The organism is Sphingobacterium siyangense, assembly GCF_007830445.1.
In the GTDB taxonomy this organism is placed as follows: Bacteria; Bacteroidota; Bacteroidia; order Sphingobacteriales; family Sphingobacteriaceae; genus Sphingobacterium; species Sphingobacterium siyangense.
Genome location: NZ_VLKR01000014.1, coordinates 1 through 57671 on the forward strand (window position 1 = coordinate 1; position 57671 = coordinate 57671).

A 57671-nucleotide genomic window follows, 5' to 3' on the forward strand; every position below is an offset into this window, starting at 1 on the left:
GTTCGAATCCCTCACTCTCCGCAGAAAAAGCCTTTCAGAAATGAAAGGCTTTTTGCATTTTAGCCCAATTTATCCCCTTACTCTTCTTAAGAACTTACCTCAAGTTTATATCCTTTGCCACGTATAACCGTAATTTTGATATTCGGATCAAACTCCAATTTTTTTCTAAGTTTTGATATAAACATATCTAAACTGCGTCCAACAATAATTCCCTCATCTTCCCAAATTTCTTTTTGCAGCCGTGTTCGCGCTATCGTTTGGTTAGGAGACAAGGCGAAAATATGTAACAAACGGGTTTCCGTTCCAGTGAGATCTATGGTGTTTTCATTAATGACCATTTCTCGCTCCTGCGGATTAAACAAAACGGCCCCAAAGGTTAAAATACTGTTATTTTGATCGTCTAACACAGTGCTTCGCCTCCGATCCGATTTCAAAAAAAAGAATCCAGCAAATGCTAAAAACAACAGGATACCAAGAAAATAGTTATTCGCTGCTGTATTTATCCCGCTAGGTTTAAATTTAATATTGATCATGTAACATCCTTTAGGTTGTACTCTACCTCTACAAGCAATAATATCATCTTTTTTATTATGGGAAATAGCATATCCATAAGCTACACTCGAATTGCCACAGTTGAGGACGTTAACGACATAATCACGGGCAAGAGGATCATTGACCAACAGGCGCTGAATAGCACTCACCAGTGAGTCTGGTTTAAAGGTGATTTCATTCTCAAACCTGATCTGATATTCATTTTCTTGAATCTTTTCTATCGGAAGTACCCTTGATCTACTGTCTCCAGACTGCGTAAGCAGTTCATCTCCTATCCTCCTAAGCAAAACTTCCCTCCTAGCGCTATCAAAATCGTCTGTGCCAGTCATATCAAAAGCAACAAAGGCCATCGCAATAAACAAGAGTATTATGCCGCCATACAAGTACTTGCGGTTCCCTGAGAAAATATTTCGGCTTTCAGACATACGATTTACAATTTATTTACAAAGATTACATCACTATTTACAATCTAAATCCCTCTATATAAGTATCATCAAAGTAATTTTGTTACATCACTCTAAAACAGATGCGCGAAAAAAAGTTTGAACGGATCTAATTTACTGGGATAAATCTAATGTTCATTAAACTTTTAAAAATATGAAAAAAATTATCTACGTATTGGTTTTACCGCTCGCTATAGGAAGCGGCTTGGCCTTTGCCAATCGCGAAATCAAAAATGAAACCCTAAACAAAACGGCGCCGAATTCACGCACTCCTACTGAAATGACCACCGAAAGGAATAAATGGGAAGCGAGCCCCAATGGTATAAAGTTCAAAAAATGGAAAGAATCTCCCGAAGGTATAAAAGTACTTGACAATGCTGCGAAAATAAAGAATGAAATAAAGAATTCTGCCAACATAGAGGCGGTTGTAACTTCTCTTTATCTTCCTCTTGGTGCACAGTTAGGTTTTGGAGTGATGGTTAGGATTAATCGTGAAGACTATATTCTAAGTTTTGGTCTGGAAAATTCTAATGAATTTCAACAATTGAAAAGTCTGAAAGTAAACGACAAAATAACGATAAGGGGTCGTAGTGTCATGTACGCGCCTAAGTATTCGTATCCAATAGTAGCGGGCGATTATGTACAAAGAGATAACAAAATAATTTATAAACGCATCCCTAACCAAGGCGGTTGCTAAGTAACTTACCCACCACTCCGCAAGAAAAGCCTTTCAGCATAGAAGGGCTTTTTTGCAAACCACTAGAAAAACTTCGACAGCCTAGCAAGCGCCCTAAATTGATTGAAAGGACAAAATGACAAGTGAATTGGTCAAATCGGATCAACAACGAACAAACTAAAACATAGCATAAAAAAACTGATTATCAACAATTAAGAAAAAAAACACAGAAAGTACTTGAGAAAAACCCCAGTTTTAAAAAAAAATACTGTGGAATCCGTTCTTCTCTGACATCATAATAGTGAGTAACAAAAACGTGTTAACCTAAAGATGACGATCATGGCAGAATTAAACCAAAAAACGCAAGAAACGGGAAAGAAAAAAATAAGAAGCAGAAAAATGGCTCCTAAAGTAGATTTAACAGCCATGGTAGACCTCGCATTTCTTCTCATTACATTCTTTATGTTGACCACAACATTAAATAAACCATCTGCAATGGATATCGCCATGCCGGACAAAAGTAAATCAGATGTAGAAAGTTCGGTTCTTATTGATGAAAACCGCACGGCGACGCTCATTCTTGGCGAAGGAAAATTCATGTGGTATCATGGGGATTTCAAAAAACCGATCAGCTCTTCAAAAGTACCGGTAGATATCGAGAAAGGGCTCTCAGGCGTTATTGCACAGTTAAAAGCTAAGATAAGCACTATGCCCAATACAAAGGACATGATTGTACTGATCAAGCCTAGCAAAGAAGCGCGCACAAAAGATATTATTCAGACGATAGATCAATTGAAGGGCCAGCATATCGCACGTTATGTGATCAGTAAAATGCAAATCGAAGAAGAAAAGCAATTGCTCGCTATAATCCAGTAACATTGATTTGAGCGATGTCCTATCCATACATTGTAACAACCTATTGAACGAGCTTTTCATAGGTAAAATCAATTATTGTCATCAAAAAACATGGGAATGATTTCTATCTGATGAAAATAGACAGTAACAAGTTTACCGAAAGGTCGTATGATCGATCTTTCGGTAGGTTCCAGCCCAGTACGGTAAATTATCTTTTATCCAGATTGTTCCAATAACGTTCCACATTTTCTTTTACCTCAACCGGTAGGGACGCATAATTATCGGAAAACGTTGTTTGACTATAACCATCTACTTCCTCCGCACGGAGACGGTAAAACTTATTCTTATAAAGAACTAGACCAATACAGCTAAGCTGCTTTTTTAGGTCATCCTTGGGATGCCTTGAATAGATAAATAATGCATCCAATTTACCATCCTTATCGGCATCAAAAAATGCCTTTCGAGATTCCCAAATCGACGTAACGATCCCTTCTTCGGATATCAATTCATCAGCCACAAGCTGCCACATTCCTTCGATCTGCTGAAATTGTTGTACATAAAGTTTGTCGGGATCGGCACCCCGTTCCTCTTTTGAAAACACTATATAATTATCTTCTTTTGGAGTTTGAATGCGTTCCACTTGTAACACACGCTTCCCCTTAAATGGAAAACCAGAAGATTGAAAATTTTCCTTATTGATCGAAATTGTTGTAACCTGCGCCTCAACAGCATAAAATCCCATCGATAATAGGATTAAAAGAACGTATTTTCCCATATGTTTTTCCCTTAGTATTGAGTCAATTTACTGACAATAAAAGAGAATTACAATATTTCAACGAGACATCTTTACATCCAAGTGATGCGATTCTCCATAAATGTCACTACATTTAATCTAGATAAACATCATGAAGAAGCTTTTGATTCAGCTATAGGTCTTTATTCATGAGCTTAGATCATACGCGATGAAACAAGATATTCAAACACTCGATGACATTAAAGTATTAGTAGATCAATTTTATACGACGATACGTAACGATACTTTGCTCGGACCTATTTTTAAAGAAAGAATCCAAGACAATTGGGCAATGCATCTTGAAAAGATGTATAGTTTCTGGCAGACTATCCTACTGAATGAACATCGTTATTTTGGCAGCCCCTTTCCACCTCATATTAACTTGCCCATTGATGCGCAACATTTTGGTCAATGGCTCAAATTATTCGAAGCAACAGTAGATGGCTTATACAGTGGACAAAAGGCCGAAGAAGCCAAATGGCGTGCGCAGAAAATGGCCCAAATGTTTCAGTTCAAACTGGAATATCTGCACGCCAACCCCAACAAGAAACCATTGATCTAAAGTTAGCCTACTTGATGGCATTGTTAAATAAAAAGAAAAATTAATCCATAAAAAAAGCCCTTGGAAACTTCCAGGGCTTTTTTAGTTGATGTGATTCAATTTATGCTTTTTCTTCCTTTAAGGAAGTAGAATCTTTTTTGGATTCCTTTTCTTCGAAACCTGAGCGTAAAATTTCATCCCATAAGGAAGAACTCACTCCAAAACCCTTTTCTGGATCAGAATAATGGTGCAACATATGGTGCTGCTTGATCCGTTTGAAAATACCGCTTTTAAAATTAGCATGGTGCATCGCATAATGACATTCGTCATAGATCAAATACCCCACCATAAAACCTGAGAAAAAACAGGCTAAGATAAACTCATTCGAAAAAAACAATGTAAAACCAAGATAGACCAAAAGAGCTAGTGGAATACTCGCTGACAACGGCATCACCAAACGCATACGGTCTCTTGGGTAATCATGATGCACACCATGGAAAATAAAAGCGATTCGCTTTCCCCATTCCGATGTCGGATGAAAATGAAACACCCAACGATGTAACGCATATTCAAAAGCAGTCCAAAAAGCTAAACCAAAAATAAAATACCCAATGTAGGTTAAAAAGGAAATGTCTCCCCAAACTAGCGCTTTATACGAAAAGAAAACAACCACGGGTACATAGAAAATCAAAGGTACACTCCAATGCACTTTCGTCAAAGACTCTAAAAAGTCATTCTTGAACATGCGCGTAGATTCCGTAGAATTTGAAACATAATTACGCTTTGCCATAATACTATTTTTATTATTCCCTCACAAAAATAAGTATTTTAAGCACAAATGAAGAAGGTTTCTGATGAGAAAAACAAAATAACTGACCTTTTTAATAAAAAGGTTAAACAACAATCATTACCCCAATCAAGCTAAACCCTTTTTATTTCATCTATTACCTCAAATTTCCACTCTTTTCTATAAAATCAACTAAAATGAACTCGCACTAAAATTGACAAATCCAAGACAGTTTACTTATTTAAAGTTGACTGTTCCTCCGGCCATTTTCTTTTCTACACGTTGTTCTGGTTTTCCATAGACATCAATGACACCGCCACCACGTGTTTTGGTTTCGATGGAATCAGTAACATAAACATCTGCTTTACCGCCACCATTCACAGTGACCGTCGTGATACTCGTCTTAAAATCTTTTCCTTCATATTTGCCGCCAAAGTTTGAAATGATCTCCTGTTTATTTGCCTTTCCATACAAAGCGATTGTAGCCCCTGAGGTCACTTTAATTTCAGCTGTTTTTACCGCTGTATAGAGATCGACCAGACCACCTTCTGAAGCATAAACTTTTAAGTGGTCAGCAGCAACTGGATTATTTGTAGTTGCAAATACCTTGGCTCCTTTTTTTGCTTCTACATTGTTCAAACTCTTGTAATATACCTTCACAGAGATATTCCCCCCTTGCAGCATATTCAACGTATTCATTTTCAAAACCAACGATCCATTTGTGTTGACGACCTTAACATTCTCATGGTTCTGTCCTTCAAACGTCACCAAGGACTCGTCGGATTTAATCAGCTCCACCTGAATCTTGTCCGTCGCTACAACCGAAGAAAAATCGCCAACATTTTGCTTCACCTGCCCAAACCCCATTTGGGCAATTAATAAAAGAATTACACTGACTCCTAAAAATTTCATATTTACTTGACTTTTTATTGTAGTTCGTCAAAAAATAAGCCAATTCCTATTAAGAACAATATTTTTAACCTATTTTGACATAAAAAAGGCGCCCTATCTAAGGGCGCCTTTATGATCTATTTTTTCAACCTATGCTTATAGTTTGCTATTAACGTCTACTGCATTCAAATCAGCGAATGCTTCTTTCAGACGAGCAACAAACGTTTCTTCACCTTTACGTAACCAAACGCGTGGATCGTAATATTTTTTATTTGGAGAATCAGCTCCTTCTGGATTACCGATCTGACCTTGCAAATAATCATGGTTTTTCGCTTCATAAGCTCTTACACCATCCCAGAAAGCCCATTGCATATCCGTATCAATGTTCATTTTGATCGCACCGTATGAAATCGCTTCTGCAATTTCTTCCGGAGAAGAACCAGAACCACCGTGGAATACGAAGTTTACGGGCTTCTCAGCAGTAAGATTATATTTCTCACGAATATATTCTTGAGAATTATGTAATATAACTGGTTGCAATTTCACATTACCTGGTTTGTAAACACCATGAACATTACCAAATGCAGCTGCCACTGTAAATTTGTCAGATACTTTAGACAATTCTTCAAAAGCGTAGGCAACCTCTTCTGGTTGGGTATACAGTTTTGAGCTATCCACATCCGAGTTGTCAACACCGTCTTCTTCACCACCTGTAACACCCAGCTCGATCTCCACTGTCATACCAAGTGGTTTCATACGCGCTAAGTATTTAGCGGAAATCTCAATATTTTCTTCAATTGGCTCTTCCGATAAATCCAACATGTGAGAAGAGAACAATGGTTTTCCATGTTGCGCAAAGAATTTCTCGCCAGCGTCCAACAAACCGTCGATCCAAGGTAAAAGTTTCTTAGCTGCGTGATCTGTATGCAGAATAACTGCTACACCATAATGCTCAGCTAATAAATGAACATGTTGTGCTGCAGATACCGCTCCCAATACGCAAGCTTGTAAATTATCGTTGTTCAAGGTTTTACCAGCGTAGAATTGCGCTCCACCATTTGACAATTGAATAATTACAGGAGAATTTACTGCTTTCGCAGTTTCCATAACCGCATTGATAGAGTTTGTTCCGATAATGTTTACCGCAGGCAAAGCAAACTTATGTTTCTTCGCAACCTCAAACAACTCTTGTACTTGATCTCCTGTCAATACACCTTTAAAATCTTTTAGGCTCATATTTCTGTTATTGATTTATTTTAATCTTTCATTAAACTTGAAGCTACTAAATTATTAAAAATTATTATTACTTCCTAATTTTTATAGTGTACTAAATACACTATCATTTCACATGGGATATAGAATGTTAACAAATCATAAAACCCTGATTGTTCAATTGAATAGGAACTTTCCGGCTGCTCCTTTTTTCAATGGCATTGACAACAAAATATCCACAATTATCCTTAAATCACAGATAAGACACCATAGAAATATGAATTATTTTAAAAATTGTATCGGGATTGATTAAATTTGGATTCACCAAATTGTCACTATTATGCTACAGGTATACGGTATCAAAAATTGTAACACAGTAAAAAAAGCACTTACATGGTTGGAAGACAATAATGTTCCCTTTCAATTTCATGACTTCAAAAAAGAAGGCGTCAGTGTGGATAAATTAAAAGAATGGGAAAAACAAGTAGACTGGCAGGCTCTAGTGAATAAAAAGGGAACTACATGGAAAAAGTTATCTCCGGAAACTCAAGAGCAAGTCATTGACAGTGATAGTGCCAATAAAGTACTTCAGGAAAATACAAGTATGATTAAACGTCCTGTTATTGAATACAACAAAGGTATATTACTCGGTTTTAATGAAGCAGAGTACGTAACAAATTTAAAATAGTTCCACAATGCTTCCCGGAATGGAGGTTCTAAAAAGCCTCCAATTATCCAAAATAAACCTTTAAGGTCACTTTCTATCCCTTTTATTATAAAACGTCGTTTGCGTTTTTTTTGGCTCAATGTACTTTTCATTGTATATTGGAGCAAATAAACATAATTTAAGTAGACGTATGATGAAAAGAATTGCACTGGCTTCTTTAAGCCTTGTTGCGTTGAGCTATGCTTACCCAGCCTTTGCACAGGAGAAAACATCCAATTACAGCTATACAGAGGCCTTTGCACCCTTGTTTTTTAAAAATAATGGCAATGAATATCGTTCCGCAGCCGGAAAACCGGGCCCTGCCTACTGGCAAAATGCAGCCGACTATAAAATTCAGGCTTCCCTGAACGATCAAAATGATCAAATTACAGGATCTGTCGAGATTACCTATAGCAACAATAGTCCAGACAATATGAACTATCTGTGGTTACAATTAGATCAAAATATGTTTTCACAACATGGCCGCGGTCAATTGATCTCCCCCTTGACCAACAGCCGTTACGGTGATGGTAACTCAACTTTTGATGGTGGATATCAGATACAATCTGTTACGGATGTAAACGGAAATACGATCGAACATATTATTGACGATACCCGTATGCAACTTCGACTTCCTGCTGCGTTAAAGAGCAAGGGCGGAAAAATAACTTTTAAGATTAAATACCAATACACAGTTCCTAAATACGGTGCGGACCGTACAGGTATACTTGACACAAAAAACGGAAAAATCTATGCCATTGCACAATGGTTCCCAAGACTGTGTGTCTATGACGACATTAGAGGTTGGAATACCCTTCCTTATACAGGACCGGGAGAATTCTATCGTGAATTCGGAAATTACCAGGTTGAGATCACTACTCCGGCAAACCACATGGTTGTATTGGGTGGTGAATTGTTAAACCCACAGGAAGTATTTACAGCTGAACAACTCAAGCGATATCAACAGGCACAACGCAGCGACGAAACCGTGATCATCCGCTCCGCCGAAGAAGTTAACGCAAAAAACTCCAGGCCTGACAAGAAAACCTTAACCTGGAAATATCAACTTAATAATGCGCAAGACATTGCTTGGGCATCCTCTACGGCATTTATATTAGATGGCGCGAAGATCAATCTACCGAGTGGAAAAAAATCCCTCGCTTTGTCTGCCTATCCAATTGAAAGTAACAGTAACAATGCCTGGGAACGCTCGACAGAATACACCAAAGCCGCAATTGAAATCTATTCAAAAAGCTGGTTTGAGTATCCTTACCCTGTAGCGGTCAATGTAGCCTCCAATGTCGGTGGAATGGAATATCCAGCTTTGTCGTTCTGTGGCAATCAGGCCAAAGCAGGATCTCTTTGGGGTGTTACCAACCACGAGTTTGGTCACAATTGGTTCCCAATGATTGTCGCATCCAACGAACGTGAATATGGCTGGATGGATGAAGGGTTCAATACATTTATTAACGAACTCGCAACAAAAGAATTCAACAATGGCGAATATTACCGTAATCAGGCGAGCAGATCGTACATCTTTACTGCCCGTAATCTTGAACCGATCATGAGTACCCCGCAAAACATGAAAGAACGTAATATTGGTGCTTTGGTCTACTATAAGCCAGCTTATGGACTGAAATTATTGCGAAACGAAATCATCGGTCCTGAACGTTTCGATTACGCCTTTAAAAAGTATATCCAAGAATGGGCTTACAAACACCCTACTCCGGAGGATTTCTTCAAAGCCATTGAAAATGGTGCTGGTGAAAACCTAAACTGGTTCTGGCGCGGGTGGTTTGTCAACAACTGGCAAATGGACCAAGGTATAAAATCAGTATCCTATGTCAACAACGAGCCAAAATTTGGCGCACTTGTCACCGTGGAAAATCTCGAAAAATTACCGATGCCAGTTATTGTTGAAGCTACAACCGTATCGGGCAAGAAGATTCGAAAAAAACTACCAGTGGAAATCTGGGAAAGAAACGACGTATGGCAATTTAAAATTCCGACCACAGAGCCACTGCAATCTGTACAGTTAGATCCTGACATGGTCATGCCGGACAAGAACCCAGACAATAATTCGTGGAAAGCAAATTAGCAGATTTTCAAAATCTATTCGTTATTTTTGGCTAGAGAACGATCATGAACGTACGGCGTAAACAAAACGGCAAATACCCTGTTCATTCATAGATTGAAAATACATAACTATATTTATTCACATGAAAATCTTACAAACGATTCTAAGCTGCTTACTTATTACACTAATGAGTGGACATCTTGTTGCACAGGAAAAAACCAAGGGGATTATTATGGAACTTGTCAGCGGTGAGAAAATTGAGGCTGCACAAATTCAAAATTTAAGAACCAAGGCTGAAGTACAGACCAATAGAGATGGCTCCTTTGCAATTGACGCCAATGTTAACGACCTTTTGTTAATCAAGGCTGTGGGATATGAACAAGATACTGTTTTCATTTATGACACGAGCTTACGCAGAATCTATTTGAACAGAATGAATAATGTTATCGAACTCAGTGAAGTTGTCGTAGAAAGGATGACAGACAGTAGACTTGCTGCTGAAATCCAGCGCGAGAAGACTTTAGGAAAGTATTCCGACGCAAGTCAAAACCGCGGCGGAGTACGAATTTCTCCAAGCCGTATATTTAGCAAAGAGGGAAAACAAGCACGTTCAAATTATAAACTCTTAGTCGATGAACGTGAGAAAAGAGCAGTTGATCGCAAATTCACCGAAAATCTGATCAAAGAATTGACTCCGCTCAATGGTTCGGATCTAGCCCTGTTTAAAGAAAGATTTAGACCTTCCTATAAATTTATTCAAAACAGCAGCCAAGAGACTCTGAAAGTCTATATCATGGATAGCTATAAAAAATTTAACGAGAAAAAATAAAAAACAAACACTTTTATCACGTGATTGTCAGAAGGTTTTAAACTGTAATAATTTTTATTTCAGTTTAAAACCTTTTCTGTTACTTTGTGTTATAATTTAGAAAAATCAGCAGAGGATGTTACACAACTTGAGGTTCGCAACAGCATTACACATTATGGTTCTGGCACAGTTAGAAGAGTCAAATCAATGGCTTTCTTCTGAATATATTGCGTCAAGCATCCAAGTCAATGCAAGTGTGGTTCGCAAAGAAATTGCATCTCTCAAAACAGCATCTTTACTAACGAGTAAAGAAGGTAAGGGCGGCGGTATTCGCATAAATCCCGAAAATCCAACGATTACCTTGGCTGATATTTATATCAGCACCAAACAAACCGATTTCGGCGGGAAATTTAACAGTCCCAATCCTGCCTGTGTTGTTGGCAAAAATATCAATTCCAAACTCCAGGATCTGTATCAGGAAGTCGACACTGATATTGTACAGCGTTTGAAAAAGATAACCCTGGCTGATTTTAGCAAAACATTTAATTAAAGGAAGCATGAAAGTAGCAGTAATTGGATCCACAGGATACGTAGGATCTCATCTCGTAAAAGAATTGGTAGACCGTAACTATGACGTAGTCGCCATCGCCCGCCACGTCGAAAATATTCCATCGAGTGAAAAAGTAACCAAACTCCAAGTAGATATCAATGATAATAATCAATTGGTTTCTGCCCTAAAAGGTGTTGATGTTGTTGTTTCAGCTTTTAATGCCGGATGGACCAACCCTAATCTTTATGAGGATTTTACAAAAGGTGCATTGGCCATCCAACAGGCTGTTAAAGATGCCGGTATCAATCGTTTCATTGTTATTGGTGGTGCAGGAAGTTTATTGATTGATGGAAATAGACTGGTCGATTCACCGGATTTTCCCAAAGAAATTAAACCTGGGGCATTAGCTGCAGCAGATTATCTGAATACCATCCAGAAAGAAGATCAACTTACCTGGACCATGTTTAGTCCCGCTATAGAAATGAATTCCCATGCTGGTGGAACACGTACCGGAAAATACCGCACAGGCCTTGATGCTCCCGTATTTGATCAGGAAGGTCGTTCTAGATTATCAGTAGAGGATCTTGCTGTAGCAATAGCAGACGAAATTGAGAACAAACAATTCCTCAATAAACGCTTTACAGCAGCGTATTAGTACCCAAACAAGCATTTGATTCAGATTTTATTACAAAAGGGAGGAGCAATCTTCCCTTTTTTCATTGAGATCATTTATATTTGACATTAATTAAACAATTGAAAAGCTAAATAATCGTAAAGAATTAATCCTATGCTATTTAAAAAATCGATTCCTCAACTCATTGCTGAAGCAAATGAAAATGGAGAACACACGCTAAAGAGGACACTGTCCAGCTCGGGCCTTATCGCCCTCGGGGTCGGGGCCATCATTGGGGCAGGACTTTTCTCCCTAACAGGGATTGCCGCTGCTGAAAATGCAGGGCCAGCTGTTATCCTATCTTTCATTATCGCAGCAGTAGGCTGTGGGTTCGCAGGTCTTTGTTATGCCGAATTTGCCTCTATGATTCCTGTTGCCGGAAGTGCTTACACATATTCCTACGCCACAATGGGTGAATTTGTCGCCTGGATTATCGGCTGGGATCTCGTCCTAGAATACGCACTGGCAGGAGCTACAGTAGCCGTCAGCTGGTCCCAATATTTCAACCAGCTCCTGATGATATTCCATATCCAGCTCCCCGATACCCTACTCAAAGGCCCTTGGGAAGGTGGAGTGGTCAACTTACCTGCTATCATTATTGTTTGTTTACTGTCGCTATTGCTCATGCGTGGTACACAGGAATCATCCCGTGTAAACAATATATTGGTTATCCTAAAAGTCGGTGTTGTATTGATTTTTATCGCCTTGGGATGGAGCTTTATCAATCCTGCAAACCACGATCCATTTATCCCTGTAAATGCAGGTGAAGAGCTTGTAAAAAGTGGACAACAAAGCTTCTGGTCATTTTTAAAGAGTGATGACTTCGGTCACTTTGGTATCAGTGGTGTATTGCGCGCTGCTGGGGTTGTCTTTTTTGCATTCATCGGCTTTGACGCAGTGAGTACAGCTGCCCAGGAAGCGAAAGATCCAAAAAAAGGTATGCCAATCGGTATCATCGGCTCGTTAATAATCTGTACACTTTTGTACGTTTTATTCTCTTACGTAATGACAGGCATCGAAAACTATACGATGTTCAAAGGTGACGCAAAACCTGTTGCGACAGCTTTTGCAAAAACTGGATATCATTTCTTAAATACAGCGTTGATTATTACGATTATTGCAGGATACACTTCAGTTATTCTCGTGATGTTACTTGGTCAGAGCCGCGTATTTTATTCGATGAGTAAAGATGGTTTGCTTCCAAAGATATTTTCAGACCTGTCCAAAAGACAGACTCCTTGGAAAACAAATGCTATTTTCATGGTATTTGTAAGTATATTCGCAGGTTTCGTTCCAGTTTCTGACCTTGGCCATATGGTAAGTATTGGTACCCTATTTGCCTTCACCCTCGTATGTGTAGGTATTCTAGTACTGCGTAAAACAGATCCTAATTTGGAACGCCCATTTAAAACACCATTGGTTCCTTTCGTTCCAATCATGGGTATCTTGGTCTGTATTTTAATGATGGCTTCATTGCCAATTGAAAGCTGGGAGCGTTTAGCCGTCTGGCTTGCTATAGGCTTATTGATTTACTTTGTATACGGCAAAAAACATAGTGTCATTAGAAAACAACATCAGAACCAACAAAAGGTTGGTTAAACATAAAAAAGGCTTCTTAATAAAGAAGCCTTTTTTATGTTTAAGAAATCCAATAGCACATTCTTATTACAGCGCACTCAGTTTAAAATATCCATTCGCAATGGTATCTTCTTCTAGACCGATCTTTGGCGTAATTTGAATACTATACAGCTCTTTATCATGAGGTAATAGCAAATCTTCTATCTCATAAATATCATCAACATCCAAACCGTACTTATCATCGATATGTGCCGAACTGTGGTGCTTCCAAAAAACAGTGCGTTTTGCCTTTTCAGTCGCCTTGGCCAAACTAGATGCTACAATAAGTTCTTTGTAATGGAACTCGTCAAATTCATTCGGTTTGTAGCCACCTAAATTGACAAAAAACAACTTCAATTCCGAATCAATAGCCTGTTCATTCCCCCTTTCAGTAACCTTGATCTCATATTCCCCAATCTTATGGACAATACGGTACGCATCAATGTGAATTTTACCGTCAGCCTCTGGCCAAAAATCTTTAATGGGATCGACAAAATCCTTGAGCTCATTACCAATACCAAAGAAAATGTCATGCTGTTCTGTCCGTCTATTTTTCGGTTTACAACCGATCAAAATCATAAATAATTTCATAGTCAAAAATCAGTCATTCAATGTCCGTGCTAGAATATCCAGTTTATTTTTCATCGATGTCTGTGCGTACGAATCATGGATATTTCATAACTTAAGCCCTATAAACAATAAAAATAACTATTATCCACCACATTTAACATATATTATATCTTCACAATGCACAAAATATTCCTATCATTTGCGTTACTATTCTTATCATTAACGTCCTTTGGTCAAAAAGCCGCTACCGATAAAAAACTCGAATCACAGATTAAACAGCTGATTCAGGGTTTTCAAGGCGATGTCGGCATTTATGTACACCATCTCAAAAAAAACAAAGAAGTCAACATCCAGGGCGACAGCATTTTCCCGACGGCAAGCATTGTCAAAATACCCATTTTAGTCGGCATCTTTGATAAAATTGAAAAAGGTGAACTACAACTTGATCAACAACTGCTCTACCGTGCTAGTCAACGATATGGCGGCTCAGGGCTGATGCAATTTTTTAAGGACAGTACACAAGTTGATCTGAAAACCTTGGTTGCGCTTATGCTATCTTATAGTGATAATGTAACCAGCATTTGGAATCAAAACCTTGCGGGAGGAGGTGTCGCGATCAATAAATTAATGAGCGAGCTTCAATTAACCCAGACGCGTGTCAACTCACAGACAGAGGGACGGAAGTCAGATTGGGAAAGATATGGTTGGGGCCAGACTACACCAAAAGAAATGGCCGACTTGGTCACACTAATCCGACAAGGCAAAGTTGTATCCCCAAAATCTTCCGATCAGATGTATCGTTTTATGGGCAACATGTTCTATGATGAAAGAGGGCTATCGCAAATCCCATCCACTGTTAAAACAGCTTCAAAAACAGGCTCTTTAGATGACGTACGCAATGAGGTCATTTTGGTCAATGCACCGAAAGGAGATTACGTTTTCAGTATTTTCACCAAGAACAATACAGATAAAAGCTGGGGAAAAACAAATGAAGCAGAGGTACTTACCCGTAAACTTTCCAAATTGTTATGGGATTACTACCAATAGGCCTATTTAAGTCAATGTTATAAAGATGTGATATAAAAAGGGGGGCACTCAAAAAAGTGCTCCCCTTCCCTATAGTTCAAATGAAATACGTCAACTAATTTTTCAACGCTTCACCTACATTTTTAGCTTTCCGACTAATATCGTCACCTACTTTTTTGGAAGCATCTTTTACATCTTTAGCGGCCTCCTTGGTTCCGGTAGCAACATCATTTGCAACTTTCTTCGTACCGTCAGCGACATCTTTTGCAGCATCTTTTGTTTTATCAACAGCTGTATTTGTCGCATCTACTGTCGCATCTTTTGCATCTTTCAATCCCTCTTTTACATCCTCTCCAGCATTACGCAAAGCATCCTTGGTTTTCTCCCAAGCTGTGTTAGCTTCTTCAGAAGCAGCTCGAGCCTTTTCCTCGGCGGCTTTATCGCCTTTCGCGATAGCTTCATCCAAATCCTTTTTCGCCTGCTCTGCTTTCAAACGGGCATTTTCCTCCGCATTTTTTAAATCTGCGATTGCCGCATCTACATGCTCACCGACTGTTTTTGCCGAATCTGTCGCTGTAGTGTCTTTTTTCTCCGAATTGTTGCAAGAAGACATGACCAATGCTCCTGCTACGACTGCTAAAAGTGCAATTTTCTTCATTATAAATTGATTTATGAGTGTAGTTTTCAACGGCTCATCAGAGCACGTATACATCAATTTACAACTTCTATGCCAATTAGACAAAATTATTGCTTCGGATAGATTGTTCCTTTCGCAGCTTCCAGTGTATTTTTCAACAAACCGACGATCGTCATTAACCCAACTCCGCCCGGTACCGGTGTAATCCAGGACGCTTTAGGAGCAACATTTTCAAAATCAACATCACCAAATAGCTTAAAACCAGATTTCGTTGCTGTAGAAGTTTCTCTATTAATACCGACATCAATTACTACTGCACCGTCTTTAACCATGTCTGCAGTAACAAAATTTTTCTTCCCGATTGCCGCAACAACGATATCACCACGCAAAACCTCTGTTTTAAGGTCTTTTGTGCGACTATGTGTTAATGTAACAGTACAATTACCTGGATTGGAATTACGAGCCAGTAAGATACTCATTGGCGATCCTACGATATTGCTTCTTCCAACCACTACGGCGTGCTTGCCTGCTGTATCGATCTTATAATAATCCAACATCAACATAATACCATATGGCGTAGCTGGAATAAAACAAGGAAGATTACGTTGCATACGTCCGAGGTTGATCGGATGGAAACCATCCACATCTTTGCGGTAATCAATTGCTTCGGTAACTTTATCCGGATCAATATGTTTTGGTAAAGGCAACTGCACAATCAAACCATCGATAGACTCATCCTGATTGATTTCTTTGACCTTAGCGATCAATTCATCCTCTGTTATGTTTTCATCATAACGAATGTTTGTTGATTCAAAGCCGACCAGTTGACAGTTGCGCATTTTGCTAGCTACATAGGTTTCGCTACCACCATCATTCCCCACAAGGATAGCAACCAGATGAGGCTTACGGCCAGTCTGTGTAGTAAATTCAGCCGCATCTAACGCTATTTGCTCTTTAATTTTTTCGGAAACTAGTTTACCATCTAATAGATTCATGTTTAGGAGATTTTATTGTATTTAAAAGGAGCCCAAGAGCTCCTTTATTATTGTGTTATTTTGATTAATCTAATTTCAATACCGCCATAAATGCAGATTGCGGAATCTCTACGTTCCCAACCTGACGCATGCGTTTCTTACCTTTCTTTTGTTTTTCCAAAAGCTTACGCTTCCGGGAGATATCACCACCATAACATTTTGCCGTAACATCTTTACGTAAAGCTGAGATCGTCTCCCGGGCAATAATCTTTGCACCGATTGACGCTTGGATACGAATTTCAAATTGTTGACGTGGTAACAGTTCTTTTAGTTTTTCACAGATCTTTTTACCAAAATCATATGCGTTGCTCCGATGTATCAACGATGATAAGGCATCTACAGGTTCATCGTTCAATCGAATATCCAGTTTTACCAAATCTGACTTGCGATAACCAATCTGGTGGTAATCAAATGAAGCGTATCCTTTAGAGATTGTTTTCAATTTATCATAAAAGTCAAATACAATTTCTCCCATTGGCATTTCAAAAACCAATTCAACACGATCTGAAGTCAAATAATGCTGGTTCATGATCGTACCGCGTTTCTGGATACAAAGTGACATAATTGGTCCAACGAAATCCGATTTCGTAATAATATTAGCTTTGATATATGGCTCTTCGATTGAATCCAATTTACTTGGATCCGGTAGATCTGAAGGATTATGTACGATCACTTCCTCTTTATCTTTGGTCATATAGGCCTTATAGGATACGTTGGGAACTGTCGTGATCACCGTCATATCAAACTCGCGCTCTAGGCGCTCTTGAATAATCTCCATGTGAAGCATACCCAAGAAACCACAACGGAAACCGAAACCCAAAGCTGCCGACGACTCTGGTTCAAACACCAAAGAAGCATCGTTTAGCTGCAAACGGTGCATCGATTCACGCAACTCCTCGTAATCCTCCGTATCCACAGGATAAATACCCGCAAAGACCATCGGTTTCACCTCTTCAAACCCTTGAATAGCCTCAGAACAAGGACGATCCTTATGCGTAATGGTATCCCCTACTTTCACTTCACGTGCCTCCTTGATACCAGAGATAATATAACCTACATCACCGGTCTTAATGACTTCTTTGGGTACTTGATTCAACTTCAGCGTACCAATTTCATCGGCAAAATATTCTTTCCCAGTAGCAACAAATTTCACGCGGTCGCCCTTACGGATTTCACCATTTTCAACTTTAAAGTAAGCCATGATACCACGGAATGAGTTGAAAACAGAGTCAAAAATCAAGGCTTGCAAAGGTCCATCAGGATCACCCACTGGATGTGGAATACGGTCCACAATAGCCTCCAAAATATCCGGAACACCAAGACCTGTTTTACCAGATGCAGGAATAATCGCATTGCGGTCACCACCGATCAAATCCACAATCTGATCTTTGACTTCTTCAGGCATAGCACCAGGAAGGTCCATTTTGTTAAGAATTGGGATGATTTCCAAATCATGTTCCAACGCTAGATATAAATTTGAAATCGTTTGCGCCTGAATACCTTGAGATGCATCAACGATCAATAAAGCGCCCTCGCAGGCAGCAATTGAACGCGACACCTCATAAGAAAAATCCACGTGTCCCGGGGTATCAATCAGGTTCAAGATATATTCCTGACCATCTCTTTTATAATTCATTTGGATGGCGTGACTCTTGATCGTAATACCACGTTCACGTTCCAAATCCATATTATCAAGTAATTGTGCCTGTGCCTCACGCTGACTGATGGTATTGGTATACTCTAAAAGGCGGTCTGCCAAAGTACTTTTGCCATGGTCAATATGCGCAATAATACAGAAATTACGAATGTGCTTCATATAGGATTTTTAAACTCTTTTGCTAAAAGGCAAAGATACCTTTTTTTATATATATTTATATAAACTAGCTTTTTTTTAGTTTACTATACGCGAAGAAATCAGACTAGACACTATTCCTGTTAAGAACGGTAGAAACTGTATTCGCTATTCAGCAATAGCATATAAAAAATGTTTCTGATTTCGTGTAACATTGTCTGTGTCCCAAGAAATTCGTTCCCGAAATTGCTCCGAACGAATTGGACAATTGCCGACCTGACAATATTGGCAGCACTGTGGAAGACAAGGATCCGCATGAACGAAAAATTCGGTCCGTACCGACATTTCCTTATTGACAATCTTATCTACAGCAGAAATTTCATCATGCACCTGGATCAAGTCAAGGTAACGGGGTAGTGTGAGATGGCAATCTACATGGAGTTCGTTCCCATAGCGCTGTACACGAAGATTATGAACATCAATCCATTCATCTTTCCGATTGCGCTCCAAGATTTCGACGACATCCTGTACGAGCGCTGTATCCGATTCATCCATCAATCCACCGATCGATTGGCGAAGTAGCTTATAACCATTGAAGAGGATAAAAAGCCCCAGTACAATTGAAATGACCACATCGATCCATTGGAAACCTGTCAGTCTCATCAATAATAAACCCAGTATCAATCCGACCGTACTATAGGCATCTACCTGCAGATGTTTTCCGTCCGCCACCAAGGTAATAGACCCCAATGCACGTCCACGCTTCATGATATAGAATCCTACTGCAAAATTTATCACAGATGTAATACCGATCAGATAAATCCCTTGTTCAAGGTGTGTTAACGCTGCAGGAAAGAAAAGATTGTAACAAGCCTTGGCTAAGATAATGGCGCCAGCAATAAAAATAAGTCCACCTTCTAAAAACACCGAAAAGAATTCCACTTTACCATGCCCGTAGGGATGATTCTCATCCTTAGGCTGCGCCGAAAGATAAATACTATAAAATGCAAAACCCGAAGCAATCACATTAACGATACTCTCTGCCGCATCTGTAAAGATTGCACTGGAGTCCGTTAAAAAGTAGGCAAAAAACTTCACAATCATCAAACCTATTCCCGTAAAAAGCGATAATAAAACCAATCTTCTTTGTCTTGACATGATGCTTATCTTCTATATGAAACCTTCTATGAGCTAATGATGAAATGAGGACTAGCCAGCATTTTTGTGAGCGCAAAGGTAAAGATATAACGACAAATCAGAACGATTAGTTTTGAACATCCAACGTCAGGGATCAATTAAATAACTGTGCTAAATCGCTTCAACAGCCCTTTTATTAAAAAAGCTCAATAAAAGAGCTACTTTTCTTTGTAAATTCTCAAAAATAAAGAAGATTATTTGCAACGTATATAATATCTTTGTCTTACCATGAGCACATCATCATACTTATCAGACAGGATAAATAATTTGTCCGAATCGGCTACACTTAAAATGACCAAGTTGGGCCGCGAATTAGCAGCAAAAGGCGTTAATGTAATTAGCCTTAGCGTAGGTGAACCTGATTTCAACACCCCTGAGCATGTAAAAGATGCAGCGAAGAAAGCCCTAGATGAAAACTGGACGCGTTATTCGCCGGTACCGGGATACCCTGAATTGCGCCAGGCAATTGTAAACAAGTTGAAGACAGAAAACAATTTAGATTATGATATTTCTCAAATTGTTGTTTCTACAGGTGCGAAACAATCCCTGTCTAATGTAATTTTGACTTTGATCAACCCGGGTGATGAGGTAATTATCCCAACACCATATTGGGTATCATACTCCGAAATGGTCGTTTTAGCGGAAGGAAAATCGGTATTTATCAATACAGAGATCGACAATAACTTTAAGATTACACCAGCACAATTGGAAGCGGCAATTACACCAAAAACCAAATTGTTTATGTTCTCTTCGCCAAACAACCCCACAGGAACAGTTTACAGCAAAGATGAATTGGCTGCATTAGCTGAAGTTTTCGAAAAACATCCACAGGTATTTATCTTATCCGATGAAATCTACGAACATATCAACTTTGTAGACAAACACGAATCCATCGCACAATTTGAAAGCATCAAAGATAGAGTAATTATCATCAATGGCTTTTCAAAAGCATTTGCAATGACGGGATGGCGTTTAGGTTATATCGCTGCCAACAAAACCATTGCTGCCGCAAATGATAAATTACAAGGACAGACAACCTCAGGTACATGTTCAATTTCTCAACGTGCGGGTATCGTCGCTTATGAACAAGGATTAGAATCTGTCAACAAAATGAAAGAAGCTTTCGCTCGTCGTCGCCAATTGGTATACGATCTATTGACTGAAATCCCTGGCGTAAGAACAAATCTTCCAGAGGGTGCATTCTATTTCTTCCCAGAAATCTCTTCGTTCTTTGGTAAAAAAGACCAAGATGGTAATGTCATTAAAAACTCATCTGATTTGGCATTGTACTTATTGAATGTTGGTCACGTAGCTACAGTAGGTGGAGATTCATTCGGTAACGACAATTACATCCGCTTGTCTTATGCGGCCTCAGACGAAAGTTTGATCGAAGCTTTAAAAAGAATCAAAGAAGCATTAGGAAAATTAGCATAATCAATACACAGTATACTGAATGGGCTATCCAAGAAAATTGGATAGCCCATTTTTTTAACAATCCCAGTTGTATCAATCTCCCTTTATCTTCCACAACGGTATATTCAAATACGTCCTTTTATTTGATGTGCTCCATCACCTCGATGAATTTCTTACCCTTATTCTTCGGGTCAAAAAGCATTTTCTCTACCCTGTCCAGCTCAAGAGCCTCGAGATGACTAGGTAACAGACTCTCTTTCATCAACTTCAACAATTGATCCCAGTCCGCACGATTGATCTTGTTCTGAACCAACTCCATCATCTGCAAGGCATTGCGGTATTCCTTGCTCGTTTTCAGTTCCACCACCATATCCATCCAGTCACCGTAAGTGAAAAGCCTACTTTTTACCTTTTGCAATTGTAAGGCTTTCATCTTGACCATATCATAGCCCAGCAGCATCTCCGTGACGGAATCAATCTCCATACAAGCAGCGATTTTAGCATAATCTTTTGGGAACTCCACCCTTGCATCGTCATCCAGAAGCTTACAGAACGCTGGGACCTCCTTTTTCAGGGAATCACAGTACTGCTGCGCATGTAGCTCCATGGTCATGATCAGAACTAGTCCGATCGCTAACATCCGGAGATAAATAGATTTCAATTTCATGCTTCGAAGATACCCATTTTTTGGAAAATATCATCCATAGCACATAATTCACAATGATTTTGGCGCTTCAGCCAAATATTTATTACATTTACTCCTATGAGTATTTTAACAGAGAAATTTAAAACGCAGCACGACACGGCTCCGTTTTCACAGATAAAAAACGAAGATTATATTCCCGCATTTGATGAAGCTATTCAGAAGACAAAAGATGAAGTCGATGCTATCGTCAACAATCCCGAAACGGCAACTTTCGACAATACCATCGCTGCTATGTCCTACTCTGGACAGACACTAGATCGTTTGTCCAATATCTTTTTCAATCTCCATTCCGCTGAAACCAATGCTGATCTCGAAAAGATCGCACAGGATGTCGCCCCAAAACTATCTGCTTTAGGCAATGATATCACCTTAAATTTCGATCTTTTCAAAAGGGTTAAGGCTGTATACGATCAGAAGGATCAACTGACATTGACGGCAGAGCAAACCACCTTATTGGAAAAATCCTATAAGGATTTTGTACGCAACGGCGCACTTTTAAATGATGAACAGAAAGAAAAGCTCCGCGAAATAGATGCCGAGCTATCACTTTTAAAATTGAAATTCGGGGAGAATGTCCTGGCCGAAACCAATGCCTATCAGCTGTTGGTAACAGACGAAAAAGATCTTGCTGGACTTCCAGAGGGTGCTGTAGAAGCTGCCCATGCTTTGGCTAAAGCCAACGAAAAAGAAGGCTGGCTTTTTACCCTGGATTTCCCGAGCTATCTTCCTTTTGTCACTTATGCCGACAATCGAGAACTTCGCAAAGAAATTACCCTCGCCGCAGGCCGCAAAGCTTTTCAGGACAACGAACACAACAACGTGGAAAATGTCCTTAAAATTGTAAAACTGCGCTTCGAACGGGCTAAATTATTAGGCTACACCACCCATGCAGACTTTGTCCTTGCCGAACGTATGGCACAAAATCCAAGCAAAGTCACCGAATTCCTAAACGACCTTCTTGGAAAAGCGAAACCAGCAGCAGTGAAAGAATTTGCAGAATTATCCCAATTTGCAAAAAATATGCATGGCATAGACCAATTGGAAAAATGGGATGGCGCCTATTATGCCGAAAAGTTGAAACAAGAACGCTTTAATCTGGACGATGAAAAGCTCAAACCTTATTTCAAACTCGAAAATGTCTTACAAGGTGCATTTGAAGTAGCCCATCGCTTGTTTGGCATCAACTTCAAGGAAGTCGATACAATAGATACCTACCACAAAGAAGTACAAACATTTGAGGTCAGTAAAGACAACGGTGAATTAGTCGCTATCTTCTATGCCGATTTCTTCCCGCGTAAAGGAAAGAGAAATGGAGCCTGGATGACCTCTTTCAAACCACAGTACATTCAACAGGGTAAACAAGAACGTCCGCATGTCTCCATTGTTTGCAATTTTACGCGTCCTACAGCTTCAAAACCTTCGCTGTTGACCTTTCAGGAAGTGACCACATTATTTCACGAATTTGGACATGCCCTACATGGTATGTTAGCTGACAGCACTTATCCTACACTATCTGGAACCTCTGTATATTGGGATTTTGTCGAGCTACCGAGTCAGGTGATGGAAAACTGGTGCTACGAAAAAGAAGCCCTTGAGCTATTTGCCAAACACTATGAAACTGGCGAAGTGATCCCGATTGAACTTGTCGAAAAGATCCGCGAAAGCGCTTCATTTCTTGAGGGCATGGCAACAATGCGCCAATTGAGCTTTGGTCTATTGGATATGGGCTGGCATGGACAGGATCCAACCGCGATCTCGGATCTGAAAGCATTCGAAGATGAACAGTTTGCCTCGACAAAACTCTATCCTGATGTCAAGGAAAATGCCATGAGCACAGCCTTCTCCCATATTTTCAATGGCGGTTATTCTTCGGGCTATTACAGCTATAAATGGGCCGAAGTACTGGATGCAGATGCATTTGACTACTTTAAACAAAACGGTATTTTCAATCAGGAAATCGCAACCAAATTCAAGGATAATATTCTTTCAAAAGGTGGAACCGAACATCCAATGGTCCTTTACAAACGTTTCCGCGGACAAGAACCTTCGGTAGAACCTTTGTTGAAAAGAGCTGGATTAATCAAATAATTGGATTGATCAAATAATAAGAAAGCTGGATTTTATATCCAGCTTTTTTATTGGAAACATAAATCCATCAAGAACTTTCTGCCTATCAAAATCCCTGTAAAAATAACAGAACACTCAGCCAATCAAATAAAGTTCGATTCTTAAGCAATTTTATTTATTAAAGCATCATTTGTTTCCCATCCAGAACCAAAGCATTAAACAAGAATCGAACGTATCTTGCTGATTAAGCAAAAAAATAGTACCTTTGTAAGACATAATTGGGGTTGACCGGAATTGACAGGATGGAGACGGTTATGTAAGCATGTAGTGCGTTGTTAGTAGAGCACTTTAATCTGAACTTTCAGAATTATAACTGGCGAAGAAAACTACGCCTTAGCTGCTTAAGTTAGACTTAACATAGCTATTTGTCCCGTTAGATCCTGTTCTTTGGTTTAACATACGGGGCATCGAACAATAGAACTGGCAAGTGTGATGTTGCTAAGCACTTGTGAGAAACAGCAACTACGGCGTACGGTATAGGTAAGCGACTCACCTTCCCTCGCTCGACAATTAAAGAGAAGCTAAACATGTAGAAAGCGTATACAGTACCATGACTGGACGAGAGTTCGAATCTCTCCAGCTCCACAAACAAAAAAGCCTAACTCACGTTAGGCTTTTTTGTTTATTCTAGAATACCTTTGTAGACGGCATCCCGTAAGACACCTCCTGCTGTATCTCCCGCGTATTCCCAGTACATCGCACCGAGTAGTCCTGTCGTGTGTACATAATCGCATTTAAGTGCAATCGATTCTGGCGTTTCATAAGTCACTACAAAATCCCCTTTATCGTTGACAAGATAATGCGCTTTAGCCTCATCGTCCCATTTCTGCTCAAAGCCCTGCAGTGAAAGCAGATCTTTATAATCGATAAAACCCTTGACTTCAGTTTTATTGCCCCGACCATAGAATGGAATTCCCAGCACCAATTTTTCAACAGGCATACCGCCCTCGATATGGGCCTTAACGGCCTCCACACAAGTTGTATGTCCAGATAAAGGTGAACGGTGTAAACTCGCGTGATGATAAGGCGGATGACCCGAATCATAAGTCATGATATTCACAAAATCCACATCATTCTTAATCTTGTCAAAAGCAATATACTTACCGTTCGCAACAGAAGCCAAAGTCAACAGTTTCTTCTTACCAATAGCCTTGCGGATATCGTGCATGAGCAAGGTAAAATTCTCCGTATCCGCTAAAGAAGACGAGATCCCTGCAGAAGAATTCGTTGGATATTCCCAGTCAATGTCAATACCATCAAGATTAAATTCCCTCATCACACGCCAGCAGTCTTTGGCAAACTTTTGCCGATTAGATTCATTAGCAGCCATTTCGCTAAACCGACCGCTTCCCCAGCCGCCAACGGACAGCAATACCTTTAGATGTGGATGTGTTTTCTTAAGATCCGTAATAGTCTTCAATCTAGATTCATTATCTATACGTAGGCCGTCAAAGCTGTCGCTGACATGTGCAAAGGCATAATTGATATGCGTCAGATAAGTCGGATCAGGCATCACTTTAGACCAGGAAGTGACATAGGCGATAACAACTTTTTTGTTTTTCGCTCGTGCACAACTTACACTAGGATACAACAATAAAGTCAATAACAGAACAGTGAAGGTCTGACTAAATATTGATTTCAATTTACATTCCATAATAGCTTCTTATTTTGTTTCTAGATGATAGTGATCGTTCTAATATATAATCCGTAACGCATTCACATTTGATGCTTACTCGCTAGCTAAAGTTTCAGATAAATATGTAGCTTCTTCAGCAAGATTGCATACCACAACATGGCTAAAGCCCAAAGCAATGAACCGGCAATAGCTAAGCTCATATAATCCGATTGTTTATAGAAGAATAGTGGTAGATGAAAACCCCAACAGACAAAGTAGATCAGATCAGGAGCAAGATAGGTCGTTAATGAGTTCTTTCCGGCCTCCTCAAACAATCCTATCCCGCGATGGTAGCCTTTCACATCAATGAAATAATAAAGTGGTATCAAAAGCAATACGCTAATCCCGCAACAAACCAATGCCCAGCTCGGCGTACCATGGATCTTGGATAAAATAAACCAAAAACGCAATACAAAACCTGCAACTAGCCAAATCAAACCAATAACCAGCAAAAAACGCAACAATACCCGCGGATTTGCCGCATAACGTTTCATAAGCATCCCTATGGTTGTTCCAGACAGCACAATACAGGGTATATTGCCAGCTAGAAGAACATGTAAGTATCTTCCGGCACCAGGGAATTCAACTTTAAATCCCACTTGGCTCAGCATATTGAGTACCAAAAACAGCAACCAACCACATACAACCACAATTATCTTTCCCCTGCTCAATAAGAAAATAGACGCCGCGGCAAAATATCCCCATCCAATCAGCCCTAAAATCCCCCACCATCCTACTTCCAAGCCTTTTCCATCCGACGCTTTGAAAATATACAGGAGATAAATAATCCCCATAATACCAACTGCACGCAGCCCCTTATAAATGGACTGATATTGCATGTCTTTCGGATAATGATTCCAAATCAGAAAAACGAATACATACAGCAGTGCCAACCACAACAAATGTGACATCCCCGTCAGCTGTGGATCAACTCGCGAACCATTCAATATCAATACACCAATAAGCAATAAACTTAATGTTCTGATCAGCATATGAACAAAAATGACCGCTGTCGATGAACCTATCTTTTCCCTGGCCGCAACAGCATAAGGCATTGCCATTCCAACCATAAAAAGAAATCCCGGAAATACCCAATCCGCCAATCCCATTCCGTCCTCATCTGCTTCCGAATGAACCAGCCATTTAGGTACACCTGGAATAAACAAGTCATTGACAAATAACATCAAGAACAGCGTGAAACCACGCATAACATCCATTGAACGGATTCGGATTTTAGGTACAGCGTGCAATGCGTTCATAATTGATTCGTTGTATTCAAAAAAGTAGCTAACAGCATGGCTGCTAGCCAATCTCTTCCCTAGATCCTTCTTAGCTAATTTTTTAGTGATTTTATGGCGACCGGAACTCGGTGAAAAATTCCTGTTTAGAAAAGTTCCTGTATAACTAAACGAAAAGACAAGCTATTTCGCTAAGATCTATCATCAATAACGCTGATGTCTCTTCGTTGAATGATCTAAGATGAGAAAAAAATAACACTATGTAGTGAAATATTTGTTCAAATTAGTGTAAATTTCACTCATAAAATACAGAAATCGTGTAATTTACCCCTGTGATCGATATAAACCAGCCAGAAACACAACAAGAAATGTCTCACATGTATGAATTGTTACCTTTATGAAGGGTAATTGTATTGCATATAAAAAGCAATTTATCTAAGTTTGACAAAAACAGATTTAATATAAAGCCGATCTTCATGAAATTCATTCTTTTTATCTGCTTGTTATTCGCAACACAGGCTATCTTCGGGCAGCATATCAGAGTCGTCCAAACAACAATTAAACAGTACAAACCATGAATCAATTAAAATTTCGCGACGCAGCACAACATGATTTACCACGCATAGTAGAAATATACAACTCTACAATAGCCTCCCGCATGGTTACTGCAGACACTGCCCCGGTATCTGTTACCAGTAGACAAAAATGGTTTGACGAACATAACGCTTCGAAAAGACCTCTGTGGCTGATAGAAGATGAAAATAACCAGATACTTGGTTGGGTAAGTTTTCAATCTTTCTATGGTCGTCCAGCTTATGATGCAACAGTAGAAATCAGTATCTATTTGGACGAACAGCAGCGAGGTCGAGGCCTGGGTAAACAGATTCTTCAGTACTGCATTGATAAAGCTCCAGATTTAGGCGTACATACCTTATTGGGATTTATCTTTGCACACAATCTTCCAAGCATTGCATTATTTGAAAAAATGGGTTTCAGGGAATGGGCTAACTTACCCAATATAGCAACCTTAGATCAGGAAGAACGTAGTCTAAAAATATTAGGTATACGAATTAAAAAATAGCATGACTACCTAAGCTGTCGCCAAAAATAAAATTGTTAAATTAAAGTATTAACTTGATAAGATCTATAATTCGGTAATATGAAACATTTAATCCAATTCTCCTTGATGTTGATTGCTTATGTATTTGTTTTTTCCAGCCCCCTGTTGGCACAAAATCCAGACCGTACTAAAACTATCCCGATCGCAAGTGATTCGGCATACAGCAAGATAATACAAGTGCTTCAGGATGGTGGTTATTTTATTGTACAGCTCGATCGGCCTTCGGGATTTATTCAAACCAGTACATATCTTGAAAACAATAATCTCCTAAGCAATAAAGAAGGAGAAAAATTAATTTTCAACTTCCTGATCAGCCCTTTACAAGCTAAAAGATCAAAAATAGTTCTAAATATATTTTCAATAGAAAGGCGTAAAGGCGGGAGTTTTGACGCACCTAATTATTATGATGAAGATAAGGGAATCGTCCGGAACAATAAAGCCTACCAGCAAATTTGGGATAAGATACTCCCGCTATTTCAATAAGTACAATCAAGATAAAGCCCAGTTGATCTCAGCTCACCTGGGCTTTTATAGTTAAAAAGAATTAGATCGAGATTGTCAGCAAAGGAACATCCAGCCCCGAGGCCATCATACGCGTCTTACTTCGATGGGTCAATGAACTCCAAAAACCGTACCTATAGGGGATCATAACCAGCAGATCCGTACTGCTTTCTTTTACCTCGTCCCGGATAGCTTTTACGACCTCATTGGACGTTACATTTTTGTAGTAATAACTTACGATTCCCATCACATTGTTAATGGTTTCCCGTGTTTCTTTTCCTTTTTCCTCATTTAGCTGCTCCACTGTCTTACGGATGTTGAGAACCTCTAATACCGCATCAAATTCAGCTGCAAAATCCTTTACTTTTTCAAGAATTTCCTTTTGCACACCACGAACAATATCACAGGCAAAAAGAATATGCTCCAAACCCGTAAATTTTGCGCCAAGCGGAACTGAAAGGATTGGTATTTTTAACTTACTAATGGCTGCCGTGGTCGTATTGCCAAGCATATCTTGGTCAAAGGAACGTTTAGCCATTCCCATCACCAACAAATCGGCATTCGTCTCATGGATGCACTTGGTAATCTGATCATAAAACAAGCCTGCTGCCAGATAAGGAATAGTCAAAACACCACTTTCGGCAGTAATAGCCTCGGCTTTACGTCGTAAAACCTTACTTTGATGTTCAAAAATCTTGAACATAGAATCGGGAGAAAGTCGAGCGTTCATCGCATGGATGGAAGGATTTTGAAGAGAAAATAAAACGAGCTCGTATTCTTTTCCTGCGAAAACTTCCATAATAAACTTTAAGGCATGTTCGGCCTCTTCAGCATAGTCTGTGGCAACAATAATCCGTTTCATATGGTCTAATTTAATTCAATAAAAAATCTCTTTTTATTACATTCAAGTTAACGAAAAATAATAAATCTATCAAACGGAGAATTGTCTCAACTGGGTCAATTTTCTCCCGATTTCGGGCTATTTTAAGTAGCTAGCCTTTACAAAAGAAGCTTTTTTTAGATAATCAATGCTTTGTTGTAAACCGGTGTAAATATCGTTACGTGTTTCTTCCAGCTCAACAAAAATATATTGCAGGCCAGCAACTTTTGAATTGTTAAAAATTGCATCAAAACCGACCATACCACTTTGACCAATCTCACGATGATCCTTAATGTGCAAAGCCTTGAATCTGCCGGCATATTTATTGAAATAATCAACAGGACTAACTTGTCCCATTACGGCCCAATACACATCCATCTCAAAAAATACATGCTCAGGATTTGTATGCTCTATCATATAATCGTACATCACTTTATCTTCCACTTTTCTAAACTCATGCGAGTGGTTGTGGTATCCGTATACGATTCCTTGCTGACGGCATTTCGCACCCACAGCATCAAGGTAGCGACATTGCGTTTCCAGATCCTTAAGTGTTTTAGGCACATCCATCCAAGGCGTAACAATATATTTCATTCCCGCTGCCTTATGAGTAGCAATACATTCCTCCCACCATTTTAGCGATTCCGTAAAATCTCCAGAAGCAAGCTCCCTGTCTGATAAAGTCTTCGTTGCGTGTGATGAAATTACTTTCATTCCAGCTTTTTCTACTTTTGCCTTAAACTCTTGTGGACTCAAGTTATATAATTTACCATCCTTGTATCCAGCGGCTTCCACTCCTGTATAACCCAATGCTGAGATCTTTTGTAGAATTTGGTCGAAATTCGGGTTTTTCCCGATTTCTTCACGTACAGAATATAACTGTAGACCAATTTCCTTTTTTGCAGCTTTCTGTTGTGCAAATGTTGGACTAACAGCCAACATCATACATCCAGCTACCAATGTTCCGATAAGAGTTCTTCTTTTCATTTAGTGCTCAATTATTTATTATAGACTTCGTTCAACGCAAAATTATTTGTAAACGCAGCGTTTACAGGTTGTTTAGGTTTATCGCGTTAAATATAGCCGCAATGTATGCAAATACTCGAAAAAACACAATGCTTTACCGTTTTATTTATTCACATCGCGCACTCAGTTCCACAAAACAGGCCTTTTATATGAATTAAAAATTGGCCTAACTCAACGATTTACAGTCCACCGCTGTTCTACTTATGATAACAAACAAATTGAATCATGGAAAATAAATATGACATCCCCGAGCATAACGACCAAAAACAGGAGGAGAAATTACCTGAGGTTGCCATTGAGGAAAAAGATGATGAACCCGCTGGACGAAATTTAAAACGTACACTTATCATCGCAGTCTGTGTATTGATCGTATTTTATCTGATTTATTATTTTATGAGTGGACGATAATATGCAACTCACCACAGCTCCGGCGGAACTTGACGGATTCTTGGAAACCGAAGCTGGGCAAGCCGACTTGTTTCGCCATACACGATCTGGTAGAAACTGACCATAGAACTGGCCATCGTGCTGACGTGCTATGCCATTTACCTTAGCTCCGGTGGAACTTGACGGATTCTTGGAAACCGAAGCCAGGCCAAATGACACTATGCTCTTAAATTATTTTGTTTTTCATTTGCCCATGTTTATATGATGAATGATCATTTTGGTTATTTTACACAGGACGGTGACGTAGAGTCTATTTACTAATCGAGAGAAAGATTTATTCCTATCCGATATTTAAACCAATATAGACTTTCACGAAACATACCTTATTCCAGATTAAAAATATCTGTTAAAACAAATATAAAACAAAAAACAACAAACACAAATTTTTAAATAAAATAATAAACTATATTTTGCGCAAATTGTCATTCAATTCGTTGTATGACGGATGAAGACAAAGCATTACTGGAAACAATTGGTTTACGCTTTCGCGCGAAACGAAATGATCTATATTATTCATTGCGGGATCTATCCCATCTAACGGGCATTTCAACAGGAACACTCAATGGCATAGAAAAGGGAAAAGACTTAACGCTCACAAATTTTTTAACCCTATGTCGTAGCCTGGAAATTCAACCAACGATATTTTTTCAGCATGATATTGTCTTTAATTCTCCTTACTCCCTACCTCCCGATGCACAGGAAAGAATCACGCTAAGCAAAAAACTGGATGACCTCGTCTATCATTCGGATTTTTTCTACTCAGCACGACGTGTTTCGGAGGTATTGGTCCAATTGGGTATTGACAAGAGCCAAAGCAATAAATTCTCTGTTTACCTATCAAACTATTGTGAAGAAGGAACTCTTGTCTATCAGCAGCACGGTAACTATAAAACCTATCGTAAAAAAAGGTAAAAAAATTATTAATTTTTTTTGTTGGAAAGTTCACGAAAACGGTTTGCCCTTCTAAATGTTCCCAAATCATTAAAACGAACCCCATACTTCCGTAAGATTTCTTGTGCCTTCTTACGCCCCATATGACGTACGTAAAATGTTTCATTGACAACAAAATGATGGATGCTATGTGTCCAGCCAAAAAAGAAACAAAACAATTGCATCGGAAAAGTCCACCAAACTGTCAATACCTGCGTTTGCTCAATAACATTTCCAGCTTCGACATCGCCAAAATAATGCATGTTTGATGTAATAAAATGTAAACAAAATTGGCGTAATAAGTTTGGTAATAGAATAACATAAATGATCCAACGCAAACTTATCAACATGTTATCAACATAATGTGGAAAACTCAAATTCACTCCAAAAACCACTCTTAACCAATCAAATAATAGGTCTGCAAAGAAGAAATATAAGATCACATGTGCAAAAATAGTCACTGGAACAATGCTTAAAAACATAATCCGTTTTAGTTTTGAAGAAGTCTCCAATTTTAGATTCCCATTTTTCACCTCTTTGTCCATATCATTAAACATACGATGCAGCCGAAAGAGCCCGCCCAATACAACATCGGCCGTTGTTACCAAACGTTTGATCGACCACTGCTCGCCATTCGTCACACTGCGTTCCTCAACATCATGTAATGTACCCGAAAATTTATGATGATGATGATGCAAGGTCCTGCGTATCCAGGGATTGACAGTCAATGGGCGTAATATCCATACACTAAAAAGCATAAAATGATGAACCACTTTTTGTCTTTTAAAATAAAGCCAGTGAATCAGATCATGTTCTATTTCATGTAAAACACCCATAAAAAAGGCATTACTGACAATCATAAGCCAAGTCGGAACAAGAGCGCGAGACCAAGCTATCGATACAACAACAATAGCCAGGATCGCTAGTACAAATATGGCCATTCCGATACTGTTCTGACTTTTTAAGATGGGGTACATTCCTTTAAGCTGTTGATAGGAAAGATTTATTTCCCTCCTAATCTGGCTCGACTTTTCCTGATGTGTCAATTCGATGTGATTTTATCGGTAAAAATAAGGATTTTTTCGCAGACATCTAACATGTTAGGTAGAATGCCCCTACCTACCAATAACCATAATAAGCTCTAAAAATATTTCCAAAAGCTGTAACAAAACGAACGGGCCCCAAAATATGTGATCCCACTATTTACCGTACTACTAGGTTAACGTATCAGCCAACTTCTAATATATATCAGTCAAAGCAGATCATTCCTCGGATCTGCTTTTTTTGTGCAAACCATTACGGCAGCAGCAAGCGATCTCATCCCCAAAAAATAATTCACTAAAAGGGATTTGATAGGGACTTTATAGGAATCTTATAGGGACCTCATTCGGATAAAGCCGTCTTAACTACCCATTAGCTCCCTATTATGTAACATGCTATTTACAATTATTCCATGTATTAAACTAAACTTATCTATTCGTTGTGTGTTAGTAGCCCTACACATTTAATTTGATATTATGGCAAATGTAACACAGGGTGTAAATGGTCCTCCTTCAGGTAAAGTCGGACCGGTAGTTTTTTGTAAGTGGAAAGAGATCAATTATGTCAGGTCTCTTCCGAGAGTGAATAAAAAAAGAGCACTTTCTGAAAAGGAAGTAAACAACCGAAACAAATTTGGACTTATGCAACAATTCTTAAGCCCTTACACGAAAGTCATACGGCTCGGCTTTTCAACCTACGCCAAGAATATGACAGCTTATAATGCTGCAATGTCCTACAACCTTCACCATGCCATGCAAAAAGACGATGAAGGTTTTCATATCGATTATGAAAAGATTGCCCTAAGCCGAGGGTTGGACGAAGAGATTACAGGGGCAACATTTCAATTGTTGAACGAAACTATCCATATCACTTGGGAACATAAAAACTCCGAAAAACTCTTGCATGAAGATCTGACAGATTTCCGAACCTTGGTACTCCTCATTCCTGAGAATCCAATAAACGCTTCACAAGGTGTTTTACTTAATAATTACATTATGGATTTACAAGAATCTATTCAAATACCGAAACTAACTCAAAGTGATACATATCATTTATATCTAGGTTTTATTGCAGCTGACGGGACTAATCGAAGCATGAATAGCAGCTATCTCGGAAATATAAGATTGGAAAGAGGATAAAGGTGCTCCAGGGAAATAAATTCATCAACAGGAGAAATAAGACCACTCGGAAATAAGAACACAACACACTTAATTACAATAAGATAACAACATTTTAACCCTAAATTTATGTAAACACCTTAAATTAGCATAAACGATGTGATTTACAATCGATGGTTTCAACAGCCACATCAATTTCGGCCATGAAGCCAATCGTCTTTATATCTAGTAGGCATTTGGTTACCCCCTCAGCAATCCTCAACACATATCCATGTGCAAGCCCTACTACTTTCTCTATTCAGTTCGGCAAGCTCATACCTTGCCGAACATTCTATTACCTATCGTATCAGCCCGTCTATATGACTTAACTGCCAAAAGGATCTGTCTTTTTTTCGGTTTTTACGATTTTAATCAGATGCTCCAACGCATTTTTCAGACGTTTGGCATCTTCTTCCGTTTGGATTGCCCATAAAATTTCATCCGTACTTGGCGAGGACTTAAATCGAATTTGATAACCTGATTTTACTCTTGCGATGACAAGTACATCTGATTTGGCAATATCACTTCGAAAATGCTGGCCACTGGAAAGAAAGACTGTTAACACCTTCCCGTCTACCGTCACCGTATCAATTTTTGTATCCTTATAATGGTAAGCAACCTTATATAGCTTATTAATATAAGACATGGTCTGTTGTTTATTCAAGCTCGCATTTTGGGCTACCGATGGTACTGTAATACCAATAGCCAAAAGAAAGCACAAGAAAAAATTCTTCATTTATCTAGCATTTTTTATTTCCATACACCGCAACAACGTATCGCTCGGATTGTACTTACTTACCAAATATCACGTAACGACAATCAGCAGAAGCAAAATACGTTCCTTTTATTGATGATCTAAAAATATAGATTTTATTTACTTTTTTGGCTATTGTTCCACAAACTAAACTATTTCCAGCAGCAGCATTTCGATTGCTGCTACTGAAAATCCTTATTTAGTCATTTTTATTTATTCTTTCGATCTCGATAAATCCCGGGCATTTTCCGCAATACGGATAAATTCAGCGCGATAACCTTCCTCATCTTTGCCTTTAGAAGCTTTTGCTCGCGCTATGAGCTGATCAAAATTGGCCTTTTGCTTAAAATCAGAATCACGAAGTAATAGACCTAGTTCCGCTACCGCGGTTACGAATCGTAAATCTTCACTCACACTGTTCAATTCCGTCACAAAAGTTCCGACCACCTTTTGCTGCAACTTGCTTTTCTCCCCTTCAGGCTCCTTATACCGAAATTTAACTGTTGCCAGTTCAGCATTTCTCCGTCCAGCTGCCTGATCCGCTTGCTGCTGATACTTTAAGGGATCTACCGTTCCGATCCCCCCCGACGCTACACCGACAGGTACAATTTCATATAAGGCTGTCACCACATGTCCTACCCCCATATCACCACCTATCTTTTGATCATTATTAAAATCCTCAGCCTCCAACAAGCGATTTTCGTATCCCACTAAACGGTATGCCTGCACATAACTGGGATTAAATTCGACCTGAATCTTGACATCTTTAGCAACGGTAAACAAAGTTCCCCCAAATTCGGTTACCATCGCTTTTCGTGCTTCAGAAATATTGTCTATATAGGCATAATTCCCATGCCCTTTGTCGGCAAGGATTTCCATCTTACTGTCCTTCAGATTTCCCATGCCATACCCCAATACTGTGAGGAAAACCCCCGATTTACTTTCTTTGGAAATTAATTCTTCCATCGATTCGTCACTACTCTCCCCAACATTGAAATCGCCGTCACTAGCCAAAATGATCCGGTTGTTTCCTCCTTTGATAAATTGTTGCTTCGCAATTTCATAGGCCTTCTTAATTCCTGCAGCACCAGCAGTACTTCCACCGGCTTCCAGCTCCTCAATAGCCGATTTTATTTTCATCTTTTCATCACCGGGCGTACTCTCCAGTTTTACCCCTGCCGATCCAGCATAGGTCACAATGGCTACATGGTCCACAGCGCGAAGCTGATCGACCAACATTTTCAGCGAAGCTTTCACCAAAGGTAGACGCCCCGGTCCCATCATTGATCCCGACACATCGATCAAAAACACCAAATTGGAAGCTTTAAGATTCTCCGTCGGAATATCTTTCGCCTTTAACGTGACGCGCATAAGCTGATGCGTTGTATTCCAGGGTGCCTTCGTCAATTCGGTGACGATATTTACAGGTTCACCATTTTTAGGTCCAGCCACTTGATACTGAAAGTAATTGATCATCTCTTCAACCCGTACTGCGTCTTTTTCAGGCAGAGTTCCCGAATTGATAAATCGACGCACATTACTATAGGAAGCAGCATCAACATCGGCTGCAAAGGTCGATAAAGGCTCTTTACGTGGATTGATAAAGCTATTTTCCTTCAACTTTTGATAAGATTCTTGGTTCTGATTAGGCACATACGCCGTTCCTCTAATATACACACCCGATACTTGCCCAGACAAAGCTGCATTAACATTCATCACCGATGCCGTCTGACGCTTCGCCTTGTGCTCATATCCGGTCACCACAACCTCATCCAGCGCATTATTTTGCTGCACCAACGCCACATCAACCTTTGACCGATGGTTGACCGCTATCCGCTGCTCAAGATATCCGATATAACTAAAAATCAAGATGTTTTTACCATCAAGGACTTGAATACGATAGTTTCCCTTGTCATCGGTCTGCACATGTGCTTTGGTTGCAGCATTGTTCACCTGTACCCCCACAATTGCCATTCCTGTATTCGCATCGACAACCTTCCCCCTAACCTCATATCCTTGCTTGGCATATCCGCCTAAGGATAGCAACAAGCCTATTACAAAAAGTATTGCTCTCATATCTTTTACATTTTTGCCAAGGGATGCCTCAAATATTAAATTTCCATAAACCAGAAAAAAAAAATATTTTTAACCAATAAAATGTTCGCATTCAAGTCGTCAAAAATAGATACAGCACAAGACCACGAGCTCTTGCTGCACTACCAGGAGTCTAAGGAGCTCCAGGTATTGGGTGATCTATACCAACGACATACGGAGATGGTATACTATGTTTGCTTACGGTATCTCCAAGATTCCGAATTGAGTAAAGATGCTGTCATGAATATCTTTGAAGAATTAATACACAAAGTCAACAAACAAGAAATCAAGGACTTCCCAAGGTGGCTTTATGTATTAAGCAAGAACCATTGTCTGATGTATTTGAGGTCTCAAAAGAACAAAACTCAAATTTCTTTGGATGAATTTGTGAAATTTCCGGGAGACATGCATCAGTATGAACAATATGATGAAAAAGAAGAACAGCTAACAGCCATGGAAGGCTGTCTGGGAAAATTACCAGACAAACAGCAACAGTCGGTTAGACTCTTCTTTTTGGAGGAAAAATGTTACAAAGAGATTAGTGAATCTACCGGTTATAGCTTGAACGAAGTAAAAAGCTATATTCAGAATGGAAAACGGAATTTAAAAAATTGCATGGAGGCTTGGAATGAGCAACAGTAATTACGACATAGCATACTTAAAGAAATACGTCAACGGCGAACTATCTCCTACGGAGATGTATGCGCTTGAACGGGAGGCGCAACGTGACCCCATGTTGGCGGATATTCTTATAGGTATTGAAATGGATCAGAATAAAACCGTAATTACAACAATCAACAACCAAATTGCGCAACGTATTGAAAAAGACAATTCCGCTAAAATAAAGGTCTTTGATTGGAAGAGACTTAGCATCGCTGCAGCAGCAGTGATCGTGTTGGGGGTTGGTCTTCTTCTTTACCGTCAACAGGACAAAAATTCATCCGAAGCGAGGCGTACCGCTGAAGTAAGTGTTACACAGGAAAAACCCAAAACAAAGGTTACAGCAGCAGATTCTATCATTCCTTCAGATGATATTGCATCAAAAATAGGATCTCAAGATCATTCGCCACAATTAGCAGATAATAACAGACCGCGGCTTCATGAACAGCACCCACTGGAAGAGGTGACCGTTTTATCCCAGGAACCCTCCCTACGTGTAAAATCACTGGAAGAAATGAAGGAAGGTCTCAATAATGATCGCCCTGTATTTGGATTAAGACCTACAGACAGTACAATTGTTATCGGTTATGCGCCAATGGCAAAGAAAAAAGATGCTTCCCAAACGATTATGATTCGAGGAACCTCAAGTTTAAACAATGCACTTGCAGGCAGGGCTCCAGGTATTTCGATCCCACAACAACAAGGTACACCGCTACAACTTACGATTCGGGACAAAGAGACGGGCTTACCTATTTCGGGAGTGACAATCATTCAACCCAATAGCAAGTTTGCTACGAATACCGACGCACAGGGACAAGCGACCATCCAACCCAGTACAATGGATTCACTCGTCGACATCATGGCGCTGGGCTACAACTCGGTTGCATTGAATATGCGTCGCAGCAAAAATACAACGATCAAACTGCAACCTTCCGGCGCCACACTTGATGAAGTCGTCGTCACAACGATGTCTTCACGCAAATCAAAAAGTGCCGAACCGATCTGGGGCTGGAGATCGTTCAACAATTACATCAAGAAAAAAACAGCTAAAAGCCGTTATGAGGGCACTGTCCGTTTAAGCTTCTATATCGATAAAGATGGATTCCCAACAAATATCAGCGTTCTCCAAAGTGCAAATGATTACCTCGATGCCAAAGCCAAAGAAATCCTACTTTCGGGACCAAAATGGAGAGGCGAAGACTACCGCTATGTCACGTTAAGCTTCGAATTCACCTTGTAAATACGCTATCTTTACGCATCTCATCAGACTACAACACAAGTTTATCTCGCTATCTGGACAAATAAGCAGTCGAAATTTATCGATCCATTTATCTTTTCAATCAATTTTATTTATAAGGGTTTGGATGTAAAATTATTTCATACTTTAGTGTTATAATTCTTAACCATACAGTCATTTTTTATGAAAAGTTTTTTCACTGGCCTCCTCTTGCTTAGTGGTATATCCCTACAAGCACAAGATTTTTCGTTCGGTAAAATAAAAAAGGAAGATTTTGCCATTACTGTTGACAAAATAGATACAGCAGCAAATGCCTTTGTCTTACGTGAATATGGATCAGCCGAAGTAAGTTACAACAAGAATAAAGGTTTAGTCGTTGAATTTTTCAAACATGTTCGTATTAAAATTTTAAATAAAGAAGCCTATAGTTACGCCAATTTCAGCATCCCTTTATATAAAAGTGGGAACGAACGCGAAGTCCTTATGGACATCAAGGGAGCATCCTATCACCTCGTCGGTGATAAGGTCGTGGAAACAGAGATGACCAAAGCGAATATTTTTAACGAAAACGCCTCAGAAAACTATGCGGTAACGAAAGCGGCTATACCACAAGTTCAGGAAGGTACAATTATCGAATACCGCTACCGTACAGAATCTCCATTTATCTTTAACCTAAATGCTTGGGAATTTCAGGAAGATCTCCCGAAACTTTATAGCCAATACGTCACGCGTATTCCCGAGATCTGCCATTATAAAGCCAATTTAAAAGGTGGACTTGCTGTCAGCGACAGGAAGGTAGAAAATTACAACACGGGGCTGAATTCTGAAGTTGGCGAAGTCCTAGGTAGTAAAACTACCTACATGATGGAAAATATCCCGGCTTTCCACACCGAAGATTACATGACCTCTTCTAAAAATTTTAGGTCAATCATTTTCTTCGAACTCGGTCGGTATAGCATTCCAATGGGACCGACAAAAGACTTCTCGCTCACGTGGGAAAATGTCAGGGATAAACTCGTACAGGACGAAAGTTTTGGTGGACAAGTAAAGCGAAAAACGGCACTGAAGGAATTCATAGAACCCGTCTTGCAGGATTCAAAAGATGATCTGGAAAAAGCGGTACGGCTGTATACCTATTTTCAGAAACAAATAAAATGGAATAACCGCCATTCAATCTACGCAAAAAATATCAAAGAAGCCATCGAAAAAAGAACAGGCAATAGCGCCGATATTAACCTTGGACTGGTCAATGCCCTACGTTATGCGAAGCTAGATGCCATCCCTGTTATTTTATCGACACGTGAGAATGGCTATGCAGGACTCTATGCACCAGCGATATCAGAGTTCAATCACGTTATTGCCCGGGTAAAAATAGGTGAAAACTACTACCTGCTGGATGCAACCTCTCCCTATGAGATGTTTGGAAATATCCCGATGAAATGTGTCAATTTTCAGGGAAGATCAATTCCCCTCGAAGGCGAATCTGACTGGGTAAAACTCGAGGCAAATCTTTCATCTAGTTATAGTAATTTCTTCTATGGTGAACTGTCGGAAGATGGTGCATTAAAAGGAAAATGGATTACCTCACGTAACGGTTATGGCGCTTCCAAAATGCGTGAGCGCCTTCAAGGAAGTAATTCTGAAGAAGAATTCTATGAAAAAATAGATGAAGAAAACAATCGCATCAAAATCAACAGTTTTAAAGTATCGAATCGGGAATCTCTTGACAAACCACTAACGGAGGAGTTTGAAATTGAGATTAAGAATTTTGCAACCCTACAAAATGACCAACTTCTATTCAATCCTTATATTGACACCAAAATGTCCAAGAACCCCTTCAACCTAACGGAGCGGAATTACCCAATCGACTTTGGTTCTTTAGTCCAAGAAGAGTGCTACATTGAAATCAAACTACCAAAAGGCTATACATATCCAACGGAAGGAAAATTAAAAAATATCAGTATGGCTCTTCCTGAACGTGCGGCCCGGTATATTTTCAAAATCAATAATACAACACCGGACGTTCTGATAATAGAATCTGCAACACAATTAAACAAACCCCTGTTTATGCCGGAAGAGTATTTTGATTTAAAAGAGTTTTTCAGCCGAATCATCCAGGCAGAAAAATTAGATGTTGTACTCAAAAAAATATAACAATATCGCTTAACACAAACTTCATTTTATATTGACGATTAGCTTAAATAAGGGTGATAACTTTGAATATCAAAAAAATAGTAAAATGATTAAAGATTCAGATTTATTCGAACTAGAGAATACCTTCCTTGGTGAAGGTTTCGAATTAGATGGTGATGATATTATCACCGATGAAGACTAGGTCTTCACTTTTTTAGCAAGTATTATTCCCCTTATATAATCTCAAAGCCCAGACATTCTTTGCTGGGCTTTTTCTTTGCTCCGTTCTTCACCAATTTGGCCAAAACTTATTATTTCCCTATCTTTATGTTATCCTGACAATCCGATATTGAGTTAACCCAGCTCCTATTTTACGGGAACACAAGCAACAGGTTTAAAACAAATAAAACACACATGAGAAAGATAATATTGGATCTGGCCATGACCCTAGATGGCTTTATTGAGGGTTCACAGGGAGAGGTTGACTGGTGCATTATGGATGATGACATGGATTTCGATGGCTTTTTGGCTTCGATCGATACCATCTTTTATGGCCGCGTGAGCTATGATGCCTGGGGTAATTTCCAGCCGCACGCTACGGCCGATGAAACAGAAATAAATCTTTGGAAAAATGTCCATGCGAAGAAAAAATATGTTTTTTCTAGTCAGGCAAGGCAAGATGAAAACGCTACTTTCATCCAGACTGACATCGCAAAACAAGTTCAGGAAATAAAAGCACAGCCCGGAAAGGATATTTGGCTATATGGTGGAGCGCGTCTAATTAAAACATTCATTCAAGCTAACCTTGTTGACGTCTATCGCATTTCCGTTCACCCTATTGCCCTGGGAAGTGGCAAGCCTTTATTCGAAAACTTACCTGAACGACTATCCCTAAAACTTGTTCAAAGCGTCACATTCAAATCGGGAGTTGTTCAGTTAATCTATACCCCCCAACATGAATCTTAACGATCAGGCAACCCCACAGATCGCCGATCATATGATCAGGAAAGTGATAGATCAACTCGAAAGCATACTTATGCTCCATTGCTCTAACCTATCACAAGATCAAACAGGTAGGGCCTATTATGGTGTTAATTTTCAACTGGGCAACAAACACTTCAAATTTAGAAAGGCCAAGATAACACAAAAAAAAGTAGGATTATTCGTTGCACTCTGGAAACGCAACACCGATGGCCAGACCATACCTTTTACTGCAGATGATCATTTCGATTATTATCTTATTTCGGTTGAACAGGAACAGCATTGCGGCCTATTTGTCTTTCCAAAACAGGCGTTAGTTGAACATACAATCCTCACAGCGGGTTCTCAAATGGGCAAACGCGGATTCCGTATTTATCCAGATTGTAGCATCCCAACAAACAAACAGGCTACCAAAAGTAAACAATGGCAGCACAGATACTTTGTGGATTTCTGTGGTCCCCACCAAGAAGCCAAAAACAAATTGACCCATATACTGCAAAGCAGCTAGTCGATATTTTCGACCAAATCGGCATAAGCTGCACGCAACAAAGAAATTGCCGCCACCATACTTTGTTCGTCAAGATGAGCAAACCCCAACCGCAATGCAGTGACCGTATTATTTTGATAAAGGCAATTACTCGGCAACAACAGTCCCTGCGACCGCACTTTCTCCTGCAAGGCTGTCAGCGAAACAACTGTATTAAACTGTATCCAAAAAGCCAGTCCCGAAGCCGGGACGTCAAATCTGATTTTATCTTCAAAATGCCGTAACAGCAATTGTGCAAACAATTCTTTTCGCTCTGCAATTGTTTTCTGAAATTTACGCTGATACCGAAAGATATCACCCTGGTGGATAATCTCACCCAATGTCTTCTCGATCATAAAATTCGGCTTTCCGAAGATGTTCAAATACTTTTTTCCTTCTTCCAACAAATCCTGAGGTGCGATCAAAAAATTCATTTGGAAACCAGGGTCAAAGAAACTTCCGAAAGCACCTGTATAAATCACGCGGTTACCGCCATTTTTCCGGAAAAGTGATTCACCTTTCTCCTTAAAAAAGGAAGACTCAAAATCCACATCATCCTCAATAATGATAAAGTTATACTGCTCGGCCAACTGTAACAGTTGAATTTTCCTTCGCTCGGAAAGGTTAACCGTCGTTGGATACTGACACCTGGTATTAAGGTAGACACACCTGATTTCTCCGGGTCTAAATTGATCTCCGATCTTATCTACAATCATCCCCTCCGCATCTACGGGAATGGTTTTCAGCTTGGCCCCAGCTTGACTAAAGATCATGTTAGGTAAAAAATAACTTAAATTTTCTACCAATACAATATCGTCGGGCCGGATCAATAATCGGGATAAAATTGAAAAAATCTGTTCCCGGCTGGCAATCGGCAACAAGAAATTCCGGGAAAGATGAAACCCTCTTGTTAAATTCAGATAATAGCTTAACTGGTCCCTAAAAAACAAATTTCCTTCAGTCGTCGTCGGAAAATCATCACTTTTCTTTTTCCGTTTCACCATGGATGCATAAAAACGCACCAGTTCCTCCGCTCCAATGACATTATAATCAGGTGTTCCATCCGTAAAATAGTACCTTTCGGGAACCTCTGAAATAGGCATATCCAATATGAGTTCCTTTCTAAAAAAGTAAGGTGCAAAATCAGGTGGCTGTCTAAATGCTTCAATCGCCGACCCGGAAGTATCGATAAGCTCAGGATTTTTCACAAAAGTCCCGCGATTAGCCAAAATTTTTACCCAGCCCTGTTCCTGCAATTCCGCTAAAGCGGCTACAATGGTTTTTCGGTGCACGTTCAGTTCTTCAGCAATCTTCCGGCTTCCGGGCAACAGATCTCCATCTTCCAATAGATTTCGCTTGACAGCATTGATAAATTGATAAACGATCTGTAGATAGATGGCATCTTCCTTACGGCGATCTATCTTAATAATCGAATGAAAACCTATACTAACCGGACTACTCATTATGTTTATTTCGGACTACCAAAGTTATCATTTAAACTATAATCTTTGCAATCATCATGAAAAAATAATCGCATTGAATTACGAAATCCGAATGGTCATTAAGTAAAATAGATTTGATTTTAGCATAAAAACTTAGCATTAATATGGAAACAAAACCAAAATGGACGCAGGAAGAAGTTGTCGCTTTATACAACAAACCAATAATGGACCTGCTTTATGATGCGGCATCAATACATCGGAAATATCACGACCCCAACAAAGTACAAGTGTCCACATTGATATCAATAAAAACAGGTGGGTGCCCCGAAGACTGTGCCTATTGTCCCCAGGCTGCACGTTACCATACGAATGTAAAAGCGGAAGGCTTGATGAGCGTAGAGCAGGTAACAGAGCAGGCACTGGCAGCCAAAGCTGGAGGTAGCTCAAGGATCTGTATGGGGGCCGCCTGGCGCAATGTTAAAGATGGCCCTGAGTTTGACCATGTACTTGATATGGTCCGAACACTGAATAGACTTGACATGGAAGTCTGCTGCACGCTAGGAATGCTGACCGAAAACCAAGCACAACGCCTTTCAGAAGCTGGACTATACGCCTACAACCACAACCTCGATTCCTCTGCCGATTACTATAAGGAAATTATCTCGACCAGAAGCTATGATGATCGCCTTCAAACGATCGAAAATGTACGTAAAACAAACATAACCGTATGTAGTGGTGGTATTATTGGGATGGGAGAAAGTATAGACGACCGTGCCGCGATGTTGATCACACTTGCTTCACTCATCCCACAACCCGAATCGGTACCGATCAATGCGCTCGTTCCTGTAAGCGGTACTCCAATGGAAGTCATGGAAACAGTTTCGATATGGGAAATGGTACGCATGGTGGCTACAGCCCGAATTTTATTGCCCACCACACAAGTTCGCCTTTCTGCAGGACGTACCAACATGAGTACAGAGGGACAAGCGTTATGTTTTTTCGCGGGAGCCAATTCGATTTTCTCAGGCGACAAACTCCTCACCACGCCCAATCCCGACGTCAACAAAGATATGGACATGTTTAAAACATTAGGTTTGGTAGCCCAACAGCCTTTCGAGAAAAGAAATCAACCCGAAACCATCGCAACTGAGATGGCACATTACCATGATCTTGGTGAAAGACCAAAATGGTCAAGACCCGAACATAAAATCCAGCGCAACATCGCTAAGCAGCAAAACAAATAACAAAACTAATTCGGCAGACCATCATGGAAAGAGAAGAAATCAACCAACACGACCTTATCGATGATTTTGATAAAAAGCATCTATGGCATCCGTATACAACCATGACAAATCCCTTACCGGCCTACAAGGTTAAACGGGCAGATGGTTGTATAATCGAGTTGGAAAATGGACAGCAGCTTATAGATGGTATGTCCTCTTGGTGGTGCGCCATCCATGGCTACAATCACCCCGTCCTTAACGCTGCGGTCACAGCACAGCTCAGCAGCATGTCACACATGATGTTTGGTGGACTTACGCACGAACCAGCAATTGCTCTCGGTAAAATACTGCTTGACATCACCCCTACTCCACTCAACAAAATATTTTATGCCGATTCGGGTTCTGTTGCGGTAGAAGTTGCACTTAAAATGGCTATTCAATACTGGGTCTCACAAAAAAAGACCAATAAGAAAAACTTTGTCACGATTCGTTCGGGGTACCATGGTGATACCTGGAACGCGATGTCGGTCTGTGATCCCATTACTGGCATGCACCGCATCTTTGACAGTTCTTTACCCAAACGCTATTTTGCCCCTGCCCCAAAAATAGGGTTTGAGCAAGAATGGGATGCCAATGACATCCAACCCTTGGCAGATCTGATCTGCTCACACAAGGACGAATTGGCCGCTCTCATCCTTGAACCTATCGTCCAGGGAGCCGGTGGAATGCGTTTTTACCATCCGGAGTACTTGCGTCAGGCAGCACACCTCTGCAAAGAAAATCAACTTCTTTTAATCTTTGATGAGATTGCTACCGGGTTTGGGCGCACGGGTAAGCTCTTTGCCTGGGAGCATGCCGGAATAGTGCCCGATATCATGTGTATCGGCAAAGCCTTGACCGGTGGCTATATGACGCTATCCGCCGTGATCACTTCAGATCATGTTGCGAATACAATCTCCAACGGTACACCAGGTACGTTTATGCACGGGCCAACTTTTATGGCCAACCCTTTGGCTTGCGCTGTAGCCCACGCTTCCATCAAACTACTATTGGCAACGGACTGGAAAGCGAAAGTAACGTTAATCGAAGAACAATTGAGACGGGAACTTAGTACTGCAACAACACTGCCCCAAGTCGAGGAGCTCAGAATTCTAGGTGCAATTGCAGTCATCGAGATGAAAAACTCCGTCGATCTATCCAGCATACAACAGCGGTTTATCGAAGAGGGAATTTGGGTAAGGCCATTCGGAAAACTGATTTATATCATGCCCCCTTTTATCATAAATGAAGGTGAGCTTCACAAGTTAACACAGGCATTGCTAGCCGTAATCAGCACAGTCCAATGATTGAAAACAGCCTAATCCAGCGCATTGAAGATGAATTATTTACCCTTGAAAAACATGGAAATAAACGAAAACTTCTCCTTATCACACAACAGGATAACACAGCACAGGAGCATGTTAAAGAGCATTACAACCTCTCGTCGAACGATTATCTTGGACTTGCGACAGATCAGATACTTCGTCAAGAATTCCTAAACTCGGTGACAAAGGATAATGCTGTATTCAGCGCTTCCTCTTCGCGTCTACTCACAGGAAACCATGCACGCTATACGCAATTGGAAACAATGCTGTGCCGCTTGTTCGGTACGGAAGGTGCATTGGTCTTTAACAGCGGCTATCATATGAATGTAGGCATACTTCCTGCAGTTTGTGATACACAGACATTAATTCTCGCCGATAAGGGTGTCCACGCAAGCCTAATTGACGGCATCCGACTATCCAATGCAACCTGCTACAGGTACCGGCATTCCGATTATACGCACTTAACGCATTTATTGACAAAATATGCCCATCGCTTCACATGCATCATCATCGTCACAGAAAGTATTTTTAGCATGGATGGTGATTGCACGGACCTCAACTATCTGGTCAGTCTAAAACAACGTTTCCCCAATACCTTACTTTATGTCGATGAAGCTCACGCCGTAGGGGTACGCGGAATACAGGGACTTGGCTGCGCAGAAGAACAGCAATGTATTGCCGATATTGATTTCCTGACAGGCACTTTCGGAAAAGCTTTAGCATCGGTTGGTGGCTACCTGCTATGTAAGGAACCAATCCGAAATTATTTGATCAATAAGGCACGTACACTACTTTTTACAACAGCGTTGCCTCCAATCAATCTATTATGGACTGTGTTTATTTTGGAACGCTTAAGTGACTTTACAGACCGGCGCCAACAGCTGCACAAAAATAGCCTATTGCTCAAACAGCACATAATTGCCAAAGGCTTTAATTGTCCGTCAGAGAGTCATATTCTACCGGTCATTATCGGTAATAACAAGGAAACGGTACTGAAAGCAGAAGACCTGCAGCGAAAGGGATTTTACGTGCTTCCCATACGCCCGCCCACAGTACCAGAAGGAACGTCAAGAATCCGAATTTCATTGACAGCAACAATGACATCGTCCATGATCAAACAACTCGCAGCAAGCTTATGATACTTAAAAGAATCACTCCTAAAAGGGTCACTCCCGTCGATAATTTGCCAAGGCAGCATCTTCAGGCAAAATCCAACGAAAAACTACTGTTATTCTTTGCAGGCTGGGGCATGGATGAACATCCTTTTTTGCACTATTCCCCAGTCGGCAAAGATCTCATTGTTGCCCATAGTTATACGGATTTACTGTTGGACACAAGTCTACTGGCAGGTTACCAGGAAATTGAGGTTTTCGCCTGGTCTATGGGGGTATGGGCGGCATCAATGGTACTGCCCGAACTTCAAAACAGCAATTACCCCATCAGCACATGTACTGCAATCAATGGAACACCATTTCCAATAGATGACGAAAAAGGAATTCCTAGCCAGTTATTTAAAGGAACATTGGATACACTGAGCAATAAAACGTTGGAAAAATTCAGATTACGCATGTGTGGTTCCAAGACCCTTTTTAACTACTTTCTTGAAAGAGCCCCCCAACGCGACATCGAAGACCTCCGTTCAGAGCTCATCGCGATTGAAAAAACAGCTGGTGCAAAATCAGCAGCGGCATTCCAATGGCATCAGATATATATAGGCAAAGAAGATCGAATCTTCAACTTAGAGAATCAAAAACGCGCCTGGCCCGGTACTGCATATACGATAATCGATGCTACTCATTATCCCGAACAATTATTTAAGCACCTTTTAAGATGATCATCATGATGGACAAACAAAGGATTAGATCCCGTTTCGCTAAAGCGGCATCTAACTATCAGTCGGCAGCGATCGCCCAATACGAAATAGCAAAAAAAATGATCAGGTTGATGCAGGAGAACATACAGCTAAGACCGCAAAAAGTATTGGAAATTGGCTGCGGAACAGGGCTTTTTTCGCGGTTAATCTTACAGCATATCAAACCAAAAAAAATGGTCTTAAATGATATCTGTCCAGAAATGATGCCCGAAGTAATGGATATTTTGACATCGTCGCACACGTTCATCTGTGCTGATGCAGAAACTTATGCTTTTCCCAAAGACATCAATCTAATCGCGTCCTGTTCTACAATTCAGTGGTTCAACAATCCTCGCGCTTTCTTTGAAAGCTGCTATGGATCCCTTCCGGATTCCGGTATCCTTGCCTTCAGTACTTTTGGACATGACAATATGCACGAGATCAATGCAACGGCACATGTTGGACTAACATATCGATCTAAATCGGAACTTATCGCAGAACTTTTAGCGTTGAATTATAAGATCCTCGTTGCACAAGAAGAACATTTAAAACTACACTTTGAAAGCCCACTACAAGTTCTTGTTCACCTGAAACAAACGGGGGTAACGGGAATAAAAAATCACCGGTGGACAAAAGGCAAACTTCGGGCTTTCTGTGATAAATATACATCTCACTATGGGACAGAAGAGGGCGTATCCCTAACCTACCATCCCATCTATATTATTGCAAAAAAATAACAGCTGAGCACTCGAATTACAAACAATCGAACAACCTACAAAAGAAATACAGCAATGAATGAAAATATCTATTTTGTTTCCGGCATAGATACCGGGATCGGAAAAAGTTATGCTACTGGCCTCCTCGCGAAACAATGGAATACAAGCGGTATACGCACCATTACCCAAAAGCTTGTACAAACTGGAAATACAACTATTTCTGAAGACATCGTCCTCCATCGCCAACTCATGGAAATCCCATTAACGGCAGAAGATCATCAGAAAATCACGATGCCAGAGATTTTCACCTACCCCGCCTCCCCCCATCTAGCAGCACGCCTGGATAATCGTGAAATTGACTTTAAAAAGATCAGACAAGCTAGCTTAACATTAAGCCAACGCTACGACGCTGTTCTTATTGAGGGTGCAGGTGGGTTGATGGTTCCACTAAGAGAAGATTATCTGATTATCGATTACATCCAAGAAATGCAGTATCCGCTTATTTTTGTCACCTCTGGAAAATTAGGGAGTATCAATCATACCTTACTTAGTCTGGAAGCGATCACCAAGCGCAGGATCAATCTACATACCGTTGTTTACAATACATTCCCTGTTCATAAAGACCGCACGATAAGTACTGATACGGAGTTGTATCTTCGTCGTTATATAGAAACAAACTATCCGGAGACCTTATTTGTTTGCTTGTAAATAAGGTCAAGCTGTTACTATTGATAGATATATAGTAACAGCAGGGAACCCATTCAATAAGAATTGACCGCCATCCCTGCTGAAACAGTACAGATTATGCTAATAATGGATCAGTTGTACACTCAACACCTGTTTCCAATCGCCCTGCGAGCTGAATGACGAAGCTGCTGTCTCCCTTGATTCGTACAGCAATATCATACCAATTTCCTTGACTTTCAACATCCAGGATCAATGGAACTTCTTCGGCGGGAGCTATTTCTTTCGTTATGGCATATTTTCCATAGCTAAGGCTCTCGACAACTACCGTTACCCGCTGGTCACTCTTGTTCCTGAGTCTCAGCTGCAATTTCCCTGTCGCTGCCTGAGTTAGCGCTTTCAGTTCCGGAGAAACGGTAGCCTCTAGTGCTGCTGTTCCTTTTTGTCCAGAAAATTTTCGATAAAAACCATTTGGACCGTGCAATTCAAACGCATAGCGATCTCCTTCAAATCGTGCCAGGTCCCACTGATATGCCAAACGATCACCGGCCTTCACCGCAAAATTCCAATTACGGTAAGTTTCACTTTGCCCCTGTTCATCACGATATTCCAACGGACTATAAACGTTGAAGGCTGTACCTGCGGTCCTTTTTCCGAAAAACTTGCTGTCTACAGTCATCGTTAGATGAAACACTCCGTCTTTCACAAAGCCCACCGCATCATGCGCATAAGGCAATGGCAAAGATTTACGAATCCCCCGCTCCTGTATTCGGTCAAATCCCGGAATCCATCCGTTTTTAGTCGCGAGATCAGGATCTTTGACCTCAACAAAGCCTCGCGGATCATCTTTGAACTGCGCATTGTATATCGTTTCGATATACTGATTCCTATCAAGAAAAGGGAGTTGTTCCTTTTGCTGAGTAAAAGGTGTAAAAGCGGTTGTCAAATCACCACAGATTGTTCTACGCCATGCACTGATGTTTTCCAAATGCATATTCTTGTTCAGCTTTTTGTTAAAGAAAGATTCCAAAAATTGCAAAGTAGACGTATGATCAAATACCTGAGAGCAAACCTTACCACCTCGTGACCAAGGCGACGCAATATACATGGGAACACGAAAACCTAGGCCCACAGCCCCTTCGCGTGCTTGCTTTTTAGGAATCCCCTGTTTTAGCTCATTTTCTAAACGAACCATCTCCACCTCCGTATCGATCCCAGGAGAACATGCCCCTGTATCTTTCTTCTTTAAATCAGGTACAAGGAAAGGTTTAACATGATCATAGTAACCATCGTTTTCATCATAGGTAATGATAAAAATAGTTTTTTTCCAAACCTCAGGGTTCTTTGTTAAGATATCTAAAACTTCAGATACATACCAAGCTCCATACCAGGGCGCACTCGGGTGGTCCGAGAAATTCTGTGGGCCGGCCAACCAGGATACCGCAGGCAATTTACCAGTATCAACGTCTTTGCGAAATTGATAAAGAATATCGCCTTTTGGGACTTCCAGCGCAGCTTTTTTCCCCTGTGCCTTAAAATGTAACGTATCAAGCGACCTGTAATTGTTGTCCCCTTTGTTTACCGTAAACGCCCGATCATTTAATGATTTCGTAAAATCACTTAGCTTTTTATAATTGTTTGGATTGAATTCCTTTAGTTCGGTCTCCGCTCGCTCAAGTGCCTCACTTTTTTTGCGAATATCAGCGCGTATCTTTTCGGCTTGTTCTTCGGAAGAAGGAGACTTCTCTTCCAACTTGGAAATCTGCATGGGCAAATCCCGAACCTGTGTTTCTAGGCTTTTGATATAGTTCTCCTTAAATTTAACTTGATAAGCCTGAAAAAACTCCAGCAGATTACACCCAAAATTGGATAGCCATGCCCTTTCCTGTCCAGAAAACCCGCCGCCACAGCTTGTCTCATTTTGATAAAAACGCCAGTTAATGCCATTCTTTTCAAGCAATTCCGGAAAAGTTTCCCAGGTCATTTTACCATAGCCAAAGTCATCATTCCGAATATTCGCTTTTTGCAGACCATCTTTCATCTCTGTAATCTTACCCGTCCAGAAAAAGGAACGGTTAGGCGTAGTGCTGGTCATGCCCGAGCAAAAATTCTGATCACATACTGTAAAAGCATCCGCTAAGGCATAATGAAAGGGCAAATCTTCACGTGTAAAATACCCCAATGTTAAGGGCATAGCCGCATATTGTTTATTCCCTGATTGCTTCGATAACAGCCAATGATCGTAACGACCTTGGTTAAAGGCATCCACCTGGCTTGCACGACTATGTGGAAGAGAACCCATCCAGGTCACTTTACTTTCCTTCAGGTTTAATCGGAAAGGAGCATACGTTTTTCCCTCTTTATCCGTTTGATACCATACGGGTAAACCGTTCGGTAAACGTATCGAACGTGGATCATTGAAACCCCGAACTCCCGAAAGACTACCTAGCGTATGATCAAAGGATCGGTTCTCCTGCATCAGGATGACGATGTGTTCGGCATCTAAAAAACTACTTCCTGGGTCAGGGTCTATGGCAAAGGCTTTCTGGATCGATGCAGGCATGAAGCTGGCAATACCTGCTGCTCCTGAAAATAGTAGGGTCTTTCGTAGGAATTCTCTTCTGGTTTCCATAACACTTATTTATAATTTCGATTTGAATCTACTTAGATTTCTTTTTGTTTCATATTTCTTCGTGTAAATCTTATGTTACCAAATTAAGTACGAAGAAAACATCTCTTTGATTGGATGACAAAAATTTGTTTATTTTTACGAAAAGACAACAGATATAAATATGGTGGACATTTTGCTGCTCGAAGACGACAAGGTACTCTCTAAAGAGATCCGATCTTTTCTATTAAGCCAGGGCTTTACCTGTGATCAAGCCTTTGATGGAATCGATTTTTTGGCCAAAACACACCAGAAGAAATATGGTTTTTATCTATTGGACATCAATGTCCCCAAAATCAATGGATTGGAAATCTGTAAAAAGATAAGAAGCCATGACGCCTTTACACCAATTATTATTCTCTCGGCATACGATGATATAGATGATAAAAAGGAGGCATTTCTACGGGCTGCTGATGACTATTTGGTTAAACCTTTCGTCTTAGATGAATTGCTGATGCGCATCTATTCCCTATTGCGTCGGCAACAGCATAGCGAAAGCAATGAAACAAAAACACTGGTAGTCGATGATCTGATCATTTATCCTGATGAGGCCCGTGTATTACGTGCAAATGAAGAAATTAATCTTACTCAAAAAGAATTTCAACTGCTGCTTATCTTAGCTCAGGCAAAGGGTCGCACCTTGTCCAAACAACATATTTCGGAGGAAGTATGGCAAAATCAATTTCAGACAACACAGAATACAATTGAAGTTTATATCAACTTTTTGCGTAAGAAGATTGATAAAAACTTTGAGAATAAACTGATCCATACAAGACCTGGCTTTGGTTATTACCTATCGGCAGAAAAATGAATTTAAAGAAGAAAATAGCGATTAGCTTTAGCATTGCATTCTCCGTCCTTTTCGGTATAGCGATGTTGATTATCTACTATGCTAGTTTCGATTTTCGGAAAGATCAATTTCGCCAGCGACTGATTGATAAATTGGACAATATTTCCCATTATATCGCCAGTAACCCCTATTTCAACCGCCAGTCTTACAAAAACTATTTTCACGATGACGAAGATGGCCTTTTCTATGAAGATGTTATCATCCTTGACAAAAATAAACAGTTAGTCTTCAGTACCGTAAAGGATCAGACCATTACCTGGAATGCCTCGATTGTCAACCGGCTAAATCAGGAAAAACAGATCTTCTACAATCAGGACCAATATGAAACGCTAGCTAAATATTATCGCATCAACGGTTTACCTTATTATATTATCGTAAAAGCACAGGATTACTCCGGAAATGAAAAAATGGACCATCTAGCGCTCGTCCTAACGATATTATTTGTCCTGAGCGCTGTTCTGGTCTGGATATTTAGTTATAAACTCATCCAGCGCCTATTGATCCCACTCGATAAATTAAAAGATAATATCACGCAGATTAATGCCAGTAAACTTACCAAACCTGTCGAGTATACCGGTCATACCGATGAGATTGCTGTACTAACCCGAGCATTTAATACCATGCTGCTGCGACTTTCGGCTGCTTTCGAATCGCAGAAAGAATTTAATTCCAGCGCCTCCCACGAGCTGCGAACACCGCTTGCCCGAATGTCCTTTCAGCTGGAGAACCTTTATCATCAAAATCAGCTGAGTGAAGACGTAAAGCAGGTTTTACGTAACATATCCAAGGAAACCTTACATCTTTCGGAGGTAACCGATTCGCTGATGTTACTTTCAAAGTTCGACTCCGAGCGTTTGAAAATGACCTATAAGGAAGAGCGGATCGATGAAATTATCTTTATGGCCTATGAAAAAGTAGCCAAGGTATTCCCCGACCTGCAACTGGATTTTTCAATTGGTGGGATCGAAGATCCAAAACTTAGTATTTTCTGTTCCGCACAATTGATTGAAATTGCTTTTGTGAATTTATTTAAAAATGCCGCGCTCTACTCCGATACCAGGGAGGTAAAAGTGATGATTCTAGAATCAACCTTCGAACTCAAGGTACTTGTCAGCAATACTGGCCCGGCTTTAAGTACAATCGACCAAAAGCGGATTTTTGATGCGTTCAGCCGCGGTGAAAATGCAAATGAAACAACAGGATCAGGCTTAGGGCTACGTATCGTTCAGCGTATCATGCAATCGCATCAAGCAACAATAGCATATCAGGCAGATCTAAAACAATCTACGCATACTTTTGTATTATTATTTAAATTGTTTCCTAACCGCGAAGTATAGTTACCTGATTTAGACAGACTATGTCAAGTCTCTTAGCAACAAGATCATATATTTACTATACCCATTAATACCTATCCACCCATCTGACAAACATGCTTTTTTAAGCTTTTTTTAAGCATTTATTAAGGGGTCTTTAATCTTAGACCAGTTATTTTGTTACATAAGATTTGAAACATATGACAAAGACACCCCTTATATTTTTATTGCTTTTCAATAGCATGACTTTTGCTCAACAAAAACCACCACAAGCTGTTTATACGAGCATTCATGAAAGTACATTTGGGACTAAGCAAAGTGAGATCTTGGGACAACAGATGACCCTGCAGGAATGCGAAGAAGCCTTTATCAAAAGTAACCTCTCCTTGCTCGCGCAACAATATGACATCAGCCAAGCAGAGGCTGACGTTATACAGGCCAAAATATGGGATCTACCACAGTTGCAGCTGTCTGCCAATGCCTATGACCCACAGAACAAACAAACATTTCATATTGGTCAATCCAAGGAAGCAAGCGTATCCCAATTGATTTATCTCGGTGGAAAAAAGAAGAATGAAGTGGAATTTGCCAAATCAAATGTTGAACTTGCTAAGTTGCAGTTCAGTCAATTACTGGCGAGCCTTCGCGCGCAACTGCGTACAACCTTCTATTCTCTTTACTTTGAGCAACATAAGTTGGCAGATATTAAAATTCAGTTGGATTACCTAAATAATCTGCTTGCAGCTTATAAAGAGCAAGGAAAAAAGGGGAACGTTTCTTTGAAAGATCAAGTTCGTCTTCAAACAATGGCCATCGATCTCAACAACGAAAAAACGACAGCGATCAATAATAGCATCAATCTACAGCAGCAATTACGTGTGCTTATTTCCAGTCAGGAAGATGTATTACCGAAGTTAACAGATCGAGAAGCAGATCAGGAACTTGCCGTAAAACCAACAATGCCTTTGGACAAAATCTATCAATTGGCCTTGGAAAACAATGCCGATTATCAATTTGCCTTAAAGACTGCTGAAAGCTCACAGTTATTTACAAAATGGCAACAGTCTTTAAATACACCTGATATTAACCTTGGCCTTTCCTACAGCCAGAATGGGGGTGTATTCCACAATGAAGTCAATGTTACAGCCGCCATTCCGATCCCGTTGTGGAAACAAAATAAAGGAAATGTTATCAAAGCGAAATACGCCGAAGAAGAGGCAAAGAAAAATATTGAAGTCCAACGGCAGCTGTTGGAGTCACAGATCCGTTCTAACTATCAGTCATGGGAAAATCAATATAATCAATATTTTACCATTACTCCAGACGACCTTCACAACATCGCTGTGGTCTATGATGGCATATTCAATAATTTTAAAAAAGGAAATATTTCTTTAGTCGAGTTCACTGATTTTATGGACAGCTACCGCATATCTATCCTTAAGTTATACGATATGAAAAAGGAAATTATTCTCAACGCCGAACAATTAAACTACCTGGCTCAAACTTCTCTATTCAATTCAACTCATGTCAACTAAAAAACTTCTTATAGCCACTGTGGCAATAGTGCTACTTTACGCTTGCCAAAATCATAAAGAAACAGATAATGCAGCCATTGTCAAAGGTTTCGAAATTAGTGAGACGATGCTTAAATCGACAAGTTTTGCTACGGTTAAAAAAGAAAATGTGACCGAAGAACTCAACTTTTTTGGAAAGATATCGGCCGATCAAAACAATTACATCGATATTTTCCCACTCGTTGGAGGGAATGTTGTCTCCGTGAATGTTTCTTTGGGTGATTATGTCCATAAAGGTCAGGTATTGGCAACAATCAGAAGTACGGAAGTCGCCGGTATACAAAAGGATCTTTCGGATGCCAAAACCGATGTATTACTCGCAGAGAAAAACTACCGTGTAGCTGAAGATATGTATAACGGAAAATTGAGCACAGATAAAGACATGTTGGAAGCAAAAGGACAATTGACCAAAGCCAAAGAGCAACTACGCCGTTCAGAAGCTGTAAGTCAGATTTACAATGTCCGTACAGGCAATATTTATTCGGTCGTATCTCCAATCGATGGTTACATCGTTCAAAAAAACATCAATAAGGACATGCAGCTGCGTAGTGACCGCAGCGACAACATCTTCGATGTGGCCAATACAAAAGATGTATGGGCAATTCTTAACGTCAACGAAACGGATATCGACAAGATTAGTATGGGCATGCCCGCTATGGTGTCTACCCTGAGCTACCCGGACAAAAAATTCCAGGGCAGTATCGATAAAATCTTTAAGATCATCGATCCGCAGACGAATTCCATGCAGGCACGGGTGGTGCTAGACAATAAGGATGGTTTACTTATTCCGGATAGTAAAGCGACCATTAAAGTATTGCATCGCTCCAATACGGAAGCGCTCGCAGTTCCTTCTGATGCGGTCATTTTCGATCAAAACAAATATTTCGTATTAATCTATAAATCCCAAAATGATATTAAGATTCGCGAAATATTGCCGATCAAACAAAACGAAGGAACAACCTACATGGCTACGGGACTACAGGAAGGTGAAAAAGTTGTTGTCAACAATAAACTTCTGATCTATAGAGCTCTGAATAATTAATCCGTCTTAGCATTTACACGAATGAACAAATTCATTAAAAATATCATTGCCTTTTCCATTAAAAATAAAGCATTTACCTTTATTTGGGTTGGTATTTTGGCTATAGCTGGTTTCATTAGCTTTAAAAGCATGCCTATTGAGGCATTTCCTGATGTAACCAATACACAAATAACCATCATTACCCAATGGAATGGAAGAAGTGCGGAGGAAGTCGAACGTTTTGTAACGACACCAATCGAACTGGGCATGAGTCCAGTTCAAAAGAGAACAAGTATACGGAGCACCACCATGTTTGGCCTCTCCATTGTTAAAATCATCTTTGATGATGGTATTGACGACACTTTTGCCCGCAACCAGGTCAACAACCTCATGCGGTCTGTAAGCTTGCCCGACAATGTCGACCCTGAAGTACAGCCCCCTTATGGCCCTACAGGAGAGATATTCCGTTATACATTACATAGCGATCAACGTAATTCACGCGACCTCCTTACTTTGCAGACCTGGGTCATTGACCGCGCTTTACGTGGTGTCCCTGGTGTAGCAGATATCAACGTTTTTGGTGGACAGGATTTGGTTTACGAAATCAGTACTGACCCTATCAAACTAGACAAATTTAATCTGACCCCGTTGCAGGTATTTGATGCTGTCAGCAAAAGTAACCTGAATGTCGGCGGAGATGTCATCGAAAAAAGTGGCCAGTCCTACGTCGTACGCGGTATTGGTTTGGTCAACTCAATTAATGATATCGAAAACATCACTGTAATCAACCAAAAAGGAAATCCTGTCTTTGTTAAAAATGTAGCCGAAGTAAGAGAAAGTGCAATGCCCCGCGTGGGCCAAGCCGGTTTTGGTAAAAATGA

53 protein-coding genes and 1 other RNA gene (1 of these 54 running past the window's edge) are annotated in these 57671 nt (G+C 40.1%); 34 read left to right on the top strand and 20 right to left on the bottom strand.

What is annotated here, in order from left to right:
- Positions 1-86: 86 nt before the first annotated feature.
- Complete coding sequence (locus tag IQ31_RS13490; protein ID WP_115046782.1) at positions 87-977, bottom strand: winged helix-turn-helix domain-containing protein; 891 nt, start codon at positions 975-977, stop codon at positions 87-89.
- Positions 978-1149: 172 nt separating this feature from the next.
- Here IQ31_RS13490 and IQ31_RS13495 point away from each other — a divergent pair, with 172 nt between their 5' ends.
- Both IQ31_RS13495 and IQ31_RS13500 read left to right on the top strand, forming a co-directional pair.
- The gene (locus IQ31_RS13495) at positions 1150-1692 is read left to right on the top strand and encodes a hypothetical protein (protein WP_115046780.1); all 543 of its coding nucleotides are present in this window, start codon (positions 1150-1152) and stop codon (positions 1690-1692) included.
- A gap of 318 nt (positions 1693-2010) precedes the next feature.
- Positions 2011-2547: an ExbD/TolR family protein gene (locus tag IQ31_RS13500; RefSeq protein ID WP_115049407.1), complete on the top strand. Its 537-nt coding sequence runs from the start codon at positions 2011-2013 to the stop codon at positions 2545-2547.
- A gap of 187 nt (positions 2548-2734) precedes the next feature.
- Here IQ31_RS13500 and IQ31_RS13505 read toward each other — a convergent pair whose 3' ends face one another.
- Entirely contained in the window at positions 2735-3301 is a 567-nt protein-coding gene (locus IQ31_RS13505; RefSeq protein ID WP_088162826.1) for a hypothetical protein, read from the bottom strand.
- Positions 3302-3488: 187 nt separating this feature from the next.
- Here IQ31_RS13505 and IQ31_RS13510 point away from each other — a divergent pair, with 187 nt between their 5' ends.
- Positions 3489-3881 (top strand): group III truncated hemoglobin, encoded by a 393-nt coding sequence (locus IQ31_RS13510; RefSeq protein WP_145328287.1) that lies wholly within the window; start codon positions 3489-3491, stop codon positions 3879-3881.
- A gap of 100 nt (positions 3882-3981) precedes the next feature.
- Here IQ31_RS13510 and IQ31_RS13515 read toward each other — a convergent pair whose 3' ends face one another.
- The 3 genes from IQ31_RS13515 to fbaA form a co-directional block, all read right to left on the bottom strand.
- Positions 3982-4650 (bottom strand): sterol desaturase family protein, encoded by a 669-nt coding sequence (locus IQ31_RS13515; protein ID WP_232475606.1) that lies wholly within the window; start codon positions 4648-4650, stop codon positions 3982-3984.
- 234 nt (positions 4651-4884) lie between these two features.
- Positions 4885-5559, bottom strand: coding sequence for a head GIN domain-containing protein (locus IQ31_RS13520; RefSeq protein WP_088162828.1), 675 nt, complete (start codon positions 5557-5559; stop codon positions 4885-4887).
- Between the two features lie 135 nt (positions 5560-5694).
- Positions 5695-6774, bottom strand: coding sequence for a class II fructose-bisphosphate aldolase (gene fbaA / locus IQ31_RS13525; protein WP_046672381.1), 1080 nt, complete (start codon positions 6772-6774; stop codon positions 5695-5697).
- A 316-nt stretch (positions 6775-7090) separates the two neighbouring features.
- Between fbaA and IQ31_RS13530 the strand changes: the two genes are divergently transcribed.
- The 6 genes from IQ31_RS13530 to IQ31_RS13555 all read left to right on the top strand — a co-directional run bounded on the left by IQ31_RS13530 (position 7091) and on the right by IQ31_RS13555 (position 13163).
- A complete protein-coding gene (locus IQ31_RS13530) occupies positions 7091-7438 on the top strand; it encodes an ArsC family reductase (protein ID WP_088162829.1) in 348 nt (115 codons plus the stop codon).
- 169 nt (positions 7439-7607) lie between these two features.
- Positions 7608-9554, top strand: coding sequence for a M1 family metallopeptidase (locus IQ31_RS13535; protein WP_244294489.1), 1947 nt, complete (start codon positions 7608-7610; stop codon positions 9552-9554).
- A gap of 121 nt (positions 9555-9675) precedes the next feature.
- Positions 9676-10362, top strand: coding sequence for a peptidase associated/transthyretin-like domain-containing protein (locus tag IQ31_RS13540; protein ID WP_075994047.1), 687 nt, complete (start codon positions 9676-9678; stop codon positions 10360-10362).
- A gap of 115 nt (positions 10363-10477) precedes the next feature.
- A complete protein-coding gene (locus IQ31_RS13545; protein WP_145328289.1) occupies positions 10478-10891 on the top strand; it encodes an Rrf2 family transcriptional regulator in 414 nt (137 codons plus the stop codon).
- 7 nt (positions 10892-10898) lie between these two features.
- Complete coding sequence (locus tag IQ31_RS13550) at positions 10899-11546, top strand: NAD(P)-dependent oxidoreductase (RefSeq protein WP_145328290.1); 648 nt, start codon at positions 10899-10901, stop codon at positions 11544-11546.
- A 132-nt stretch (positions 11547-11678) separates the two neighbouring features.
- Positions 11679-13163: an amino acid permease gene (locus IQ31_RS13555; protein WP_075994050.1), complete on the top strand. Its 1485-nt coding sequence runs from the start codon at positions 11679-11681 to the stop codon at positions 13161-13163.
- Positions 13164-13229: 66 nt separating this feature from the next.
- On the opposite strand, the gene IQ31_RS13560 is transcribed toward IQ31_RS13555, so the two are convergent.
- Positions 13230-13772 (bottom strand): DUF1543 domain-containing protein, encoded by a 543-nt coding sequence (locus tag IQ31_RS13560; protein ID WP_201638664.1) that lies wholly within the window; start codon positions 13770-13772, stop codon positions 13230-13232.
- A 156-nt stretch (positions 13773-13928) separates the two neighbouring features.
- Here IQ31_RS13560 and IQ31_RS13565 point away from each other — a divergent pair, with 156 nt between their 5' ends.
- On the top strand, positions 13929-14798 hold the full coding sequence (locus tag IQ31_RS13565) for a serine hydrolase (RefSeq protein WP_145328291.1): 870 nt from the start codon (positions 13929-13931) through the stop codon (positions 14796-14798).
- A 94-nt stretch (positions 14799-14892) separates the two neighbouring features.
- Here IQ31_RS13565 and IQ31_RS13570 read toward each other — a convergent pair whose 3' ends face one another.
- The 4 genes from IQ31_RS13570 to IQ31_RS13585 all read right to left on the bottom strand — a co-directional run bounded on the left by IQ31_RS13570 (position 14893) and on the right by IQ31_RS13585 (position 19398).
- Positions 14893-15435 carry a hypothetical protein gene (locus tag IQ31_RS13570; RefSeq protein WP_115046770.1) on the bottom strand — a complete coding sequence of 181 codons (543 nt, stop codon included), beginning with the start codon at positions 15433-15435 and terminating at the stop codon, positions 14893-14895.
- Between the two features lie 86 nt (positions 15436-15521).
- Entirely contained in the window at positions 15522-16409 is an 888-nt protein-coding gene (locus IQ31_RS13575; protein WP_145328292.1) for a bifunctional 5,10-methylenetetrahydrofolate dehydrogenase/5,10-methenyltetrahydrofolate cyclohydrolase, read from the bottom strand.
- A gap of 64 nt (positions 16410-16473) precedes the next feature.
- Positions 16474-18264, bottom strand: coding sequence for a translation elongation factor 4 (gene lepA, locus IQ31_RS13580; RefSeq protein ID WP_120333313.1), 1791 nt, complete (start codon positions 18262-18264; stop codon positions 16474-16476).
- Positions 18265-18408: 144 nt separating this feature from the next.
- Complete coding sequence (locus IQ31_RS13585; protein ID WP_088162836.1) at positions 18409-19398, bottom strand: cation diffusion facilitator family transporter; 990 nt, start codon at positions 19396-19398, stop codon at positions 18409-18411.
- Positions 19399-19665: 267 nt separating this feature from the next.
- Between IQ31_RS13585 and IQ31_RS13590 the strand changes: the two genes are divergently transcribed.
- Positions 19666-20871 (top strand): pyridoxal phosphate-dependent aminotransferase, encoded by a 1206-nt coding sequence (locus tag IQ31_RS13590; protein ID WP_232475608.1) that lies wholly within the window; start codon positions 19666-19668, stop codon positions 20869-20871.
- 118 nt (positions 20872-20989) lie between these two features.
- Here the strand turns inward: IQ31_RS13590 and IQ31_RS13595 are convergent, their stop codons facing one another.
- On the bottom strand, positions 20990-21517 hold the full coding sequence (locus IQ31_RS13595; protein ID WP_145328293.1) for a hypothetical protein: 528 nt from the start codon (positions 21515-21517) through the stop codon (positions 20990-20992).
- Between the two features lie 96 nt (positions 21518-21613).
- On the opposite strand from IQ31_RS13595, the gene IQ31_RS13600 reads away from it, so the two are divergent.
- Together IQ31_RS13600 and ssrA are read left to right on the top strand one after the other, a co-directional pair.
- On the top strand, positions 21614-23644 hold the full coding sequence (locus IQ31_RS13600) for a M3 family metallopeptidase (protein ID WP_145328294.1): 2031 nt from the start codon (positions 21614-21616) through the stop codon (positions 23642-23644).
- Positions 23645-23903: 259 nt separating this feature from the next.
- Positions 23904-24271: a transfer-messenger RNA gene (gene ssrA / locus IQ31_RS13605) on the top strand.
- A 34-nt stretch (positions 24272-24305) separates the two neighbouring features.
- On the opposite strand, the gene IQ31_RS13610 is transcribed toward ssrA, so the two are convergent.
- Together IQ31_RS13610 and IQ31_RS13615 are read right to left on the bottom strand one after the other, a co-directional pair.
- Positions 24306-25337 carry a glycoside hydrolase family 18 protein gene (locus tag IQ31_RS13610; RefSeq protein WP_208734250.1) on the bottom strand — a complete coding sequence of 344 codons (1032 nt, stop codon included), beginning with the start codon at positions 25335-25337 and terminating at the stop codon, positions 24306-24308.
- A gap of 86 nt (positions 25338-25423) precedes the next feature.
- Positions 25424-26617 carry a DUF5009 domain-containing protein gene (locus IQ31_RS13615; RefSeq protein WP_145328295.1) on the bottom strand — a complete coding sequence of 398 codons (1194 nt, stop codon included), beginning with the start codon at positions 26615-26617 and terminating at the stop codon, positions 25424-25426.
- Positions 26618-27170: 553 nt separating this feature from the next.
- Here IQ31_RS13615 and IQ31_RS13620 point away from each other — a divergent pair.
- Both IQ31_RS13620 and IQ31_RS13625 read left to right on the top strand, forming a co-directional pair.
- A complete protein-coding gene (locus tag IQ31_RS13620) occupies positions 27171-27677 on the top strand; it encodes a GNAT family N-acetyltransferase (RefSeq protein ID WP_145328296.1) in 507 nt (168 codons plus the stop codon).
- 78 nt (positions 27678-27755) lie between these two features.
- Positions 27756-28199: a hypothetical protein gene (locus tag IQ31_RS13625; protein ID WP_145328297.1), complete on the top strand. Its 444-nt coding sequence runs from the start codon at positions 27756-27758 to the stop codon at positions 28197-28199.
- Between the two features lie 61 nt (positions 28200-28260).
- Here the strand turns inward: IQ31_RS13625 and IQ31_RS13630 are convergent, their stop codons facing one another.
- The gene (locus IQ31_RS13630) at positions 28261-29079 is read right to left on the bottom strand and encodes a universal stress protein (RefSeq protein ID WP_145328298.1); all 819 of its coding nucleotides are present in this window, start codon (positions 29077-29079) and stop codon (positions 28261-28263) included.
- Positions 29080-29196: 117 nt separating this feature from the next.
- Positions 29197-30084 (bottom strand): sugar phosphate isomerase/epimerase family protein, encoded by an 888-nt coding sequence (locus tag IQ31_RS13635; RefSeq protein ID WP_145328299.1) that lies wholly within the window; start codon positions 30082-30084, stop codon positions 29197-29199.
- A 264-nt stretch (positions 30085-30348) separates the two neighbouring features.
- Here IQ31_RS13635 and IQ31_RS13640 point away from each other — a divergent pair, with 264 nt between their 5' ends.
- Entirely contained in the window at positions 30349-30531 is a 183-nt protein-coding gene (locus IQ31_RS13640) for a hypothetical protein (RefSeq protein ID WP_088162842.1), read from the top strand.
- A 477-nt stretch (positions 30532-31008) separates the two neighbouring features.
- Positions 31009-31482, top strand: a complete 474-nt coding sequence (locus IQ31_RS13645) for a helix-turn-helix domain-containing protein (RefSeq protein ID WP_075994063.1) — start codon at positions 31009-31011, stop codon at positions 31480-31482.
- An 8-nt stretch (positions 31483-31490) separates the two neighbouring features.
- Here IQ31_RS13645 and IQ31_RS13650 read toward each other — a convergent pair whose 3' ends face one another.
- The gene (locus IQ31_RS13650; protein ID WP_145328300.1) at positions 31491-32546 is read right to left on the bottom strand and encodes a fatty acid desaturase; all 1056 of its coding nucleotides are present in this window, start codon (positions 32544-32546) and stop codon (positions 31491-31493) included.
- Between the two features lie 471 nt (positions 32547-33017).
- Between IQ31_RS13650 and IQ31_RS13655 the strand changes: the two genes are divergently transcribed.
- A complete protein-coding gene (locus tag IQ31_RS13655) occupies positions 33018-33680 on the top strand; it encodes a DUF6266 family protein (protein ID WP_145328301.1) in 663 nt (220 codons plus the stop codon).
- A gap of 343 nt (positions 33681-34023) precedes the next feature.
- Here IQ31_RS13655 and IQ31_RS13660 read toward each other — a convergent pair whose 3' ends face one another.
- Positions 34024-34434 carry a hypothetical protein gene (locus IQ31_RS13660; RefSeq protein ID WP_145328302.1) on the bottom strand — a complete coding sequence of 137 codons (411 nt, stop codon included), beginning with the start codon at positions 34432-34434 and terminating at the stop codon, positions 34024-34026.
- Positions 34435-34665: 231 nt separating this feature from the next.
- Positions 34666-36528: a vWA domain-containing protein gene (locus tag IQ31_RS13665; RefSeq protein ID WP_145328303.1), complete on the bottom strand. Its 1863-nt coding sequence runs from the start codon at positions 36526-36528 to the stop codon at positions 34666-34668.
- A gap of 81 nt (positions 36529-36609) precedes the next feature.
- On the opposite strand from IQ31_RS13665, the gene IQ31_RS13670 reads away from it, so the two are divergent.
- From IQ31_RS13670 to IQ31_RS13690, 5 genes are all read left to right on the top strand, one after another.
- Positions 36610-37188, top strand: a complete 579-nt coding sequence (locus IQ31_RS13670) for an RNA polymerase sigma factor (protein WP_075994067.1) — start codon at positions 36610-36612, stop codon at positions 37186-37188.
- Positions 37175-38446: a carboxypeptidase-like regulatory domain-containing protein gene (locus tag IQ31_RS13675; RefSeq protein WP_145328304.1), complete on the top strand. Its 1272-nt coding sequence runs from the start codon at positions 37175-37177 to the stop codon at positions 38444-38446. Before IQ31_RS13670 ends, IQ31_RS13675 begins: the two co-directional genes overlap by 14 nt.
- Positions 38447-38626: 180 nt before the next feature.
- Positions 38627-40597, top strand: coding sequence for a DUF3857 domain-containing protein (locus IQ31_RS13680; protein ID WP_145328305.1), 1971 nt, complete (start codon positions 38627-38629; stop codon positions 40595-40597).
- Between the two features lie 393 nt (positions 40598-40990).
- A complete protein-coding gene (locus IQ31_RS13685) occupies positions 40991-41542 on the top strand; it encodes a dihydrofolate reductase family protein (RefSeq protein WP_088162850.1) in 552 nt (183 codons plus the stop codon).
- Positions 41532-42065 carry a MepB family protein gene (locus IQ31_RS13690; RefSeq protein ID WP_145328306.1) on the top strand — a complete coding sequence of 178 codons (534 nt, stop codon included), beginning with the start codon at positions 41532-41534 and terminating at the stop codon, positions 42063-42065. Before IQ31_RS13685 ends, IQ31_RS13690 begins: the two co-directional genes overlap by 11 nt.
- On the opposite strand, the gene IQ31_RS13695 is transcribed toward IQ31_RS13690, so the two are convergent.
- The gene (locus tag IQ31_RS13695; RefSeq protein WP_145328307.1) at positions 42062-43546 is read right to left on the bottom strand and encodes an aminotransferase-like domain-containing protein; all 1485 of its coding nucleotides are present in this window, start codon (positions 43544-43546) and stop codon (positions 42062-42064) included. The genes IQ31_RS13690 and IQ31_RS13695 overlap by 4 nt on opposite strands.
- A 143-nt stretch (positions 43547-43689) precedes the next feature.
- Here IQ31_RS13695 and bioB point away from each other — a divergent pair, with 143 nt between their 5' ends.
- From bioB to bioD, 6 genes are read left to right on the top strand one after another with little or no spacing between them, the layout of a single operon-like run.
- Positions 43690-44769: a biotin synthase BioB gene (gene bioB / locus IQ31_RS13700; RefSeq protein ID WP_145328308.1), complete on the top strand. Its 1080-nt coding sequence runs from the start codon at positions 43690-43692 to the stop codon at positions 44767-44769.
- 23 nt (positions 44770-44792) lie between these two features.
- Positions 44793-46094, top strand: coding sequence for an adenosylmethionine--8-amino-7-oxononanoate transaminase (gene bioA / locus IQ31_RS13705; protein ID WP_145328309.1), 1302 nt, complete (start codon positions 44793-44795; stop codon positions 46092-46094).
- Positions 46091-47251: an 8-amino-7-oxononanoate synthase gene (locus IQ31_RS13710; RefSeq protein ID WP_145328310.1), complete on the top strand. Its 1161-nt coding sequence runs from the start codon at positions 46091-46093 to the stop codon at positions 47249-47251. The genes bioA and IQ31_RS13710 overlap by 4 nt, the downstream gene beginning before the upstream one ends.
- Entirely contained in the window at positions 47248-47946 is a 699-nt protein-coding gene (locus IQ31_RS13715; RefSeq protein WP_145328311.1) for a pimeloyl-ACP methyl esterase BioG family protein, read from the top strand. Before IQ31_RS13710 ends, IQ31_RS13715 begins: the two co-directional genes overlap by 4 nt.
- A gap of 5 nt (positions 47947-47951) precedes the next feature.
- Positions 47952-48701 (top strand): malonyl-ACP O-methyltransferase BioC, encoded by a 750-nt coding sequence (gene bioC, locus IQ31_RS13720; protein WP_208734252.1) that lies wholly within the window; start codon positions 47952-47954, stop codon positions 48699-48701.
- A 54-nt stretch (positions 48702-48755) separates the two neighbouring features.
- On the top strand, positions 48756-49388 hold the full coding sequence (bioD, locus tag IQ31_RS13725) for a dethiobiotin synthase (protein WP_145328312.1): 633 nt from the start codon (positions 48756-48758) through the stop codon (positions 49386-49388).
- Between the two features lie 94 nt (positions 49389-49482).
- Here bioD and IQ31_RS13730 read toward each other — a convergent pair whose 3' ends face one another.
- Positions 49483-51996 (bottom strand): phosphocholine-specific phospholipase C, encoded by a 2514-nt coding sequence (locus IQ31_RS13730; protein ID WP_145328313.1) that lies wholly within the window; start codon positions 51994-51996, stop codon positions 49483-49485.
- Between the two features lie 160 nt (positions 51997-52156).
- On the opposite strand from IQ31_RS13730, the gene IQ31_RS13735 reads away from it, so the two are divergent.
- From IQ31_RS13735 to IQ31_RS13755, 5 genes are all read left to right on the top strand, one after another.
- Positions 52157-52843 carry a response regulator transcription factor gene (locus IQ31_RS13735; RefSeq protein WP_201667286.1) on the top strand — a complete coding sequence of 229 codons (687 nt, stop codon included), beginning with the start codon at positions 52157-52159 and terminating at the stop codon, positions 52841-52843.
- Positions 52840-54219: a HAMP domain-containing sensor histidine kinase gene (locus tag IQ31_RS13740; protein ID WP_145328314.1), complete on the top strand. Its 1380-nt coding sequence runs from the start codon at positions 52840-52842 to the stop codon at positions 54217-54219. Before IQ31_RS13735 ends, IQ31_RS13740 begins: the two co-directional genes overlap by 4 nt.
- A gap of 176 nt (positions 54220-54395) precedes the next feature.
- Positions 54396-55730, top strand: a complete 1335-nt coding sequence (locus IQ31_RS13745; protein WP_208734254.1) for a TolC family protein — start codon at positions 54396-54398, stop codon at positions 55728-55730.
- On the top strand, positions 55720-56811 hold the full coding sequence (locus IQ31_RS13750) for an efflux RND transporter periplasmic adaptor subunit (RefSeq protein ID WP_145328315.1): 1092 nt from the start codon (positions 55720-55722) through the stop codon (positions 56809-56811). The genes IQ31_RS13745 and IQ31_RS13750 overlap by 11 nt, the downstream gene beginning before the upstream one ends.
- A 21-nt stretch (positions 56812-56832) precedes the next feature.
- Positions 56833-57671: the beginning of an efflux RND transporter permease subunit gene (locus tag IQ31_RS13755; protein WP_145328316.1), read on the top strand. It continues 2269 nt past the right edge of the window; 839 of the gene's 3108 nt are visible here — the first part of the coding sequence; the start codon lies at positions 56833-56835; its stop codon lies beyond the right edge, outside the window.

Coding starts and splice junctions, on each gene's coding strand:
- IQ31_RS13595 (WP_145328293.1), bottom strand. CDS start 21,517: ATGAAATTGAAATCTATTTATCTCCGGATGTTAGCGATCGGACTAGTT.
- fbaA (WP_046672381.1), bottom strand. CDS start 6,774: ATGAGCCTAAAAGATTTTAAAGGTGTATTGACAGGAGATCAAGTACAA.
- IQ31_RS13715 (WP_145328311.1), top strand. CDS start 47,248: ATGATACTTAAAAGAATCACTCCTAAAAGGGTCACTCCCGTCGATAAT.
- IQ31_RS13690 (WP_145328306.1), top strand. CDS start 41,532: ATGAATCTTAACGATCAGGCAACCCCACAGATCGCCGATCATATGATC.
- IQ31_RS13500 (WP_115049407.1), top strand. CDS start 2,011: ATGGCAGAATTAAACCAAAAAACGCAAGAAACGGGAAAGAAAAAAATA.
- IQ31_RS13630 (WP_145328298.1), bottom strand. CDS start 29,079: ATGAAACGGATTATTGTTGCCACAGACTATGCTGAAGAGGCCGAACAT.
- IQ31_RS13575 (WP_145328292.1), bottom strand. CDS start 16,409: ATGAATCTATTAGATGGTAAACTAGTTTCCGAAAAAATTAAAGAGCAA.
- IQ31_RS13520 (WP_088162828.1), bottom strand. CDS start 5,559: ATGAAATTTTTAGGAGTCAGTGTAATTCTTTTATTAATTGCCCAAATG.
- IQ31_RS13535 (WP_244294489.1), top strand. CDS start 7,608: ATGATGAAAAGAATTGCACTGGCTTCTTTAAGCCTTGTTGCGTTGAGC.
- IQ31_RS13655 (WP_145328301.1), top strand. CDS start 33,018: ATGGCAAATGTAACACAGGGTGTAAATGGTCCTCCTTCAGGTAAAGTC.
- IQ31_RS13665 (WP_145328303.1), bottom strand. CDS start 36,528: ATGAGAGCAATACTTTTTGTAATAGGCTTGTTGCTATCCTTAGGCGGA.
- IQ31_RS13515 (WP_232475606.1), bottom strand. CDS start 4,650: ATGGCAAAGCGTAATTATGTTTCAAATTCTACGGAATCTACGCGCATG.
- IQ31_RS13625 (WP_145328297.1), top strand. CDS start 27,756: ATGAAACATTTAATCCAATTCTCCTTGATGTTGATTGCTTATGTATTT.
- bioC (WP_208734252.1), top strand. CDS start 47,952: ATGATGGACAAACAAAGGATTAGATCCCGTTTCGCTAAAGCGGCATCT.
- IQ31_RS13590 (WP_232475608.1), top strand. CDS start 19,666: ATGAGCACATCATCATACTTATCAGACAGGATAAATAATTTGTCCGAA.
- IQ31_RS13505 (WP_088162826.1), bottom strand. CDS start 3,301: ATGGGAAAATACGTTCTTTTAATCCTATTATCGATGGGATTTTATGCT.
- IQ31_RS13560 (WP_201638664.1), bottom strand. CDS start 13,772: ATGAAATTATTTATGATTTTGATCGGTTGTAAACCGAAAAATAGACGG.
- IQ31_RS13670 (WP_075994067.1), top strand. CDS start 36,610: ATGTTCGCATTCAAGTCGTCAAAAATAGATACAGCACAAGACCACGAG.
- IQ31_RS13640 (WP_088162842.1), top strand. CDS start 30,349: ATGGAAAATAAATATGACATCCCCGAGCATAACGACCAAAAACAGGAG.
- IQ31_RS13540 (WP_075994047.1), top strand. CDS start 9,676: ATGAAAATCTTACAAACGATTCTAAGCTGCTTACTTATTACACTAATG.
- bioB (WP_145328308.1), top strand. CDS start 43,690: ATGGAAACAAAACCAAAATGGACGCAGGAAGAAGTTGTCGCTTTATAC.
- IQ31_RS13620 (WP_145328296.1), top strand. CDS start 27,171: ATGAATCAATTAAAATTTCGCGACGCAGCACAACATGATTTACCACGC.
- IQ31_RS13740 (WP_145328314.1), top strand. CDS start 52,840: ATGAATTTAAAGAAGAAAATAGCGATTAGCTTTAGCATTGCATTCTCC.
- IQ31_RS13710 (WP_145328310.1), top strand. CDS start 46,091: ATGATTGAAAACAGCCTAATCCAGCGCATTGAAGATGAATTATTTACC.
- IQ31_RS13600 (WP_145328294.1), top strand. CDS start 21,614: ATGAGTATTTTAACAGAGAAATTTAAAACGCAGCACGACACGGCTCCG.
- IQ31_RS13685 (WP_088162850.1), top strand. CDS start 40,991: ATGAGAAAGATAATATTGGATCTGGCCATGACCCTAGATGGCTTTATT.
- IQ31_RS13495 (WP_115046780.1), top strand. CDS start 1,150: ATGAAAAAAATTATCTACGTATTGGTTTTACCGCTCGCTATAGGAAGC.
- bioA (WP_145328309.1), top strand. CDS start 44,793: ATGGAAAGAGAAGAAATCAACCAACACGACCTTATCGATGATTTTGAT.
- IQ31_RS13555 (WP_075994050.1), top strand. CDS start 11,679: ATGCTATTTAAAAAATCGATTCCTCAACTCATTGCTGAAGCAAATGAA.
- IQ31_RS13570 (WP_115046770.1), bottom strand. CDS start 15,435: ATGAAGAAAATTGCACTTTTAGCAGTCGTAGCAGGAGCATTGGTCATG.
- IQ31_RS13745 (WP_208734254.1), top strand. CDS start 54,396: ATGACAAAGACACCCCTTATATTTTTATTGCTTTTCAATAGCATGACT.
- IQ31_RS13680 (WP_145328305.1), top strand. CDS start 38,627: ATGAAAAGTTTTTTCACTGGCCTCCTCTTGCTTAGTGGTATATCCCTA.
- IQ31_RS13550 (WP_145328290.1), top strand. CDS start 10,899: ATGAAAGTAGCAGTAATTGGATCCACAGGATACGTAGGATCTCATCTC.
- IQ31_RS13730 (WP_145328313.1), bottom strand. CDS start 51,996: ATGGAAACCAGAAGAGAATTCCTACGAAAGACCCTACTATTTTCAGGA.
- IQ31_RS13615 (WP_145328295.1), bottom strand. CDS start 26,617: ATGAACGCATTGCACGCTGTACCTAAAATCCGAATCCGTTCAATGGAT.
- IQ31_RS13675 (WP_145328304.1), top strand. CDS start 37,175: ATGAGCAACAGTAATTACGACATAGCATACTTAAAGAAATACGTCAAC.
- bioD (WP_145328312.1), top strand. CDS start 48,756: ATGAATGAAAATATCTATTTTGTTTCCGGCATAGATACCGGGATCGGA.
- IQ31_RS13565 (WP_145328291.1), top strand. CDS start 13,929: ATGCACAAAATATTCCTATCATTTGCGTTACTATTCTTATCATTAACG.
- IQ31_RS13695 (WP_145328307.1), bottom strand. CDS start 43,546: ATGAGTAGTCCGGTTAGTATAGGTTTTCATTCGATTATTAAGATAGAT.
- IQ31_RS13490 (WP_115046782.1), bottom strand. CDS start 977: ATGTCTGAAAGCCGAAATATTTTCTCAGGGAACCGCAAGTACTTGTAT.
- IQ31_RS13610 (WP_208734250.1), bottom strand. CDS start 25,337: ATGGAATGTAAATTGAAATCAATATTTAGTCAGACCTTCACTGTTCTG.
- IQ31_RS13660 (WP_145328302.1), bottom strand. CDS start 34,434: ATGAAGAATTTTTTCTTGTGCTTTCTTTTGGCTATTGGTATTACAGTA.
- IQ31_RS13645 (WP_075994063.1), top strand. CDS start 31,009: ATGACGGATGAAGACAAAGCATTACTGGAAACAATTGGTTTACGCTTT.
- lepA (WP_120333313.1), bottom strand. CDS start 18,264: ATGAAGCACATTCGTAATTTCTGTATTATTGCGCATATTGACCATGGC.
- IQ31_RS13635 (WP_145328299.1), bottom strand. CDS start 30,084: ATGAAAAGAAGAACTCTTATCGGAACATTGGTAGCTGGATGTATGATG.
- IQ31_RS13530 (WP_088162829.1), top strand. CDS start 7,091: ATGCTACAGGTATACGGTATCAAAAATTGTAACACAGTAAAAAAAGCA.
- IQ31_RS13585 (WP_088162836.1), bottom strand. CDS start 19,398: ATGTCAAGACAAAGAAGATTGGTTTTATTATCGCTTTTTACGGGAATA.
- IQ31_RS13510 (WP_145328287.1), top strand. CDS start 3,489: ATGAAACAAGATATTCAAACACTCGATGACATTAAAGTATTAGTAGAT.
- IQ31_RS13545 (WP_145328289.1), top strand. CDS start 10,478: ATGTTACACAACTTGAGGTTCGCAACAGCATTACACATTATGGTTCTG.
- IQ31_RS13750 (WP_145328315.1), top strand. CDS start 55,720: ATGTCAACTAAAAAACTTCTTATAGCCACTGTGGCAATAGTGCTACTT.
- IQ31_RS13735 (WP_201667286.1), top strand. CDS start 52,157: ATGGTGGACATTTTGCTGCTCGAAGACGACAAGGTACTCTCTAAAGAG.